At 66.6% G+C, this 56,099-nt stretch carries 54 protein-coding genes and 3 pseudogenes (1 of these 57 cut by a window edge); 28 read left to right on the top strand and 29 right to left on the bottom strand.

Annotation, left to right across the window (positions count from 1 at the left end; all coding sequences use genetic code 11):
* Nucleotides 1–49: the final stretch of an alkaline phosphatase family protein gene (locus WT26_RS34120; protein ID WP_420480948.1), read on the top strand. The gene continues 1,610 nt to the left of window position 1, outside the view; the window shows 49 of its 1,659 coding nt (coding positions 1,611–1,659); its start codon lies off the left edge, out of view; it ends in the stop codon at nt 47–49.
* A gap of 102 nt (nt 50–151) precedes the next feature.
* On the opposite strand, the gene WT26_RS34115 is transcribed toward WT26_RS34120, so the two are convergent.
* On the bottom strand, nt 152–1,270 hold the full coding sequence (locus WT26_RS34115; protein WP_069275009.1) for a hypothetical protein: 1,119 nt from the start codon (nt 1,268–1,270) through the stop codon (nt 152–154).
* A 100-nt stretch (nt 1,271–1,370) separates the two neighbouring features.
* Nucleotides 1,371–2,267: a LysR substrate-binding domain-containing protein gene (locus tag WT26_RS34110; RefSeq protein WP_059823577.1), complete on the bottom strand. Its 897-nt coding sequence runs from the start codon at nt 2,265–2,267 to the stop codon at nt 1,371–1,373.
* Nucleotides 2,268–2,429: 162 nt separating this feature from the next.
* On the opposite strand from WT26_RS34110, the gene WT26_RS34105 reads away from it, so the two are divergent.
* From WT26_RS34105 to WT26_RS34070, 8 genes are all read left to right on the top strand, one after another.
* Nucleotides 2,430–3,281, top strand: coding sequence for an ABC transporter permease (locus WT26_RS34105; RefSeq protein WP_059534058.1), 852 nt, complete (start codon nt 2,430–2,432; stop codon nt 3,279–3,281).
* Between the two features lie 7 nt (nt 3,282–3,288).
* On the top strand, nt 3,289–4,320 hold the full coding sequence (locus WT26_RS34100; RefSeq protein WP_069271736.1) for an ABC transporter ATP-binding protein: 1,032 nt from the start codon (nt 3,289–3,291) through the stop codon (nt 4,318–4,320).
* A gap of 38 nt (nt 4,321–4,358) precedes the next feature.
* Nucleotides 4,359–5,447 (top strand): extracellular solute-binding protein, encoded by a 1,089-nt coding sequence (locus WT26_RS34095; RefSeq protein ID WP_059716348.1) that lies wholly within the window; start codon nt 4,359–4,361, stop codon nt 5,445–5,447.
* A 10-nt stretch (nt 5,448–5,457) separates the two neighbouring features.
* On the top strand, nt 5,458–6,288 hold the full coding sequence (locus tag WT26_RS34090; protein WP_042584838.1) for an ABC transporter permease: 831 nt from the start codon (nt 5,458–5,460) through the stop codon (nt 6,286–6,288).
* Nucleotides 6,266–6,820 carry a TIGR00725 family protein gene (locus tag WT26_RS34085; RefSeq protein WP_069271735.1) on the top strand — a complete coding sequence of 185 codons (555 nt, stop codon included), beginning with the start codon at nt 6,266–6,268 and terminating at the stop codon, nt 6,818–6,820. Before WT26_RS34090 ends, WT26_RS34085 begins: the two co-directional genes overlap by 23 nt.
* A 68-nt stretch (nt 6,821–6,888) precedes the next feature.
* Nucleotides 6,889–8,088, top strand: coding sequence for a porin (locus tag WT26_RS34080; protein WP_060019895.1), 1,200 nt, complete (start codon nt 6,889–6,891; stop codon nt 8,086–8,088).
* A 212-nt stretch (nt 8,089–8,300) separates the two neighbouring features.
* Nucleotides 8,301–9,614, top strand: a complete 1,314-nt coding sequence (locus tag WT26_RS34075; RefSeq protein ID WP_069271734.1) for a type II toxin-antitoxin system HipA family toxin — start codon at nt 8,301–8,303, stop codon at nt 9,612–9,614.
* A 23-nt stretch (nt 9,615–9,637) separates the two neighbouring features.
* A complete protein-coding gene (locus tag WT26_RS34070) occupies nt 9,638–9,922 on the top strand; it encodes a helix-turn-helix domain-containing protein (protein ID WP_042584841.1) in 285 nt (94 codons plus the stop codon).
* Between the two features lie 63 nt (nt 9,923–9,985).
* On the opposite strand, the gene WT26_RS34065 is transcribed toward WT26_RS34070, so the two are convergent.
* From WT26_RS34065 to WT26_RS34055, 3 genes are read right to left on the bottom strand one after another with little or no spacing between them, the layout of a single operon-like run.
* Nucleotides 9,986–10,165, bottom strand: coding sequence for a hypothetical protein (locus WT26_RS34065; protein ID WP_059523232.1), 180 nt, complete (start codon nt 10,163–10,165; stop codon nt 9,986–9,988).
* Nucleotides 10,137–11,144, bottom strand: a complete 1,008-nt coding sequence (gene cydB, locus WT26_RS34060) for a cytochrome d ubiquinol oxidase subunit II (RefSeq protein WP_059523233.1) — start codon at nt 11,142–11,144, stop codon at nt 10,137–10,139. The genes WT26_RS34065 and cydB overlap by 29 nt, the downstream gene beginning before the upstream one ends.
* 41 nt (nt 11,145–11,185) lie before the next feature.
* On the bottom strand, nt 11,186–12,598 hold the full coding sequence (locus WT26_RS34055) for a cytochrome ubiquinol oxidase subunit I (RefSeq protein ID WP_069275008.1): 1,413 nt from the start codon (nt 12,596–12,598) through the stop codon (nt 11,186–11,188).
* A gap of 412 nt (nt 12,599–13,010) precedes the next feature.
* Here WT26_RS34055 and ltaE point away from each other — a divergent pair, with 412 nt between their 5' ends.
* Nucleotides 13,011–14,024: a low-specificity L-threonine aldolase gene (ltaE, locus tag WT26_RS34050; RefSeq protein WP_069275007.1), complete on the top strand. Its 1,014-nt coding sequence runs from the start codon at nt 13,011–13,013 to the stop codon at nt 14,022–14,024.
* A gap of 30 nt (nt 14,025–14,054) precedes the next feature.
* Here ltaE and WT26_RS34045 read toward each other — a convergent pair whose 3' ends face one another.
* The 5 genes from WT26_RS34045 to WT26_RS34030 form a co-directional block, all read right to left on the bottom strand.
* Nucleotides 14,055–14,963 (bottom strand): HTH-type transcriptional regulator ArgP, encoded by a 909-nt coding sequence (locus WT26_RS34045; protein ID WP_069275006.1) that lies wholly within the window; start codon nt 14,961–14,963, stop codon nt 14,055–14,057.
* A complete protein-coding gene (locus tag WT26_RS38225; RefSeq protein ID WP_196222174.1) occupies nt 14,964–15,140 on the bottom strand; it encodes a hypothetical protein in 177 nt (58 codons plus the stop codon).
* Between the two features lie 166 nt (nt 15,141–15,306).
* The gene (locus WT26_RS34040; protein ID WP_230461685.1) at nt 15,307–17,430 is read right to left on the bottom strand and encodes a hypothetical protein; all 2,124 of its coding nucleotides are present in this window, start codon (nt 17,428–17,430) and stop codon (nt 15,307–15,309) included.
* Between the two features lie 84 nt (nt 17,431–17,514).
* Nucleotides 17,515–17,802 (bottom strand): hypothetical protein, encoded by a 288-nt coding sequence (locus WT26_RS34035; RefSeq protein WP_230461684.1) that lies wholly within the window; start codon nt 17,800–17,802, stop codon nt 17,515–17,517.
* Nucleotides 17,803–18,260: 458 nt separating this feature from the next.
* A complete protein-coding gene (locus WT26_RS34030; RefSeq protein ID WP_069275005.1) occupies nt 18,261–18,473 on the bottom strand; it encodes a DUF1059 domain-containing protein in 213 nt (70 codons plus the stop codon).
* Nucleotides 18,474–18,776: 303 nt separating this feature from the next.
* On the opposite strand from WT26_RS34030, the gene WT26_RS34025 reads away from it, so the two are divergent.
* Both WT26_RS34025 and WT26_RS34020 read left to right on the top strand, forming a co-directional pair.
* Entirely contained in the window at nt 18,777–19,430 is a 654-nt protein-coding gene (locus WT26_RS34025) for a peroxiredoxin (protein WP_069275234.1), read from the top strand.
* A 117-nt stretch (nt 19,431–19,547) separates the two neighbouring features.
* A complete protein-coding gene (locus WT26_RS34020; protein WP_069275004.1) occupies nt 19,548–20,618 on the top strand; it encodes a rhodanese-like domain-containing protein in 1,071 nt (356 codons plus the stop codon).
* Between the two features lie 97 nt (nt 20,619–20,715).
* Here WT26_RS34020 and WT26_RS34015 read toward each other — a convergent pair whose 3' ends face one another.
* Both WT26_RS34015 and WT26_RS34010 read right to left on the bottom strand, forming a co-directional pair.
* Entirely contained in the window at nt 20,716–21,408 is a 693-nt protein-coding gene (locus WT26_RS34015) for a phosphatase PAP2 family protein (protein WP_069275233.1), read from the bottom strand.
* A gap of 337 nt (nt 21,409–21,745) precedes the next feature.
* Complete coding sequence (locus tag WT26_RS34010) at nt 21,746–22,978, bottom strand: MFS transporter (protein ID WP_069271733.1); 1,233 nt, start codon at nt 22,976–22,978, stop codon at nt 21,746–21,748.
* Between the two features lie 101 nt (nt 22,979–23,079).
* Here WT26_RS34010 and WT26_RS34005 point away from each other — a divergent pair, with 101 nt between their 5' ends.
* Entirely contained in the window at nt 23,080–24,063 is a 984-nt protein-coding gene (locus WT26_RS34005) for a LysR family transcriptional regulator (protein WP_069271732.1), read from the top strand.
* Nucleotides 24,064–24,078: 15 nt separating this feature from the next.
* On the opposite strand, the gene WT26_RS34000 is transcribed toward WT26_RS34005, so the two are convergent.
* From WT26_RS34000 to WT26_RS37890, 9 genes are all read right to left on the bottom strand, one after another.
* Nucleotides 24,079–24,795: a Crp/Fnr family transcriptional regulator gene (locus WT26_RS34000; protein WP_010095063.1), complete on the bottom strand. Its 717-nt coding sequence runs from the start codon at nt 24,793–24,795 to the stop codon at nt 24,079–24,081.
* Nucleotides 24,788–25,426: a 2-hydroxychromene-2-carboxylate isomerase gene (locus WT26_RS33995; RefSeq protein WP_069275003.1), complete on the bottom strand. Its 639-nt coding sequence runs from the start codon at nt 25,424–25,426 to the stop codon at nt 24,788–24,790. Before WT26_RS33995 ends, WT26_RS34000 begins: the two co-directional genes overlap by 8 nt.
* Nucleotides 25,423–26,130 (bottom strand): 3-oxoacid CoA-transferase subunit B, encoded by a 708-nt coding sequence (locus tag WT26_RS33990; protein ID WP_059716408.1) that lies wholly within the window; start codon nt 26,128–26,130, stop codon nt 25,423–25,425. The genes WT26_RS33995 and WT26_RS33990 overlap by 4 nt, the downstream gene beginning before the upstream one ends.
* A gap of 37 nt (nt 26,131–26,167) precedes the next feature.
* Nucleotides 26,168–26,941 (bottom strand): CoA transferase subunit A, encoded by a 774-nt coding sequence (locus WT26_RS33985; RefSeq protein WP_059737634.1) that lies wholly within the window; start codon nt 26,939–26,941, stop codon nt 26,168–26,170.
* 144 nt (nt 26,942–27,085) lie between these two features.
* The gene (locus WT26_RS33980) at nt 27,086–27,724 is read right to left on the bottom strand and encodes a 2-hydroxychromene-2-carboxylate isomerase (protein ID WP_069275002.1); all 639 of its coding nucleotides are present in this window, start codon (nt 27,722–27,724) and stop codon (nt 27,086–27,088) included.
* Between the two features lie 160 nt (nt 27,725–27,884).
* The gene (locus tag WT26_RS33975; RefSeq protein ID WP_069275001.1) at nt 27,885–28,352 is read right to left on the bottom strand and encodes an SRPBCC family protein; all 468 of its coding nucleotides are present in this window, start codon (nt 28,350–28,352) and stop codon (nt 27,885–27,887) included.
* A 70-nt stretch (nt 28,353–28,422) separates the two neighbouring features.
* The gene (locus WT26_RS33970; protein WP_069275000.1) at nt 28,423–28,908 is read right to left on the bottom strand and encodes an SRPBCC family protein; all 486 of its coding nucleotides are present in this window, start codon (nt 28,906–28,908) and stop codon (nt 28,423–28,425) included.
* Nucleotides 28,889–29,248 carry an ArsR/SmtB family transcription factor gene (locus tag WT26_RS33965; protein WP_069274999.1) on the bottom strand — a complete coding sequence of 120 codons (360 nt, stop codon included), beginning with the start codon at nt 29,246–29,248 and terminating at the stop codon, nt 28,889–28,891. Before WT26_RS33965 ends, WT26_RS33970 begins: the two co-directional genes overlap by 20 nt.
* Before the next feature lie 129 nt (nt 29,249–29,377).
* Nucleotides 29,378–29,665 carry a hypothetical protein gene (locus WT26_RS37890; RefSeq protein ID WP_155123287.1) on the bottom strand — a complete coding sequence of 96 codons (288 nt, stop codon included), beginning with the start codon at nt 29,663–29,665 and terminating at the stop codon, nt 29,378–29,380.
* Nucleotides 29,666–29,758: 93 nt separating this feature from the next.
* On the opposite strand from WT26_RS37890, the gene WT26_RS33960 reads away from it, so the two are divergent.
* From WT26_RS33960 to WT26_RS33940, 5 genes and pseudogenes are all read left to right on the top strand, one after another.
* Nucleotides 29,759–30,760 (top strand): FHA domain-containing protein, encoded by a 1,002-nt coding sequence (locus WT26_RS33960; RefSeq protein WP_069274998.1) that lies wholly within the window; start codon nt 29,759–29,761, stop codon nt 30,758–30,760.
* Nucleotides 30,757–34,815, top strand: a pseudogene (locus WT26_RS33955) (TOMM system kinase/cyclase fusion protein). The gene WT26_RS33960 and the pseudogene WT26_RS33955 overlap by 4 nt, the downstream one beginning before the upstream one ends.
* A 33-nt stretch (nt 34,816–34,848) precedes the next feature.
* Nucleotides 34,849–35,193: a BMA_0021/BMA_0022 family TOMM bacteriocin gene (locus tag WT26_RS33950; RefSeq protein ID WP_059716365.1), complete on the top strand. Its 345-nt coding sequence runs from the start codon at nt 34,849–34,851 to the stop codon at nt 35,191–35,193.
* A gap of 19 nt (nt 35,194–35,212) precedes the next feature.
* Nucleotides 35,213–35,581: a BMA_0021/BMA_0022 family TOMM bacteriocin gene (locus tag WT26_RS33945; protein ID WP_059716366.1), complete on the top strand. Its 369-nt coding sequence runs from the start codon at nt 35,213–35,215 to the stop codon at nt 35,579–35,581.
* 94 nt (nt 35,582–35,675) lie between these two features.
* Complete coding sequence (locus WT26_RS33940) at nt 35,676–37,913, top strand: TOMM precursor leader peptide-binding protein (RefSeq protein ID WP_059716367.1); 2,238 nt, start codon at nt 35,676–35,678, stop codon at nt 37,911–37,913.
* A gap of 95 nt (nt 37,914–38,008) precedes the next feature.
* Here the strand turns inward: WT26_RS33940 and WT26_RS33935 are convergent, their stop codons facing one another.
* The 5 genes from WT26_RS33935 to WT26_RS33915 all read right to left on the bottom strand — a co-directional run bounded on the left by WT26_RS33935 (nt 38,009) and on the right by WT26_RS33915 (nt 44,450).
* Nucleotides 38,009–38,581: an AidA/PixA family protein gene (locus WT26_RS33935; RefSeq protein WP_059716368.1), complete on the bottom strand. Its 573-nt coding sequence runs from the start codon at nt 38,579–38,581 to the stop codon at nt 38,009–38,011.
* 178 nt (nt 38,582–38,759) lie between these two features.
* Nucleotides 38,760–39,323: an AidA/PixA family protein gene (locus WT26_RS33930; RefSeq protein WP_069274997.1), complete on the bottom strand. Its 564-nt coding sequence runs from the start codon at nt 39,321–39,323 to the stop codon at nt 38,760–38,762.
* Nucleotides 39,324–39,761: 438 nt separating this feature from the next.
* Nucleotides 39,762–40,922 (bottom strand): NAD(P)/FAD-dependent oxidoreductase, encoded by a 1,161-nt coding sequence (locus tag WT26_RS33925; RefSeq protein ID WP_063801109.1) that lies wholly within the window; start codon nt 40,920–40,922, stop codon nt 39,762–39,764.
* A gap of 38 nt (nt 40,923–40,960) precedes the next feature.
* On the bottom strand, nt 40,961–43,084 hold the full coding sequence (locus WT26_RS33920) for a LodA/GoxA family CTQ-dependent oxidase (protein WP_059716370.1): 2,124 nt from the start codon (nt 43,082–43,084) through the stop codon (nt 40,961–40,963).
* Nucleotides 43,085–43,166: 82 nt separating this feature from the next.
* Entirely contained in the window at nt 43,167–44,450 is a 1,284-nt protein-coding gene (locus WT26_RS33915; protein WP_155123286.1) for a hypothetical protein, read from the bottom strand.
* Between the two features lie 607 nt (nt 44,451–45,057).
* Here WT26_RS33915 and WT26_RS33910 point away from each other — a divergent pair.
* From WT26_RS33910 to WT26_RS36905, 3 genes and pseudogenes are all read left to right on the top strand, one after another.
* Entirely contained in the window at nt 45,058–45,651 is a 594-nt protein-coding gene (locus WT26_RS33910; protein ID WP_059823609.1) for a class I SAM-dependent methyltransferase, read from the top strand.
* A gap of 69 nt (nt 45,652–45,720) precedes the next feature.
* Entirely contained in the window at nt 45,721–46,299 is a 579-nt protein-coding gene (locus WT26_RS33905) for a hypothetical protein (protein ID WP_069274996.1), read from the top strand.
* Nucleotides 46,300–46,303: 4 nt separating this feature from the next.
* Nucleotides 46,304–46,438 (top strand): annotated as a pseudogene (locus tag WT26_RS36905) (short-chain dehydrogenase); the annotation flags it as partial.
* Between the two features lie 67 nt (nt 46,439–46,505).
* Here WT26_RS36905 and fabV read toward each other — a convergent pair.
* Complete coding sequence (gene fabV, locus WT26_RS33900) at nt 46,506–47,708, bottom strand: enoyl-ACP reductase FabV (protein ID WP_069274995.1); 1,203 nt, start codon at nt 47,706–47,708, stop codon at nt 46,506–46,508.
* Nucleotides 47,709–47,869: 161 nt separating this feature from the next.
* On the opposite strand from fabV, the gene WT26_RS33895 reads away from it, so the two are divergent.
* The 4 genes from WT26_RS33895 to WT26_RS33880 all read left to right on the top strand — a co-directional run bounded on the left by WT26_RS33895 (nt 47,870) and on the right by WT26_RS33880 (nt 51,018).
* Nucleotides 47,870–48,406 carry a GbsR/MarR family transcriptional regulator gene (locus WT26_RS33895; RefSeq protein ID WP_069274994.1) on the top strand — a complete coding sequence of 179 codons (537 nt, stop codon included), beginning with the start codon at nt 47,870–47,872 and terminating at the stop codon, nt 48,404–48,406.
* A 116-nt stretch (nt 48,407–48,522) separates the two neighbouring features.
* Nucleotides 48,523–49,785 (top strand): SDR family oxidoreductase, encoded by a 1,263-nt coding sequence (locus WT26_RS33890; RefSeq protein ID WP_155774712.1) that lies wholly within the window; start codon nt 48,523–48,525, stop codon nt 49,783–49,785.
* On the top strand, nt 49,782–50,252 hold the full coding sequence (locus WT26_RS33885; RefSeq protein WP_069274992.1) for a DUF2269 family protein: 471 nt from the start codon (nt 49,782–49,784) through the stop codon (nt 50,250–50,252). Before WT26_RS33890 ends, WT26_RS33885 begins: the two co-directional genes overlap by 4 nt.
* 142 nt (nt 50,253–50,394) lie before the next feature.
* Nucleotides 50,395–51,018 (top strand): glutathione S-transferase family protein, encoded by a 624-nt coding sequence (locus tag WT26_RS33880; protein ID WP_069274991.1) that lies wholly within the window; start codon nt 50,395–50,397, stop codon nt 51,016–51,018.
* A gap of 56 nt (nt 51,019–51,074) precedes the next feature.
* Here the strand turns inward: WT26_RS33880 and WT26_RS33875 are convergent, their stop codons facing one another.
* Together WT26_RS33875 and WT26_RS33870 are read right to left on the bottom strand one after the other, a co-directional pair.
* Nucleotides 51,075–52,475, bottom strand: a complete 1,401-nt coding sequence (locus WT26_RS33875) for a serine hydrolase domain-containing protein (RefSeq protein ID WP_069274990.1) — start codon at nt 52,473–52,475, stop codon at nt 51,075–51,077.
* Between the two features lie 256 nt (nt 52,476–52,731).
* A complete protein-coding gene (locus tag WT26_RS33870; protein WP_231130500.1) occupies nt 52,732–53,886 on the bottom strand; it encodes a hypothetical protein in 1,155 nt (384 codons plus the stop codon).
* A gap of 278 nt (nt 53,887–54,164) precedes the next feature.
* On the opposite strand from WT26_RS33870, the gene WT26_RS33865 reads away from it, so the two are divergent.
* The 3 genes and pseudogenes from WT26_RS33865 (at nt 54,165) to WT26_RS33860 (ending at nt 55,769) form a co-directional block, all read left to right on the top strand.
* On the top strand, nt 54,165–54,584 hold the full coding sequence (locus WT26_RS33865) for an HIT family protein (protein ID WP_069274989.1): 420 nt from the start codon (nt 54,165–54,167) through the stop codon (nt 54,582–54,584).
* 249 nt (nt 54,585–54,833) lie between these two features.
* Nucleotides 54,834–54,998, top strand: a complete 165-nt coding sequence (locus WT26_RS38220; RefSeq protein WP_196774812.1) for a hypothetical protein — start codon at nt 54,834–54,836, stop codon at nt 54,996–54,998.
* A gap of 109 nt (nt 54,999–55,107) precedes the next feature.
* Nucleotides 55,108–55,769, top strand: a pseudogene (locus tag WT26_RS33860) (methyltransferase family protein).
* The last annotated feature ends 330 nt before the right edge of the window (nt 55,770–56,099 follow it).

Here is a 56,099-nt window from a genome sequence, read left to right as displayed (position 1 = left end):
CGTCGCCGAGCACACGCACGTGCTGCCGGGGCTGGGCATCGAGCACTGACCGGGTGAATCGCCTGCCGCCCGCGCGCGGCAGGCGCACTGCGCGGCGCCGGGCGGTCGACGGCGCCGCGCTTGTGCTGGTGAACGACGCGCGGCGCCGCAGTTACTTCGCGAACAGCACCGGCATCATCTTCACTGCACAGTCGCGCATGCGCTCGCCGCTTGCCCGGGTTTTCGGATCGTCGTCGCCAGCTAGCGCGTCACCGGCTTTTTTCATCGCCGCATAGCTGCCGCGCATCGCCGCGTACAGGTAGATCGGCGAGCTGGGGCCCGGGCTGGGGCCCTCGAAATAGCCGGTTGCGGCGAGTTCGCCCAGGTAGTAGGTGTACAGCGCACCGACGTGGTTCGCCTGCAGCCACGCCATCAATTGCCCCCGCCGGTACTGGCTGACGAGGTCGTCCTTCGGGCGCGAGCCGAGCGCGACGAAGATCTGCAGCCGCGCGAGCCAGTTGCCCTTGCGCGCGGCGTCGACGAGCGCCCGCCATTGCTGGCGCGTCGTCGTGCCGGGCGTGCGCAGGCTGTCCAGATAATCGACGACGGCCTGCTGGTCCGGAGCCGGGCCGATCTGGGCGGGCGACCTGCACACGAAGCGGGACACGTCGATGTCGGCGGCGCTCATGGTGTCGAGGTCGTGCTCGATCTTGTGGAAGACGTCCCCGATCTGATGGCTAGCGTCGTCGACGGACCATTCGGCCGGCAGCGGGCCCAGCCACGCGAGTTCGTCGTCGTTGGCCGCCGCGGCCTTGCGATAGCGAGCCAGCGCCGCATCGCGCCGCGTCTTCGCTTCCTCCTTCTCGGCGCGCTCCTCCTCTTCGCGCCGCTGCGAGACCTTGTCGACCGTGTCGACCATCTTGACGCAGCGCCCGAAGTCGGCGCCCTGGCGCGCCCAGCATGCGTTGTCGACCGTGTAGATCCAGCGGAGATTGATCGTGTCCAGCGCGTAGCGCGTCTCGCCCGCTTGCCGCGCAACGGCCGCGCGTCCGTTTGCGTCGGTCACGCCCTCGCGCAGCACCTTGCCGTCGTGCGTGGTCCAGCTGTAGGGTTCGTCGCTCCACGGCAGCTTGCCGGCGCCGTCGCGGCTCAGGCTCAGGTAGTGGCGGGACGCGGCGTTGTCGGCGGCTTGCGCGGCGCTGGCCGTGGCGGCCATGCATGCCGCGGCAAGCGCGGTTGCCGCGATGCGTTTCCAGACTGGACCGCGTGCGCCCGCGTGATGCTTGTTCATTGCCCTCTCCGAATTCGTTTTTGTTGATTGTTGGAAGGCGGCAAGTATAGCCGGCGCGTTCGGGCCGGCTTCGTGACGGCGTACCGTCGGCAGCCTCGCTTCACCCGCTCGCGCATTCGTCCAGCATCCATTCCCTGAAGCGCCGCAACGCTTCGCTCGTCTCGATGCGCTCCGGCGCGTAGCACAGGTAGTGCCCCTGCGCGTCGACGTCGACCGGCGCGTCGAACGGCTCGACGAGTGTGCCGGCCGCAAGGTTGTCGAGGATCAGGAAGCGCGGCACGAGGGCGATCCCGAGCCCCGCCTGCGCCGCCTGGATCAGCACCGAATACTGTTCGAAGCGCGGCCCCGCGAGCGCGTTCATCTGCGTCACGCGATGACGCTCCGCCCATGCGGACCACGCGATCTCGGCCTGCTCGTGCACGAGACGCGGCGCGGCCGCGGCGTCGGCGGGCGCGCGCAGCGCATGCCGGTCCGCGAATTCGCGCGTGCACACCGGCGCGAAGGTCCGCCCGTCCAGGTAATCGCTTCGCACGCCTTCCCATGCGCCGTCGCCGTAGCGGATCGCCGCGTCGAGCCCGAACGGGAACATGTCGCCGTGCGCGAGATGGCGGCGAAAGCTTAGCGTGACGCTCGGCGCGCTGGCGAGAAAGCGCGCGAGCCGCGGCACGAGCCACTTGGTCGTAAAGGTCGGCACGCTCGCGATCGTCAGCAGGTCGCTGTTCTCGCGTGCGCTCAGCAGTTCGATCGATGCGTTGCCGATCTCGCGCAGCGGCCCGACGACGCGTGCGTGGTACACCTGCCCGGCGCGCGTCAGCGCGAGATTGCGTCCCTCGCGCACGAACAGCTTCACGCCGAACAGCGCTTCGAGATTCGCGATCTGCCGGCTCACCGCGCTGGGCGTCAGGCCCAGCTCCCGCGCCGCGTACGAGAAATTCAGGTACTTCGCAGAACTGGCGAACGCATGCAGTTCCGCCACGTTCGGATACAGGTGCTTCATCGCCGACTATTCCCTACGCGCACAGATCGATGCGGGCTTTGTACGTTTTTTTCATGACGATGCCATGTCGGAACCGCACACTGCGTCCGTCTCGATCAAGCGTGCAGCCTCCTTCCGGCGGGCGCTGCGCGACGTTTTTCCTCATCGGCAGCGAGCGTACCCATGCATCCGTCTACCGCCCCGGCACTGGCCGATGGTGTTCCGATTCGTCGTAACAAAGCCGTGCGCCCGGGCGCGTGGCGCTTCGTGCTGCAGGCGCTCGTCGCGGTGTTCGGGGTCTACCTGCTGCTGCCGATCGCGCTGCTGCTGATCGGCTCCGTCGGCCAGTCGTGGACGAACACGCTGCTGCCCAGCGGCTTCACCGGGCACTGGTTCGCCGATCTGGCCGCGAACGGGAGCTTCACCCGCGCGTTCGGCGTGAGCCTGATGGTCGCGCTGGCATGCTGCGCGCTCAATGCCGTGGTCGGCCTGCCGCTCGCGTACGCGCTGCATCACCGTGCGCAGGCCGGGCGCGGCGTCGCGACACGCATCGTGATGCTGATGCCGGTCGGCGTGCCGGCGCTGACGCTCGGCTTCGGCTATATCGCGATCTTCAGCGGCGACACGCTGCCGTGGATGGGCACGCTGCCGCTGATGATCGCGGCCCACGCGGTGTTGACGCTGCCGTACCTGCTGCAGACCCTGCTCAGCGACCTGCGCCATCTCGGCCTCGAGCGCCTTGAGGCCTGCGCGGCGACGCTCGGCGCGACGCCGCTGCGCCAGTTCTTCACGATCGTGCTGCCGAACCTGCGGCACAGCCTGTTTTCCGGGCTCGTGATGGTGGCCGCGCTGTCGATCGGCGAATTCCAGGTGTCGAACCTGATCGCGGGCTTCCGCTATCGCAACTACCCGATCGTGCTGCTGCAGGCGTTCTACGGCGCGTCGGGGATGGCGTGCGCGGCCACCGTCGTGCTGCTCGTGCTCGCCGTGCTGGCGACGCTCGTGTCCGTCAGCACCGTGCAACGTCTGAAGTGAGTCCGTCATGAGTCTCGATTTCGAACACGTCAGTTTCCAGTATCCCGGCGCGCGTCACGGCGTTGACGACGTCACGCTGTCCGCTACGCAAGGCGAGCTGCTCGCCGTGATGGGGCGCAGCGGCTCCGGCAAATCCACGCTGCTGCGGCTCGCCGCCGGCCTGCTCGACGGCTGGCGCGGCCGCATCGCGATCGGCGGCGACGACGTGGCGGGCGTGCCCGTGTGGCAGCGCGAGGTGGGCATGGTGTTCCAGCATTACGCGCTGTTTCCGAACCTGTCGGTCGTCGACAACGTCGCGTACGGCCTGCGCATGCGCGGCGTCGCGGCCGACGCCCGGCGCCGGCGCGCGCTGGAGATGCTCGAGCGGGTCGGCCTGTCGGCGCATGCGGATCGCGGCATCGCGATGCTGTCCGGCGGGCAGCAGCAGCGCGTCGCGCTGGCCCGGGCGCTCGTGATCGAACCGAAGCTGCTGCTGCTCGACGAGCCGCTCGCGGCGCTCGACGCCGGCATCCGTCATCAGCTGCGCGACGAGATCCGCGCGCTGCAGCGCGCGTGCGGCGCGACGACGCTGCTCGTCACGCACGACCAGGACGAGGCGCTGAGCATGGCCGACCGCGTCGCGATCGTCGACGGCGGCCGCATGCTGCAGGCCGGCACGCCGCGCGACCTGTACGAGCGTCCGGCCAGCGCGCAGGTCGCCCGCTTCGTCGGCCATTCGACGGTGCTGCGCGGCCGCGTGCTCGCGCAGGGCGCGGTCGACGTGCGCTTCACGACGCTGTGCGCCGAGACGGGCGCGCACCGGCCGGGTGACACGGTCGACGTGCTGGTGCGGCCCGAGCACGTGCAGCCCGATCCGCCCGCGTACGCGGTGAACCGCATCGACGGCCGGATCGGCGAGGTGCGCTACTTCGGCGCGACGCAGCGTTTCGACTTCGTGCCGGCGGGCGGAACCGACGCGTTGCTGTGCGAAGGGCGCGAACTGCCCGCGCGCTGCATCTCGATCGAGCCGCGCCATCTGCTCGTGCTGCCCGCCGCGTAAGCACGCGGGCGACCCCATTCATTCAACGGAGATTCACGATGTCTGCACGCCGCCTGTTCCTCAAAACGATGCGCCGCCGCCTGCTGGCGCTCTGCGCGCTCGCGACGCTCGCGCCGCTGGGCGCCCACGCCGCGCCGCTCTATCCAGGCGAAGACGCGCTGTACGAGAAGGCTGCCGACGAAGGGCTCGTCGTGTCGTTCGACACGGGGCCGGAATGGGCGAACTGGAAGGCGCTGTTCGCCGAATTCCGCAAGCGCTATCCGAAGGTCGAGATCACGTACAACGATATCGGCTCGGCGGCCACCGTCGTCGCGCTCGACAAGTCGCGTCGCCGCCCGCAGGCCGACACCGCGTACTACTTTGCCGCGTCGGCGCTCGATGCGGCGGGCAAGGACGTGGTCGCGCCGTTCAAGCCGCTCAACTTCGACAAGCTGCCGGCGGTGTTCCGCGCGGCCGACGCCCGCTGGTTCGCGGTGCACTCGCTGAACATCGCGTTCCTCGTCAACAAGAAGCTCGTCAAGAGCGTGCCGCAGCGCTGGTCCGACCTGCTGAAGCCCGAGTACCGTAACGCAGTCGTCTATCTCGATCCGCGCTCGACCGGGCAGGGGCAGGTGGCGGTGTTCGCGGCCGCGTATGCGAACGGCGGCAGCGTCGAGAACCCGAAGCCGGGCGCGGAATTCTTCGGCAAGCTGAAGAACGCGGGCAACGTGCTGCGCGTCGAGGGCACGACGCCCTATGCGAAGTTCGTGAAAGGCGAGATCCCGATCCTGATCGGCTACGAGAACGACGGGCTCAAGGCGAAATACGCGGACGGGATGGGCGACGCGGCGGAAGTCGTGATTCCGCAGGACGGCAGCGTGTCGGCGCCGTACGCGATGAGCCTCGTGAAGAACGGCCCGAACCCGGCCGCCGCGCAGCTGTGGCTCAACCTCGTGATGAGCGACGTCGGGCAGGCGCTGTTCGCGCAAGGCTACGTGCGTCCGGCGGTGCCCGGCACGCCGGTGGCGCCGGACGTCGCGGCGAAGCTGCCGAATGCGCCGCAGGTGCGCCCGCTCGACGTCGCGAAGGCGGCGGCGCGCAAGGCCGAGGTCGACCAGTTGTGGTCGCAGGCGACGCTCGGCAAGTAAGGAGCGCGAGATGCAGGCCACTCTACCGGAACGCGGCGCGTTGCGCCGCTTCGGCGCGGCGCCGGCCGCGGGATTGCTCGCGGTGTTCTTCGTCCTGCCGCTCGCGGCGCTCGTCGGCGCGGCCTTCACGGACGGCGGCCGCGCGTTCGCCGCGGTGCTGCGCGATCCGCTCGTCGCCGATGCGGTCGCGCGCTCGCTGGCGCTGGCGGTCGGCGCCGGCACGCTGTCGGTCGGGGTCGGCGTGCCGGTCGCTTTCGCGCTGGCGGGGCAGTCGCCCGCCCGCCGCCACTGGTCGCTCGCGCTGCTCGGCGTGCCGCTCGCGTTCTCCGGGCTGGTGATCGCGTACGGCTTCATCCTCGCGTTCGGCCGCGCCGGCTTCGTCACCGCGCTGCTGGCGTCGCTGGGGGCCGACCAGAACGTGATCGGCGGCGCGATCTACACGATGCCGGGGCTCGCCGTTGCCTACGCGTATTACCTGATCCCGCGCGTCGCGCTGATGATCTATCCGGCGCTCGCGAATCTCGACCGGCGGCCGCTCGAAGCGGCGCTGACGCTCGGCGCGCGGCCGTGGCGCGCGTGGCTCGACGTCGCGTGGCGCGAGCTGTGGCCGTCGGTCGCGTCCGCGTGGTGCCTCGTGACGGCGATCGCGCTCGGCACCTACGGCACGGCGCTCGCGCTGGCCGGCACGCAAATCAACATCCTGCCGCTGCTGATGTACCTGAAGCTGTCGGACGGGCAAACCGATTTCTCGCAGGCGGCCGTGCTGTCGATCGTGCTGACGGCGCTCTGCACCTGCGTTCTTGCACTGGGGGAAGGCCTTGTTCGGCAACGGCGTCATTGAATGTGAATGGTCGGAGGACGCGCGCGACGCGCTCGCGCGGCTCGCGCAGCGGCAGCGCGGCGCGCGCCGGCACCGGATGCCGATCGGCGTGATCGGGCCGCGCGATGCGACCGACATGCAAATGCGCATCGCCGAGCAGATCGCATACGGCATCGCGGCGGCGGGCGTCGCGCTCGTCGGCGGCGGCAAGCAGGGCGTGATGGAGGCCGCCGCGCGCGGCGCGCATGCGGCCGGCGGGTGCGCGATCGGGCTGTTGCCCGAGGACGATGCGCAGGAGGCGAACCCGTACCTGAGCGTCGCGCTGCCGACCGGTCTGGGCATCACGCGCAATGCGCTGATCGCGCGCGCATCGCTGTGCCTGGTTGCGGTGGGCGGCGGCCTCGGCACGCTGTCCGAGATCGCGCTCGGCCTGCAATGGGGCAAGCCGGTGTTCACGATTTGCGACGCGCCGCAGGTGGCGGGCGTCGAGTGCTTCGGCGAAGCGGACCTGCTCGTCGCGCGTGTCGCGCGGTGGCTGTCCGATTCGGCGTAGGTCGGCATCTCGCTCGGGGGGATGCATCGTTTCAGGTGGCATCGAATCAATAGACAGGAATCCTCTACATGAAGAAGATCACTTTGGCGCTCTGCGCCGCCGGCTGCCTTGGCACCGCGGCGCATGCGCAAGGCACCGTCACGCTCTACGGGATCGTCGACGCGGGGCTGGGGTACGCGAGCAACCAGCGCGTCGCGACGAGCAAGGGTTCGCTGGGCTCGCCGGTCGCGTATCGCGGCGCATCGAGCTACAGCTTCGCGAGCGGCACGTGGTCCGGCAGCCGCTGGGGGCTGAAAGGCAAGGAAGACCTTGGCGACGGGCTCGCCGCGGTGTTCCAGCTCGAGAGCGGCTTCAACATCGGCAACGGGCAGCTCGGCCAGGGCGGTCGCATGTTCGGCCGGCAGTCGTGGATGGGGTTGTCGAGCACGCGCTACGGCACGTTGACGATGGGCCGCCAGTATGATCCGGTCGTCGATTTCGTCGGCTCGATCGGGCCCGGCTCGTTCCTGACCGGGATGGGCGCGCATCCGGGCGATCTCGACAACATCGACAACCAGTCGCGCGAGAACAACTCGGTCAAGTACGTCAGCCCGAAGTTCGGCGGCTTCACGTTCGGCGCGCTGTACGGCTTCGGCAACCAGGCCGGCAGCGTGAAGAACCAGAACACGTGGAGCGTCGGCGGCCAGTACGTGAACGGGCCGTTCGCGATCGGCGCCGCGTACCTGTACGCGACGAACGCGTTCGGCGCGAACGGCGGCGCATGGACCGGCTCGTATGACGGCACGTTCGCGTCGTCGATCAACGAGGGCTTCGCGTCGTCGAAGAGCATGCAGATCGTTGCGGCCGCATCGACCTACCAGATCGGCGCGGTGACGATGGGCCTGTCGTACAGCAATACGCAGTACCGGGCGGGCGCGTTCTCGACGTTCAAGGGCACCGCGACCTACAACTCGGTCGGCGGCACCGTGTCGTGGCAGGCGTCGCCCGCGCTGCGCGTCGCGGCGGGCTACGATTTCACGCGCGGCAGCTCGGTCGGCGGCGAAGCCGCGCCGAAGTATCACCAGCTGAACCTCGCGTCGTATTACTACCTGTCGAAGCGCACCGCGCTGTACGGCCTCGTCGGCTACCAGAAGGCGAGCGGCAAGACGCTCGACGCATTCGGCAACGTCGTCAACGCGACGGCGTCGGTCGGCGACGTCGGCAACGGCATCTCGTCCGCCGGCGATACGCAGACGCTCGTGCGGGTGGGCGTGCGGCATACGTTCTGAGCGCGGCGCGGTACTTTCTCCAGCGATTTCGATACGGCTCTCGCGCGATGCGAGGGCCGTTTTTTTTTGACGCGTGGGTGGAGCGGAATGCGTCGGAGGCTGGCGGGCGCAGGGTTCATCGGCGAACGCCTGCCCGTCATTCTCATATTTCGGCAGAATTCTATATAATCCATGCAGGAAGGTCGGCATAATTTGTATAGATTTCTACTAAAATGAGTCAAGCGTGCACCATCCAGCTTCACGCCGACGGCATCTGGCATGACGTCGGCGCCGTCAGTCTGCTCGGCCAATCCGAGGAGGGCTGGCGTTGCCGCACGTACACGGGATACGACGTCGAATGGGCGTTCGAACACCAGGCTGCCAGGGACGCGCACGCAATGACCTGTCGCTTTCCGGTCGGCCTCGAGTCGCAGGAGCAACCGCATTGGCCTGTATTCCTGATTGACCTGCTGCCGCAGGGTTTCGGCCGTCTCGAACTGCTCCGTCGCCTCGGGGTGCCGGAAACGGCGGAGGAGGGCGCCGACTGGCCGCTGTTGCTGGCGGGTGCGGGCAATTCGATCGGCAACCTTCGCGTGAAGGAGGCGGCGCAATGGCTGGCCGAGCGGCGAGGGCCATTGCAGGGCTTCACAGATGACGAGGTCGCCGCCCGCGGCGATGCGTTCAGCGAATATCTTGCCACGCATGGGTTCTTTGTCGCCGGCTCGTCCGGTGTACAGGGCGAATGGCCCAAGCTGCTGCTGACTCGAGCCGACGACGGCCTCCTCTACCTCGATCACACCCTGCCCGACGAGCGAGCGACGGAACACTACATCGTGAAGTTCGGACGCGGCGCGAACGAGCGTCTCGCACAAATCCTGCGGCACGAGGCTCCGTACATGGCGCTCGCGAAATTTCTCGGCCTGCGCGTGCATGCGCCGCTCGCACTGCGCGGCCGATCCCTCTTCATTCCTCGCTTCGACCGTGTGCGCGGTGCCGCCGGCGTCGCCCGCCTCGCTCAGGAGAGTATTGCGTCGTTGACTGGCAAGGCCGGTTTCGGCGTCGTGCCGACTCACGATGAAGTGTGCTGGCATCTCGTACGCGAATGCACGGACCCGCAGGCCGAGGTGAGTGAATATCTGTGTCGCGACGTCGCGAACCTGGCACTGGGCAACAAGGACAATCACGCGCGTAACACCGCGTTGCAGCGCGATTTCGACGGACGCATCGCGCTTACGCCGCTATACGATTTCGCGCCGATGTACTTGCATCCGGACGGCATCGCCCGGCGCATTCGCTGGCAAGCCAATGACGGTGGCAGGCCGGATTGGGCGCGAGTACTGGACGCAGTCGTCCGGGCGAGTGAGCCGCAACCTGGAGAAACACATCGCGCGCTCGATCGTGCCGCATTGGCAGCGCGCCTTCGCGACATGGCGCCACGTCTGCGGGACGTCGCCGATCGCGGCACGGATTTCGACCTTGAACCGGACGTGCACGCGCACTTGCGGCTGGGCATCGCACGGCTTGCGGACGAAATGGCCCGACTCTGACACGATAGAAGATAGAAGACGCGATGGACAAGCGCTACACCGCACTCTCGCTTCCGGATCAACTGGCGCTGCGGCGGCGGGCGATCGAGGATGTTCTTTCGCATCCCGAATGGACGCTGCGGGAATCCGTCTGTCATCTCAAGCGCACGATGCGGCTGACCAGCGCCGAAATGGCGAAGCTTGCGGGCGTGTCGACGAAAACGATGCAGGATATCGAGCAGGGGCGCAGCGAGGGCACCGTGCAGACGATGAACCGCATCTTCGGCATGCTCGGGCTGAAGCTCGGGGTAGTGAGGCAGGCACCGTAGTCTGCGCACGCACGAAACGACAAAGCGCCCGGCAGCCATGGGCGCCGGGCGCTTTTCGTCGGATCATTTCACCGCAAACAGCGTCAGGTTCATGAAGATCTTGAACGCGTAGCCGAGCGTGACGGCGCCGATCACGCCGCCGGCCCACAGGACGACGAACCACATCCAGCCGCGCATCCGCGGCCGGGGTGCCGCGGCGGAGCGCTCGGCAGAATCAGTGGTGGTAGTAATGCTGGTCTTCATGGCGCACCTTGCCTCGGAATACCCAGTAACCCATCGTCGTGTAGGCGATGATGATCGGGAGGATAACCGCTGCGCCGACCAGTGTGAAGGTCTGGCTGGAGCGCGGCGCTGCGGCTTCCCAGATCGTCATCGTCTGGGGAATCGCGTACGGGAACAGCGTGACGAGCAGGCCGACGTAGCCGAGCAGCACGAGCGCCAGCGCGAGCACGAACGGCGTCATGTCGTGCCGGTCGCGTACCGCGCGACGCATCCACGCCGCGCACGCGGCAACCAGGAACGGCACCGGCAGCAGGCGCCAGAACAGCCCCGAATCGAACCAGCGCTGCGCGATGGCCGGATCCTGCAGCGGCGTCCACAGGCTGACGACCGCGATGAAGCCGAGCAGCACGAGCGTCAGCGGCCACACGACGCGATGGAGGCGCCGCTGCAGGTCGCCTTCCGTCTTCGCGACGAGCCAGCAGCAGCCGAGCAGCGCGTAGGTCACGATCAGGCCGAGGCCGGTCAGCAGGCTGAACGGCGTGAGCCAGTCGAAGGCATCGCCCGCGAACACGCCGTCCTTCACGTTGATGCCCTGCAGGAACGCGCCGAGCGCGATCCCCTGGAACAGCGTCGCGCCGGCCGAGCCGCCGATGAACGCGAGATCCCACAGCTGCTTCGTGCGCCGCGCCTTCGCGCGGATCTCGAACGACACGCCGCGGAAGATCAGGCACACCAGCATGAAGATCAGCGGCAGGTACAGCGCCGACAGCACGGTCGAATAGACGACCGGGAACACCGCGAACAGCCCCGCGCCGCCGAGCACGAGCCACGTCTCGTTGCCGTCCCACACGGGCGCGACCGTGTTCATCATCAGGTCGCGTTCCTTCTCGTCCGGGAAGAACGGGAAGACGATGCCGATGCCGAGGTCGAAGCCGTCGAGCACGACGTACATGAAGAGCCCCAATGCGATGATCGCGGCCCAGATTACGGTGACGTCCATAGGTTTTCTCGTGTGCGGAATGGGGTGGAACCGGGGTAGGCTCAGACGGTCTCGATCAGCTCGTCGACGGCCGACATCGGGCGGCGCGCGGTGTGATCGGGGCGCGTGTCGGGTGTGCCGTCGTGCTTCACGTCGGGCAGCGCGGGGCCGGCCTTCATCAGCTTCAGCATGTAGTACACGCCGGTGCCGAACACGAGGAAGTACACGATCACGAACGTCATCATCGACAGGCTGACCTGCTGCACCGACAGCGGCGACACGGCATGCGCGGTGCGCATCACGCCATACACGACCCACGGCTGGCGGCCCGCTTCGGTCGTGACCCAGCCCGCGAGCAGCGACACGAAGCCGGTCGGGCCCATCACGAGCGCGAAGCGCTGGAACCACTTCGATTCATACAGGCTGCCGTGGCGGCGCAGCAGCCACGCGAGCGCGGCGAGGCCGATCATCGCGATGCCGAGGCCGACCATGATCCGGAAGCTCCAGAACACGACCGTCGAGTTCGGGCGGTCTTCCGGCGCGAAGTCCTTCAGCCCGCGGATCTCGCCGTCCCAGCTGTGCGTGAGGATCAGGCTGCCGAGGTGCGGCACCTTCACCGCGTAGCGGGTCGTTTCCGCCTGCATGTCCGGGATGCCGAACAGGTTGAGCGCCGTGCCGCCCTTCTCGGTTTCCCACAGCCCTTCGATCGCGGCGATCTTCGCGGGCTGGTGCTTCAGCGTGTTGATGCCGTGCTGGTCGCCGATCACGGCCTGCAGCGGCGCGAGCACGAGCAGCAGCCACAGCGCCATCGAGAACATCTTCTTCACGCCCTTGTCGCGGCGGCCCTTCAGCAGGTGCCATGCGCCCGTTGCGGCCACCACCAGCGCGGCGACGATGAACGCGGCGATCGCCATGTGGAACAGGCGGTACGGGAACGACGGGTTGAAGATGATCGCGAACCAGTCGGTCGGCACGACGCGGCCGTCGACGATCTCGAAGCCCTGCGGCGTCTGCATCCAGCTGTTCGACGCGAGGATCCAGAACGTCGAGATCAGCGTGCCGATCGCGACCATCAGCGTCGCGCCGAAGTGCGCGCGCGGGCTCACGCGGTTCCAGCCGAACAGCATGATGCCGAGGAAGCCGGCCTCGAGGAAGAACGCGGTCATGACCTCGTACATCAGCAGCGGCCCGGTGACGGCGCCGGCGAAGCTCGAGAAGCCCGACCAGTTCGTGCCGAACTGGTAGCTCATCACGACGCCGGAGACGACGCCCATCCCGAACGCGACCGCGAAGATCTTCGACCAGAACAGGCAGAGGGATTTGTAGTACTGCTTGCCGGTTTTCAGCCAGCGATATTCGAGGACGGCGATGAAGCTGGCGAGGCCGATGCTCAGCGCCGGAAAGACGATGTGAAAGGAGACGGTGAACGCGAATTGCAGGCGGGCCAGATCGAGGGCCGAAAGAGCGGTGTCCATACCAGTTGACCGAGGCTGACGATACCCGCCGGCGGGTGCCGGCGGACCCCGGCGGACGGGCGTCGGGGTTGGCTGGAGTATGGGCCGCGATGTTGCACCGCGAAATGCGCCAACTCGTCGCAGATGTCCAGACCCTGTGCGGCGGCAGCGCGTTAAATCGTTGATTCGTATCAAGATCGCGGCGCGGCCCGCGGCGGGCGGGGCGCGGCGGCCTGACGCACGTGCGTCAATATGGCGCGTCGCGTCATCGGGCGCGCGATGGCGGCTCGCCCCGCTCGTCCCCTTCGGCCCGTTATCCCATCACGCACGCGCGGCCGGCAACCGCCCGGCGAATTGCGTACACTCTGAGTCTCGTTTCGGCAGGCCGGCTCGGGCACGCCCGTGCCGGCCCGCGCTCACTCAGGGACCACCGATGATCGATTTACGCAGCGATACCGTGACACGTCCGAGCCAGGCAATGCTGGCCGCGATGACTGCCGCCGAAGTCGGCGACGACGTATGGGGTGACGACCCGACCGTGCTGCGCCTGCAGGCGGTGACGGCCGAGCGGGCCGGCAAGGAAGCCGGCCTGTTCTTCCCGAGCGGCACGCAGAGCAACCTCGCCGCGCTGATGGCCCATTGCGAACGCGGCGACGAGTACATCGTCGGCCAGCTCGCGCACACCTACAAGTACGAAGGCGGCGGCGCGGCCGTGCTGGGCAGCATCCAGCCGCAGCCGATCGAGAACGCGCCGGACGGCACGCTGCCGCTCGCGAAGATCGCCGCGGCGATCAAGCCGATCGACAATCACTTTGCCCGCACGCGCCTGCTCGCGCTCGAAAACACGATCGGCGGCCGCGTGCTGCCGGCCGGCTATGCGGAAGAGGCCGCCGCGGTGGCGCGCAGCCGCGGGCTGTCCACGCACCTCGACGGCGCGCGCGTGTGCAACGCGGCGGTCGCGTCGGGCCGTTCGATCGCCGCGCTGTGCGCGCCGTTCGACACCGTGTCGATCTGCTTTTCGAAGGGGCTGGGCGCACCGGTCGGCTCGGTACTGGTCGGCCATCGTGCGCTGATCGAGCGCGCACAACGCTGGCGCAAGGTGCTCGGCGGCGCGATGCGGCAGTCGGGCATTCTCGCGGCCGCGTGCCTGTATGCGCTCGACCACAACGTCGAGCGGCTCGCGGACGATCACGCGAACGCCGCGCATCTCGCGGCGGGCCTCGCGCGCATCGACGCGGTGAAGGTGCTGTCGCACGCGACGAACATGGTGTTCGCGCAATTCCCCGAAACCGATTGCGCGCCGCTCGAAGCGTGGCTCAAGGAACGCGGGATCCTCACCCAGATGCTGTACGCGTCGCGCTTCGTCACGCATTGCGACGTGTCGCGCGCGGACATCGATACCTTCATCGACGCGGTCGGCGCGTATTTCGCGCAGCGCCGCGCGTAACCGGGCGGCGGCGCTGCGCCGTCGAAGCGATCAGCGCGCGAGCGGCGCGAGCAGCCGGCGGGCAGCCTCGACGACGCGTTCGGACAACGACGCCATCGTCGGCGACTGCACGGTCCACGCGTGCCAGTACAGCGTGACGTCGGTCGGATGCGCGGGCGCGAGATCGACGAGCCCCTGCGCGTCGAGCGGTGCGGTGCCGATCAGCGGCTCTGGCACCATCGCGTAACCGAGCCCGTGCCGCACCGCCGCGAAGTGCGAATGGGTGCCCGGCACGTAGTGGCACGGGTAGGCGCCCTCGGGCAGCCCGAATTTCTCCTTCAGGAACGACGACTGCAGCGTATCGCGCCGCGAGTACGCGACGACGGGCGCCTTGCGCGCGCTCGTGCGGTTCAGCCCGCGCGGGAACCAGCGCACCGCGAACGCGGCGGCCGCGAGCAGCCGGTAGCGCATCGTGCCGAGCGGCGTCGCGAGGCAGCCGCGCATCGGCTTCGGCTCGGTCGTCACGCAGCCCACCGCCATCCCGCTTTCGAGCAGCGCGAACGTGTGGTCCTGGTCTTCGACGATCAGCTCGAACAGGATGCGCTCGCCGGCGAGCACGGAGGTCAGTGCCGGCAGAAACCACGTGCCGAGGCTGTCGGAATTGAGCGCGATCGTGACCGAGATCGGCGATTCGCGTTCGGTCGCGAGCGTGCTTTGCAGGTCGGCCTGCAGCAGCGCGACGCGCCGCAGGTGCTGCAGCACGCGCTGCCCGGCCACCGTCGGGCGGCACGGCCGCGTGCGCAGCACGAGCGGCGTGCCGAGGCTCGCTTCCAGTGCGCGGACCCGCTGCGTGACGGCCGATGCGGTCAAGTGCAGGCGCACGGCCGCCTGCTCGAAGCTGCCCGTGTCGGCGACGGCCAGCAGTGCGGCGGCCTGCTTGGGATCGATCGTCAGCGACATTCAGCGACATTCGCGGAACACGACGTCCGGTATCCAGTTGCGCTTGCGGCGCGCGAGCCGCTCATCCGTGTCCTCCCCGTCGAAGGACGCGACGGCGGTCCGCTCGATGAGCGCGGCGTCGCGCCAGTCGAGCGCGAAGGAGATGTTGCCGCAGTGACAGCTTCCCGAGATGATCATCGATCGGCTCCTTGGCTGAGTCGCCGGATTCTGGTTGAAAGGGGAAGCGGGATTGTTTCACAGATTTGCGAGTGGTCCCATGGCGCAGGTCGGTGCTCAGGCTGTGGATAAAAAACGCCCGCCTTGCGGCGGGCGTCCTCCGTGAAACGGTATGCCTGTCGGCAGGCTATTGCCAGGCGGGCGCCGGCGTGATCTGCGTCGTATAGCTGGTCGCCGGGAGCAGCGTGATCGTGGAATTGCTCTGGCCGCCGTACGTTTCGTGCACGGTGCCGAACGTGACGCCGGTGACCGGCACCACGACCGATTGTCCGTCGCTGCGCGATGCGCTGAGCGTGATCGACACGCCGGGCTTCAGCGTGGCGGCCACGTTCGACGAGTTGAACACGAGCCGCTGCTTCGCGAGCGTGCCGGCGTCGGACAGGTACGGGCTGCGGATCGGCAGGCCCTTGTAGTACTTGTTGTACTTCGTCAGCACCGCGTTCAGCAGGTCGCCGAGCAGGAAGCTCGTGCCGCTGTACATCCGCAGGTTCGACTGGTGGAACATCAGCGGCCGCAGGTCATACGTGAGCAGGTAGCTCACGAGCGTGTCGGACACGTGGTCGAGCACTTGCGGATAGGTCTGGTCGGTGCCCCACCGCGTCGGATCGATCCCGTTCGCGCCGTAGAAGTAGTTGTATTCGGCGACCCATTCCGCCGGCTGCGACACGTTGTAGAACAGCGCGGTCGCATAGCGCGGGATCTCGAAGATGTTCGGGTTCACGCAGTTGAACTTGCCCGCGTTGTACGGCGGCAGCGGCCACGCGACGCCGTTGTTGTTGATCGGGCAGCCGGGCGTGCCGACCGGCGGCGTCGGCTTCGACGAATCGGACACGAGCACCGTGATCCCGAACTGCCGCAGCGCGCCGAGCGTCGTCGCGTTGTAGAGCCCGGAGATTTCCGGCGTGACGATCACGGTCCTGTTGTAGCGCTCGAAGCCGAACGTCTGCGCGACGCTGTCGTTGTTCTGCAATTCGGTCGTGACCTGCGAGGCCGACGTCGTGAACGGCGGATCGAGCAGGATGTGGTCGTACGTATGCGTGATCCACTTGAACTCGTATTCGTTCGCGTTGGTCTCGACCGACAGCGTGTCGGTGCCCGTCGTCGGGTAGAACCCTTGGCCGCCATAAGCGGTGCCGAAGCCCGATCCGTTGAACGCCATCGTGAACTTCAGCGCGCCCGCGTTGGCGGTGTTGGCGTTGGCGTTGTCCTGCCAGCCCATCGTGTTGTCGAAGTCGGCGCCGATCATCCGGTATTCGCACGCGGTCGTGCCCGTGTTCGGGTCCGTCGAGCCGACGGGGTTGCCGAGCGGGCACTGGCCGGGGGGGCTCGTGCTCGTCGTCTGGCCGGTCCTCACGTCGTACCAGTTGCCCGTGGAGTCCGACTGCGCATACGGGTAGATCTCGTCCGGGATGCCGAGATCGTCGACCTGCGGATCCATGTACACGTGCCGCACGCCGACGAACAGCCCGCGCGTGACCCAGTTGACGAGGCCGTACGACAGCGTCATCGAATGCATCAGGTACGGGTTGTTGTCGAACGACACCGCCATGATCTCGCGCGACGTGCTGTCGCCCGCGAGCGGCGTCGTGTTGCCGAACAGGCAGGTCGATGCGACCGAATAGGTGGTGCCGTTCGACGCCGTGGCCTGGATCTGCGTCGTCGTGGTCGTGCCGGCCGGCAGCGGGCTCGCGGGCGACATGAAGTACGTCCACGCGTTCTGCACCGTCAGCGGATTGGTCGTGCTCGTACCGGCGTTCATGTACGGGAACAGCGTCTTGCCGGTGGCCGTCAGCATGGTGTCGAGCGGTGACGACGACGTATCCCGGAAGCCGACGTACTGCATGCAGCCGGTATCGCCCGGCCACGTGTAGACGCTCGCGAGCCGCACGTTGTACTTGAACTGGTAGCGCGCGAGCGTCGTCGCGAGCGCGCCGCCGGCGAACGGGTTCATGTAGCGGGCGTCGCTGACCGGCATGATGATGCCCTGGTACAGCGCATGGTCGCCGGCTTCGAGCGGCGGCAGCGTCGGATTGTTGGTGTCGTAGTTGTAGATCGAGTACGGCACGCCCAGCCGGTCGAGGATCGACTGCGTCGCCTGCAGCTCGGGCGAGTTGCCGGCCTGCTGGCTGGCGAGCACCAGCACCTTCAGGTCGATTTGCGCGTCCGCCGGGACGGCGTGGGCGACCTGCGCCGCGGCGCAGAGCCCGGCCGCGGCCAGCCCGCGCGCGATTGGCCCGGAGGATCGGAACAACGTTCGTATCGCACTCATGGCATACCTCTCGCCTCAGTGATCGAATGGATGAAACCTTTCCCGACAACGACTTCAGCGCGATGCCTACAGTGGTTTCGGGGTGATCTTGCTCTTCGCCTCGCTCGGATGCGGGCCGGTCGGAAGCTTCGGGAACTTGGCGGGGATGCTTCCTTTCACGGGCAGGGAGCCGTGACCGATGTGGCGTGGTCCCTTGCCGGCGGCAAACGCTGCCGGCGAGCTGAGCGCGGCGAACGCGACGGCGCTCGCGCAAAGACCGGTCAGCACCGCGCGCCATACGCGCAGCGATCCGTTTGTACCTCGCACTTTCATGGTGCCCTCCTGAAGCGACTGGCGTCGTTCGAGACGTTGCAAAAATGACTTCCCGTCCGCCGGCTTGCCTGGCGTGTCGGCGCCGATCGGCGCCCACGGGACGTGTCCGGTTCAACGAAACGGAACGCGCGGACAGGGCAGCGGCCTGTTCCGGCGCGGCGTCGGTGACGCCGCCTTGTTCCTGTGGGCGCGACCGCGCCGGCGTGCGCGCGCCGATGTCGCGCACATGCGAACCTGCATCCTGTTGTAAGCGAACGCCGTGCCACGGGTACTAACGTGATGATTCGATGGGCGAATTTGTTTTCCTGACGCGCGCGCCACGCTGCAACGCCGGAAAAACGTTTCACGCGTGATCGGCGCGGGGAACGGAGGTGCGGATGCGCGGGCCGGCGATGACCGCGCCGGCCGGCGGGGACGCCGGCGCGGCGGGGGCGAAGGGAAGGCGATGCGGGGGAGGTAGCGGCCGACGCAGGGGCGGCGGGGTCAAGCGCGTGCGCCGGTCATGGCTGCCGGGGTGTTTCGGCGGGCGGCGTGCCGTCGCGGAACAGTGCTTTCAGCTGCGTGCGCAGTTCGGCGCTGTCGGCGTGCTGGTGCACCGCGACCGCGTGCTGAACCGCGGCCTCCAGCAGTTCGCTGTCGGAATCGGCGGAGATCGCGACCGAGCAGTTCGTCGCGCTGGGAAACTCGCGGCAATCGATATAGCGGCGAGACATGATGTTCTCCTTGCAGGAAGGGGGCCCGGCCGGGCCGTTGCGCGACCGCCGGTGCGCCGCGACGCGGCGCGTGCGTCACGTTCGGGGAATCGATGGAAAAAGTATAGGCGGCGCAACGCGGCGGTTCGGCGCCGCGGCGCTCGCATGCGGGATCGGACACTTTGCGGCCGCGCGCTGCGCGGCGCCGCCCGTGACGCGCGCAATTTGACCTACGCTATAAGCGCGCGCGGGACGCGGCGCGTGCGTGCCTGCGTCCCGCGCGCGTCATGAGGATTTCGAGGGTTCCATTTCATGGAGGACGAAATGTCGATTCGACTAGGCGAGGACGCGCCCGATTTCACCGCGGAGACCACCGAGGGAACGATCCGCTTTCATGAATGGATCGGCGACCACTGGGCGATCCTGTTTTCCCATCCGAAGGATTTCACGCCGGTATGCACGACCGAACTCGGCTACATGGCCGGGCTCAAGCCGGAATTCGACAAGCGCAACACGAAGATCATCGGGCTGTCGATCGATCCGGTCAGCGATCACCAGCGGTGGGTGAAGGACATCGAGGAAACGCAGGGTCACGCGGTCAACTATCCGCTGATCGGCGACGACGAGCTCAAGGTCGCGAAGCTGTACGACATGATTCATCCGAATGCCGGCGGCGGCCCGCGCACGGCGGTCGACAACGCGACCGTGCGTTCGGTGTTCATCATCGGGCCGGACAAGAAGGTCAAGGCGATGCTCGTTTATCCGATGAGCGCGGGACGCAATTTCGACGAGGTGCTGCGCCTGCTCGACGCGTTGCAGCTCAACGCGCGGCATACGGTGGCGACGCCGGTCAACTGGCGGCCCGGCGACGATGTCATCATTCCGACGTCGGTGTCGGACGATGCGGCGAAGCAGAAATATCCGCAGGGCTTCCGGACGCTGAAGCCGTACCTGCGCTACGTGACGCAGCCGCGTTGACGGCATGACGGGATGCGGATCGGCTCGCCCCGCGAGGCGGCCGACCGCGTGGGCGGGGGGCGGCGCGGCGCGCGACGCCGGGAAAGGCGGCAGGGCAGGAGGCGGAGCGACTTCGCGATGATCTTCCGGCAACTCTTCGACCCGCAATCGTCGACGTACACGTACCTGCTCGCCGATCGAGCGTCGCGCGAAGCGCTGCTGATCGATCCGGTGTTCGAGCAGGTGCGCCGCGACGCGGCGCTGCTCGACGAACTCGGGCTGCGGCTCGTCGCGACCGTCGACACGCACGTGCATGCCGATCACGTGACGGGCGCGTGGCTGCTGAAGCAGCGCACGGGCAGCACCATCGCCATTTCCGCGGCGAGCGGCGCGGCGGGCGCGGACCGCTATCTGCGCGACGGCGACCGCTGCGCGTTCGGCGCGCGCTACCTGACCGTGCGCGCGACGCCCGGCCACACGAGCGGCTGCATCAGCCTCGTGCTCGACGACGAATCGATGGCGTTCACCGGCGATTGCCTGCTGATCCGCGGCACCGGCCGCACCGACTTCCAGCAGGGCGACCCGCGCGCACTGTATCGCGCGGTGCACGGCCGGCTCTTCACGCTGCCGGCCGCGTGCCTGCTGTATCCGGCGCACGACTATCGCGGGCTCACGGTGACGAGCGTCGGCGAGGAGCGGCGCTTCAATCCGCGCCTCGGCGGCGACCTGAGCGAAGACGATTTCGCGGGCTACATGCGCAACCTCGGGCTCGCGCACCCGCGCCAGATCGACGTCGCGGTGCCGGCGAACCTGCAATGCGGCGTCGCGGCGAGCGCGCCGGAGCGCCAGGACGAGCCCGGCTGGGCACCGCTCGTCTATACGTTCGCCGGGTTCTGGGAAATCGATCCGCAATGGCTCGAGGATCATCTGCCGGCGGTGCAGGTGGTCGACGTGCGCGAGCCGGACGAATTCACGGGCCCGCTCGGCCACCTGCCCGGCGCGACGCCGATTCCGCTCGGCGAACTGGCCGCGCGTGCCGGCGAGATCGCGCGCGACCGGCCGGTCGTGACCGTGTGCCGGGCCGGCGGGCGATCCGCGCAGGCGACGGTGATCCTGCTGAAGGCCGGTTTCGACACGGTCGCCAATCTCGGCGGCGGGATGCTGCGCTGGCGTGCCGAGGGGCGCGCGGTTGTAAACGGCCGGCTTTAGCGCCGGCGGCCGCATCGCGGGACGCCGGCGCGAGCGACCGGCAGCGCGCGGTGGTTCGACGTGACAGCAGCAGCGGCAGCATCGCGACGCCCTCCGATTACATCGTGTGCGTGGCTGACTGCGCGAGCGTCAGCAGTTCGTCGAACTGCGTGATCAGCTCGAAGCACAGCAGGAACGCGAGCGTATAGGCCGGCGCGGGAAAGCGCCCGATCAGCCGCAGCACCGGCGGCGCGAAGCGCGAGCGGATCGCGTCGCGCGTCAGCAGCCAGGCGATCCCGATGCCGATCGCGGCGCCCGCGATCAGGTCGGTCGGGTAGTGGAAGCCGAGATAGGCGCGCGGCACGCAGATGAACACGACCGCATACAGCAGCGCGAACACGCCGGCGCGACGCGCGATGATGAAGATGCCGGTGGCGATCGCCATCCACAGCATCGCGTGATCGCTCGGAAACGAACTCCATGCCTGCAGCGTGGCCGCGCGCAGTCCATCCGACGGGAAGTGCAGGTGCAGCTCGGGGTTGTAGATCGGCCGCACGCGGAACGGCAGCACCTGGGCGAGCAGCCGGCCGACCGCGAGCGCGACGAGCCCGCTCGCGATCGTCGCGACGACCTGCTCGCGCTGCCGCTCGCGGTTCGGGCCCGGCTGGAACCACAGCCAGCACAGCACGGGAACGAGCACGAAGCCCTTGAACGTGTACAGGCCCGCGATCACGCGGATCGCGTGATTCATCAGCGGGCTGAGCGTGATCCGGGTGAGGTAGAACTGGATGGCGGTATCGAAGCTGTTCATGTTCGGCAGTTCTCGGCGCAAGCGCCACGGGGTGGCAAGTATGTCACCCGTTATTTCGAAGAAAATGCGAAAAAATACCGGGAATCCCCTGATGAAACAGGCCCTTCGACAAAGGGGCCGGATGCCGTCTCCTGAAAAAAATAATTCGGTGAACTGGAAAAATTGAACCGATTGGCCTGCGCATTGCATGGCACGCGCGCATCGGGTTCGCGAGCCGGCCGGGCCTGCCGGACGACGCGCGTTCGCGCGTCAGCCGCACGAAAATAAAAAAGGGCGGGCACGACATGCGTGCCCGCCCTGTGCGCAACGCGCCGGCCGTGCCGGCGCGCATGCCGCGTCAGCGCCGCCAGATCCGCGTGGCGAGTGCCGCGAGCGACGCCGCGACGGCGAGCGCGAGCACCGCGGTCCAGCCGAACTGCGCGAGCAGTTGGCTGCCGATCGCGGCGCCGGCTGCCATGCCGATGAACATGCCGACGAACAGCACCGCGTTGAGGCGGCTGCGCGACGCGGGATCGATGCGGTACACGATCGACTGGTGCGCGATCAGCGTCGCCTGCACGCCGAGGTCGAAGCCGACCGTGCCCGCCGCGAGCAGTGCGAGCTGCGCGTGCGCCGACAGCAGCGGCGCGAGCCCCATGACCGCGAACGACAGCGTGGCGATGCCGATGCCGAGCCGCGTGATCCGCTCCGGCCCATGACGGTCGGCGAGCCGGCCGGCGACCGGCGCGGCCAGTGCGCCGGCCGCGCCTGCGAGGCCGAATGCGCCGGCTGCCGCGCTGCCGAGATGGAACGGCGCGCCGTGCAGCATCACTGCGAGCGTCGACCAGAACGCGCTGAAGCCGACCGACAGCAGGCCTTGCGCCAGCGCCGCGCGCCGCAGCGCGGGATGGCGGCGCCACAGCTCGCCGAGCGAGCCCATCAGCGCGCGATACGACAGGCGCGTCGTCGGTTCGAAGCGCGGCAGGCCGCGCGCGGCCACGACGCCGATCGCCGCGACGCTCGCGGCGGCGATCACGAACATCGTGCGCCAGCCGAGGTTCTCGGCGACGAAGCCGCTGATCACCCGCGACAGCAGGATGCCCATCAGCAGGCCGGTCATCACGGTGCCGACCGTGCGGCCGCGATGCGCGTCGTGCGCGAGCGTGGCCGCGGCCGGCACGACGTCCTGCGCCATCGTCGCGGACAGGCCGATCGCGAAGCTCGCGGCCAGCAGCAGGCCGATCGACGGCGCGGCCGCGGCCAGCAGCAGCGCGCCGACCAGCGCGGCCGCCTTGGTCACGATCACGCGGCGGCGGTCGAACCGGTCGCCGAGCGGCGCGAGCAGCAGGATGCCGAGCGCATAGCCGAGCTGCGTCAGCGTCGGCACGAGGCCGACCGCGCGCCCGGACGCGCCGAGATCGGGCCCGAGCACGCCGAGCATCGGCTGGCTGTAGTAGAGCGGGGCGACCGCGAGGCCGGCCGCGGCGGCGAGCAGCAGCACGAGGCGGCCGTCGAGCGGCGTGGCGGCCGCCGCGTGCGGCGGGGCAAGCGGCGCGCGGGCCGCGGCGTCGAGGTTCGTCGGGGTGGACATGACGGGCATCCTGTGTCGGGTGAAGGAATGGACGCGAGTTTGCCGGCGCGGCGCGGGCGACGGTAGTAGCGTGCGGCGCAGATTTGTTATACGTTCAGCGTATGAAAGAGAAATCCCCTGTCAAGTCCGCAGCTGGCGGGTCTGCACGTCACCGCACGGTTCCGGTGGAGGGCGCCGGCTATCGTTTCGAGCTGATGGAAACCTTCGTGCGCATAGTCGAATCGGGCAGCCTGTCGGCCGCCGCCGCGCAACTGAACACGACCCAGCCGACCATCAGCCGCCGGCTCCAGGCGCTCGAGCGCTCGCTCGGCGTGCGGCTGCTGCAGCGCACGACGCACACGATGCGGCTGACCGTCGACGGCGAGCGCTGCTTCAAGCGCGCGAAGGAGCTGCTGGCGAGCTGGGCGGCGTTCGAAGCCGACCTGCGCGGCGCGCAGGAGGAGCCCGAGGGGCTGCTGCGGGTCGCGGTGCCGCACGCGTTCGGGCAGGAGCGCTTCGTCGGGCCGCTGGCGGGGTTCCTGCGCGACTATCCGCGCGTGTCGGTGGAGTGGCTGTTGCAGGACGAAGTGCGGGATTTCATCGGCAGTGGCATCGACTGCGCGATCCAGGTCGGCGAGCCGACCGATCCGGGCGTCGTCGCGATCCGGCTGTCGAAGGTGCCGCGCTTCGTGGTCGCCGCGCCGTCGGTGCTGAACGGCGCCCCCGTGCCGGCCGAGCCCGACGCGCTCGCCGCGCTGCCGTGGCTGTCGCTGAGCACCTACTATCGCAACGAACTGGCGCTCACGCATGCGATCACGGGCGAGACGCGGCGCATCGCGATCCGGCCGCGCATCAGCACCGCGAACCTGTATGCGCTGCGCAGCGCCGCGCTGCTGGGCATCGGCGCGTGCGTCGGCTCGTCGTGGCTGCTGGCGGACGACCTGGCGCACGGGCGTCTCGTGCACCTCGCGCCGCAATGGGAGGCCGCGCCGCTGCCGGTCTACCTGACCTATCCGTATGCGCAGTTCTATCCGTCGCGGCTCGTGCGGTTCGCCGCGCTGATGCGGGAGGCGGTGCCGGGGCTGGTCGAAGGGCACGACGGGTGACGCGCCCGGCGCGCATCACGCGCCGTAGCAACGCAAGCGCGCGAGATCGACGACGGTGATCCCGCCGTATTCGAGCCGCACGAGCCCTTCCTTCTGCAGCGTCTTCAGCGACTGGTTCGCGACCTGCCGGGTGATGCCGGACAGCAGGCCGAGCTCTTCCTGCGTGATGTCGAGATGATCGCCGCCGCCCGGATACAGCACCGGATTGAACAGCGACGCGAGGCAGCGCGCGAGCCGCGGCGTCGCATCGAGCAGCCGGTCGTATTCGAGCAGCGCCATGAAATGCGACAGCCGTTCGTTGAGCTGACGGACCAGGAAGCGGTTGAACGCGACGCTGTGCTCGACGAGCCACATGAAGGTCGGCCGTTCCATGAAGGCCATGCGCGTGTCGCGCAGCGCGACGATGTCGTAGCGGCGAGGCTCGTTCTTCAGCACGGTGCCCTCGCCGAACCAGCCGCCGGCCGGCACGCCGGTGAACGTGACGCTGCGACCTTCCGGCGACACCGTGCCGATCTTGATCAGGCCGGTCACGACGCCGGTCCAGCTTTCGAGCACGGTGTTTTTCGGGCAGATGCACGCGCCGCGCGCGAACGTCTTCTCGACGATGCCCGCGCAGGCGCGCTCCGCCTCGTCGTCGGGCAGCTCGATCGACCACGCGGCGATATGCGCGAGCCGTGCGCGGCTGATGCCGGGGCGCGCGGGGCCGGCGCCGGGGACGGGCGGCTCAGTCACGCCGAATGCCTTCGGGCAGTGCACTGATGCGGCGCACTTCGGGCGAATCGAGCCACGCGCGCGACGTCGCGCAGTCGGCGAACATGTCGGTCGCATCCTCGCCCCAGAACAGGTCGCCGTCGAGTTCGAAGGTCGGCACACCGAATACGCCATGCGCGATCGCATCGTCGGTGTTCGCGCGCAGCGCGTCCTTCACGTCCTGCGCATCGACGGCGCTCACGCCTTCCGGGAAGCCGACGGCTTCGCACAGCGCGGCAAAGCCTTCCGGCGTCGACACGTCCTGGCCGTCGCGCCAGATATGCCGGAAGATCCGGCGGATCGGATCGAGCGAGCCGCCCATCGCGATGGCGAGCCGCAGCGGCTTGATCGGATTGAACGGATGTGCGGGCGGCATCCGGTATGCGATGCCGAGCTGCCCGGCGCGGTAATGCGCGTAGCGGTAGATGAACCCGCGCTTGGCGGCGATCTCGGTGGGGCCTTTTTGCCCGCAGTGCTTCAGCAGCGCGGCGAGCACGATCGGGCGCGGCTCGATGGTCAGGGTCCGCGGCAGCCGCTCGAACTGCTCGAGCTGCAGGTACGCGAACGGCGAGACGAAATCGAAATACCAGGTGGCGGTTTGCTTGGGGCTCATCGCGCGAGTCCTTCCGGGGTTGCCTGCGCTGCATGTGCGTGCAGCGTCGGCGCCAGCGTGAACGGCGCGCCGGTCATGGCGCGGATGTCCTCCAGTGTTGCATGCGACAGGATTTCGCGCAGCACCAGGCCGTCGTCCGTCACGTCGAACACCGCATGCTCGGTGACGATCACCTTCACGCAGCCGCTGCCGGTGAGCGGCAGCGTGCAGCGCGGCAGGATCTTCGGGCGGCCGTGCTTGTCGGTGTGCTGGAGCGCGGCGATCACCTTGCGCGTGCCGTGGCACAGGTCCATCGCGCCGCCGATCCCGGGCCACCATTTGCCGTCGCGCCGGCACGCCCAGTTCGCGAGGTTGCCCTGCGCGTCGACCTGCAGCGCGCCGAGGATCGTGACGTCGATGTAGCCGTTGCGCATCGCGCCGAGCGACGTCGCGAGATCCATCAGCGCCGCGCCGGGCGGCAACGTGATCGGCTCGCAGCCGGCGTTGGTGACGTCGCTGTCGAGCGCGTCGAGCGACGGCCGGCCGCCGAAGCCGAACGCGCCGTTCTCGGTATGGAAGATCACGCCGGCGTCGGCGTCGAGATAGTTCGCAGTCAGCGTGGGGATGCCGAGCCCCAGGTTGACGACTTCGCCCGCGCGCAATTCCTGCGCGCAGCGGGCGGCGATGCGTTGTTTCGGATGCGTGGGCAGCGCGGGGGCGGGCATGGCGGTCTCCTTCATGGCGTGTGCGGGGGCGCGTCGATCAGGCGTGCGTTGCGTCGTCGGCGGACGGCAGCCGGCCGAGCTTCGTCCATTGCCGGCGGTACAGCGCGTGCTGTTCGTCGAGCGTCAGCCCCTGCACGACCGCATCGACGAATACGCCGGGACAACCGACCCGCTCGGGCGGAATCGCGCCGACCTCGACGATCTCGTTGACTTCGACGATCGTGTAGCGGCCCGCCATCGCGATGTCGCGCTGGTTCTGCAGCGACGTGCCGCGAAACTCGACGTTGCCGAACGTGTCGGCGCGCCAGCCCTTGATGATCGACACGTCCGCAGTGAGCGGCGGCTCGACGAAGCACGTGCGGCCGTCGATCTCGATCTTCCGCTTCGGCGCATCGAGGGCGGGGAACATGCCCGGCTGGTCGAGGATGCCGACGCCGACCGGCACGAGCACGCCGCCCAGGCCCATCGCGCCGGCGCGCACCTTCTCGGCCCAGGTGCCCATCGGGAAGAACTCCGTCACGCGCACCGCGTCGGTCAGGTACGCGTGCGTCGACTCGTCGGTCGTGCCGACGTGCGTGCCGATGAATTCGGCAAGCTGGCCGGACGCGAACAGCCGCGCCTTGAGGAAGCCGCCGCGCAGGCCGGGCGTGTTGGCGATCAGCGTCAGTCCGTTCACGTCGCGGCGCAGCAACGCGTCGATGCAGACGGCGGCTTCGCCCGCGCCGACAAATTCGCCGAGCATCAGGCGGCTGCCGGAGCGCACGTGCGACAGCGCGTCGTCGACCGGTCTCACCTTGTTCTCGTAGCGCATCGGCGTCTCCTCCCGGGTTGTGATGCCGCGAGTGTAGGCGGCGCGGCGGGCGGAAGTTGTCTTGTGGATGACAATTGCGGCGCGGGATTGGCCGGCGCGCGGCGGAATCGGGCGGACGTCGCGAAGCGCATCCGGCCCGCAGGCTCAACCGCGCCGGATGCCGTCCGGCAGCGCGCTGATGCGTTGCACTTCGGGCGAATCGAGCCACGCGCGCGACGTCGCGCAGTCGGCGAACATGTCGGTCGCATCCTCGCCCCAGAACAGGTCGCCGTCGAGTTCGAAGGTCGGCACACCGAATACGCCATGCGCGATCGCATCGTCGGTGTTCGCGCGCAGCGCGTCCTTCACTTCCTGCGCATCGACGGCGCTCACGCCTTCCGGGAAGCCGACGGCTTCGCACAGCGCGGCAAAGCCTTCCGGCGTCGACACGTCCTGGCCGTCGCGCCAGATATGCCGGAAGATCCGGCGGATCGCGTCGAGCGAGCCGCCCATTGCGATCGCAAGGCGCAGCGGCCTGATCGGATTGAACGGGTGCGCGGGCGGCATCCGGAACGCAATGCCGAGCTTGTCCGCGCGATATTGCGCGTGGCGATAGGTGAAGACGCGTTTCGCCGCGATCTCGGCCGGCGCTTTCTGGCCCCAGTGCGCGAGCAGTGCGCCGAGCACGATGGGCCGCGGCTCGATGGCCAGCGTCGGCGGCAGCCGGTCGAACTGTTCCAGTTGCAGATAGGCGAACGGCGAAACGAAATCGAAATACCAAGCTGCGGTGGTCGCGGTGTTCATCGCGGTGCTCTCCGAGGCGTGTGCGTGGGGCGGCCGCCGGTGACGGCGGCGCGAAGGCACGAAGGCACGGCGTGTCGAGGCGGTCGCGGATGCTGGCCAGTGTCGCATGCGGGCGGGTTTCGCGCATCCTCGGCGGCGCGCGGCGTTCGACCGTCAACCTTCAACTGGTCTCGACCAGCGCCGCCAGCCGCGCGAGCGCCATGTGCCAGCCGGTTTCGTTGTCGGCGGCCGGCACGCCGGGCGGCACCCCGTCGTGCACGGCGTCCACGCGCGTGCCGCCCGCTTCGTCGGACAGCGTGATCGTCATCGTCATGGCGCCGCGCAGCAGCGGATCGTCGGTTTCGAACACGTCGATCTCGACGACGAGTTCATTCGGCACAAGGGTCACGAAGCGGCCGTGATAGGTATCGGTGCGCGCGGTGGTCTTGCCGGCGTCGGTCGGTGCGTCATAGGTCAGCGTGATGCGGAACGCGCCGCCTTCGCGCGCGTCGTACGCATGCACGCGGCACGTCATGCCGTCGGGCACCTTCCATTGCTCGACCGCGTGCGGATCGAGCAGCGCGCGATACACTTTCGCGCGGGGCGCGTTCAGATGCCGGCTGACGCTGGTCGAGTTCAGGCGAGCCATGCCGCTCCCTCCGGAAAATCGTTCGATCGAACACGGGGCGTGCCGTCGCGCATCGGCGGTCGGCACATGGTCAACGCAACGTGCCCGCCAGTTCGTCGAGCTGCGTGATGCAGGTGTTCCAGCCCTCGAAGAATCCGAGCGCTTCATGGCGCTCGCGCGTGGCGGCGTCCGGATGCATCACGCGCGCCTCGTAGCGGCATCCGGCGTCGTCGTCGCTCAGCGTGACGATCGCGGTGAACCCGAGCCACGGCGTATGCGGCCGCCAGCCGCCCGCGAGCATCGACGTGAACGCGATGCGCGATTCGGGCACGATTTCGAGGAAGCAGCCGGGGTTGTCGCTCGTGCCGCCGTCGGGGCCGCGCATGAACGTGTGGAAAGCGCCGCCCGGACGCAGGTCGAATGCGCGCACTTCGGTGGTCCACGGTTTCGGGCACCACCATTCCTTCAGCAGGTCGGGGTCGGTCCACGCGCGCCACAGCGCGTGGCGCGGCGCGTGCAGGACGCGGGTGATGACCAGGTCGCGGGTGTCATCGGGTTCAGCGGGTTCGGGTGACATCGGCTTGCTCCTCTGCGTGATGGCGTTCGAAGAATTCGGCCATGCGGTCGGACCGCGCTTCCGACTTCGCGCGTTGCGCGGCGATCCACTGCTCCGCTTCCGACAGCCGGCTGCCGACCAGCGTGCAGGTGCGCGAGCGGCCGGATTTCCGGGTCTGCACGAGGCCGCTGCGCTCGAGCACCGCCACGTGCTTCATGAACGACGGCAGCGCCATGTCGAACGGTTCGGCCAGTGCGGAGACGGTCCGCTCGCCCTGGCCGAGCGCGCCGACGATCGCGCAGCGCGTCGGATCGGACAGCGCACGGAACACGTCGCTGAGGCCGGCATCAAGGTTAGCCATGCGGCTAAATATAGGACAGGGCCGGGCAAATCGCCAGGCATCGATCCCGAAAATGCCGGTCATGATTATATGAATAATCGAAACGATTTGATTTTATTTGCGGTGCGGGAATTTGATCGGAAATTGGATTCATGCGCGAGTGCCTGTTTGTAAAATGATCCGATCCGAAATTGCGTCAGGATATCCCGCCCTTTTATTGGCTGGCTGCGGTTCGGCTGGAAATGTAAAGCATTGCAATATCTGATTCCGGATGGCGCTTTGCGGTTGCGGCGGGATTAATTGTTTGGCAGGATTTTCAATAAGTTGCGCGGATTTAAAATAACAAACGTGTCGATTATTTTGCTGGCCGAAAAATATGCCGGGCGAGCAACGATTCAACAGATAGCTGACGGAAACAGGTAACGAGGCGGCGAACATTCCGAACGTGTTCGCGATCAGTGAGTCAATCGCTTGCCCGGCTGCGTCGATGCGTCACTCGAGCGACCCGGGCGGATTCGATACGGGGCAGCCATGGCGATACTCATGAACGATTCTTCCGGGGAAGCGTGCCTGCTCCGCGCGTATCACGTGTTCGGCCGGGATGCCGCGCGTTGCGATACGGTCATCCCGGACCCGTCGGTTTCCCGCGTCCATGCGCATATCCGCTGGATCGGCGGGTGCTGGGTGCTCCACGATCACAGCAGCAACGGCACGTCGATATCGGGCGCACCGTTGCGCGACGGCGAGCATGCGGTGCTGAAGCAAGGCGACGTGATCCGCTTCGGGAAGATGGGCGTCGCGCCGTGGCGCGTTGAAGCGCTCGACGATCCGGCCGATACGCTGTGGCCGATACGAGGCGCTGCGCATCCGATCGTGCTCGCGCCGCGCCAGATCCTGGCCGCACGCGCCGCGCAGCCGGTCACGATCGTCCGGTCGCCGGCCGGCGAATGGCTGTGTGACGACACGTTGCCGCCGCGAACCTTGCGTCACGGCGACGAAGTCGCGGCCGGAGACGCAGCGTGGCGCCTCGCGCTCGCGCGCAGCAGCACGACGATGCTGCTCGCCGCGCCCGCCGATCCGGCCGTGCCGGCACAACTGCTCGAATTCCTCGTCAGCCGGGACGAAGAGCATGTGCGCATGCTGCTGCATGTTCGCGGCGGCGTGGTCGATCTCGGCGAGCGCGCGCATCACTACAGTCTCGTCACGCTTGCCCGCGCGCGCTCGGCCGACATGCAGGCCGGCTACGACGCCGCCACGCAAGGCTGGATCGAACTCGATCGGCTGGCGCGCATGCTCGGCATCGATACGTCCCATGTCAACGTGCAGATTCACCGCGCCCGGAGCCAGTTCGCAGCCCTGCCGGGGCTGGGTGCGAGCCAGCTCGTCGAGCGCCGGCGCGGCAGCGTCAGGTTCGGCGATTTCCCGTTCCGCGTCATGCGCGGCGCGCATCTCGAATGCGAGTCGGTGCCGGGCATCGATCCGCGCATCGGCGTGCGCCGCCTGTCGCCGGGGCCGGTCGTCCAAACGCCATGAACGCGTTGAAAACGGCCGTGCTGCTTCCCGCGTACCGCGAGCCCGTCGCGCCGGGGACGCCGGAGCCGCGCCCGCCCGCGCCACCGCCCGCCGCCGCCGCGCCGTTCGCCGAACTCGCCGGCACGTGGCGCTACCGTCTCGGCCCGCTGCTGGGCGAGGGCGGCAGCGGCGTGGTGTTTCGCGCGACCTGCTGCGAAACGGGACAAGCCGTCGCGATCAAGCTGATGCGGGACGATGCGACGAAGACCGCGACGGAGCGCGCGCGCCAGCGTGCGCGTTTCCAGCGCGAGACGGGCCTGTGCGAGGCGCTGCGGCACCCGAACATCGTGGCATTGCTGGACAAGGGGGAAGCGCCCGACGGCCGGCTGTTCGCCGTATTCGAGCTGGTGCAGGGCCGGACCTTGCGCGACCGGCTCGCGGCACAGGGGCCGCTGTCGGCCGTCGACACGGGCCGGCTGATGGCGGAGGTGCTCGACGCGCTCGCGGCCGCGCATCGCCGGGGCATCGTGCATCGGGACCTGAAGCCGCAGAACATCGTGATCGCGATGGCCGATGACGGGCCGCACGCGAAGCTCCTCGATTTCGGCATCGGTGCGTTGCTGCCCGGCATGAAGGGCGTCGAGAGCCAGACGGCGACGCAGGCGACCGAAGTGCTCGGCTCGCCCCAATATTGCGCGCCCGAGCAATTGCGCAACGAGCCGCCGACGCCAAGAAGCGACCTGTATGCGTGGGGCCTGGTCGTGATCGAATGCCTGACGGGCGAGGTCGTCATGCGCGGTGCGAGCGTGGCCGACATTCTCTATCAGCAGCTCAGCCCGGTGAATGTCGTGTTCCCTCCGCCGATCGCATCGCATCCGCTCGGCGCGGTATTGCGGCGCGCGCTGAGCAAGAAGCCGGAGCAACGCGCCGCGTCGGCCGACGAACTCGCGGAACCGTTTCGCGCGCTCAACTTCGCGGCGCTCGTCGGCCAGTTCGATGCCTTCCGTGCAAGCCGGCGGGCGCGCCCGCGCGGCGAGACGACCGGCACGGTCGGGGAGTACCGGCAGATCACCACGCTGTGCTGCTGCATCACGATCGACGGAGAGGGCCGGCAGCGGCATGCCGGCGCCGATCATGGGGACGTGCTCGACGGCTACGAGGAGCAATGGCAGACGAAGTGCGTGGATATCGCCGTCGGTTACGGCGCGCAGGTCGACGCACGGCTCGGCGACACGCTGCTGTTCCATTTCGGCCTGCAAGGCGACATCGATCGGCCGGCGCGCCGCGCGGCGCGCGCGGCACTCGACATGGTGCGGGTGGCCGGGCGCGCCCGGCTGCCGGCGCCGTCGGCCGCCGGCAGCCGCGCCGCCGGCGAAAGCTGGCGCGTCGAAGTGGCCGCCGCGATTCACGTCGGGCAGGTTCTCGCCCATGCGTCGCAGATGTCGGGCGTATCGACGCCTGCCGCGGCCGCGCGGCTGCTGCGGCTTGCCGGGCCCGGACAGATTCTGGTCAGTGACGATGCCCGGTTGTCCCTTGAGCGGCACGCAGACTATCGGTCGACCTCGATGTGGCTGACGCGGGCGGGCCTCGTGCCGCAGCCGGTTCACGAATTGCTCGGCGAGCGGCGCGCCGATACGCCGTTCGATTCGCTCGACGCCGGCATGCGGGCACCGATGATCGGCCGCGCGCGCGAACTCGACGCGCTGCTGCGCGCGTGGCAGGAGGCGCTCGCACGCGAGCGTCGCGACACGCATGGCGAGCCTGTGCCGCACGGTGTGCCGCGGCTGGTCGTCGGCGACGCGGGGCTCGGCAAATCGCGCCTCGTGCACGAGTTGTGCGAGGCCGTCCGGGGCGAGGGTTCTGCGTGCGCGTATTGCGGGTGCCTGCCCGAGCGGGAGAATCACGCACTGTTTCCGGTCCTGCGCTTCATCGCCGCGCATTGGCATATCGACGCCGACGACCCGGCGGGTCTCGCACTCGCGGCGATCGATACCATGATCGCGCCGCTCGAATGCGATCACGCGGCGGCTCGTGTCGCACTCGCGACCTGGCTGGGGGTGCCCTGCGACGACAAGGGATTCCTGTGGTCGAGTGCGCGCGAACAACACGCATTGTTCGACGTCCTCGAGCAACTGATCGTGTCGCTCGGCAATGGCGCGCCGGTGTTGTTCGTCGTCGAGGATGTCCAGTGGATCGACCGCACGACCGAGGATTTTCTTGCGTACCTGCGGCGCTCGCCGCGGGCGCGGGCCATCTGCGTCGTGCTCACGTCGCGCCCCGACAAGCTCGCGCGCTGGCGCGGCGCGACGAAGCGCCTGGTGTTGCGCCGCCTGCCGCGCGACGATGCGCGGCGCCTGGTTTCGGCGCTGGTCGGCCAGCGCGCGCTCGATCCGGCCTTGCTCGATTTGCTAGCTCACCGCACGGCGGGCATTCCGCTGTTCATCGAGGCTGTCGCGCACGAGCTCATGACGAGCGGCGCGATGACCCACGCGGACGGCGCGTTGCCGGGCCTGCGGGCAACGGACCCCTATCCGCTTCCGCTCAGTCTCGGCGGGATGCTCGGTCGAGCGTTCGACCGGATCGACGACGCACGCGACACCGCGCAGCTCGCCGCGACGATCGGGCTCGAGGTGGATGCGCAACTGCTCGTCGCGGCTTCGCCGCATGATCGCGCGACGCTCGACGCGCACCTGCAGTTGCTGCTCGAGGAACGGATCCTGTACGCGCAACATCGGCGCGATCGCGTGGTCTATTCGTTCCGCCATGCGTTGATTCGCGATGCGGCGTATGCGTCGATGCCGCCCGAGCTGCGGCGCGGCAACCATGCGCGCGTCGGCCGCGCGCTGGTTGCGTAAGCCGGTCGCGGCGCCGGTGCACATGCGTTTGGCGTCGCCGGGCACTTCGCGCGCGCAGGCGCCTTCGCCGACGCGATCGGCCACGGCATCGAGGCGGCGCGTCGCGCACTCGAACGCTCCCGGTACGACGATGCGATCCGCTATGGGCAGTCAGTATCCGACTGGCTCGTCGACGCCGACTACGCGCAGCGCGAGCACGACAGCGCGCGCATTCGCGCCACGTTGACGCACGCGACGATGGCGCGGTTCGGCTGGGCCGATCCGCAGGTGCGCGAGCATGCGGAGCAGCTCCTGCGGCAAGTGCGGACGCTCGACGACCAGGAGCTCGCGATCAGCGCGCTATGGACGCTGTCGACCTACTACCACGTCGCCGGCGATCGCCCCACCGTGCGCGGGATCACCATGCAGCTCGACGCGCTCGCCGCCGATCGCGGCGAGGCCGGCGTTCAGGTCGCGGCTGACGCGATGCGCGGCATGAGCCTGTGGGTCGACGGCCACTATGCGCGCGCCCGGGTGGCTTTCGAAGCGGCGCTTGCCGGCTACGACGTGCGGCGCGACGCGGACCATCGGCGCATCCTCGGGCTCGATACGCGCGCGTGGACGATGGCGTCGCTCGCGAGCGTGCTCTGGTGCGTCGACGACGATCCGCAGGCGTCGCTCGCGATGGCGCGCGAGGCCGTGCACTGTGCGACCTGCCTTGACCATTTGCCGACGCTTGGCGTCACGATGATGTACCTCGCGCGCATGTACCAACTGACCGGTGACCGCGACGCGGCCCGCGCCGCGTCGGAGGCGATTCTCCGCCTGTCGGACGCGCATCGGCTGCGCGCGGTCGAGCACTACGTCGCGATCATTCATGCATGGGCGCGAGCGGATCGCGCGGGGGCCGCCGCGCACCTCGAGGCGCAGCGGCAATCCGGCGGGCTGCTCGGCCTGACCTACTACGCGTCGCTGCTCGCCGAGCTGGATGCCGAGCGCGGCGACTACGACGCAGCGCTCGCGCAGATCGAGCAATGCCTCGCATGGTGCGAGTCGACCGGCGAACGGTATTACGAAGCACAACTGCTGCTGAAAAAGTGCGAGTACCTGCGCCAGGCCGACCGGCCCGGCAGCGGCGAAGCCGCGTTGGCCGCGTGCCGGCGCGCATTCGGGATTGCAACAACGGCGGGCATGGTCCGCATCGTCAGGCGCGCCGAGGAGATGTTGCATGCGTTGCAGTAAGTGGTTCCATTCTTCTTTCAGGAGAACACACCGATGAACGACAAACACCGTTTGCCGACGTATGAGCAGTTTCTCGAATATCGAACCGCGATCATCCAGGCGATCGCCCTTGCATGGCAGTCCAAGGAATTTCTCAAGGAGCTCGAGAAAGATCCGGTCAAGGCGTTGCGCGACCATTTCGGCTACGACTATCCGTTTCAGCTCGACCTGCAGGTGCAGCCCAAATCGTCGACCTGGACCCCGGCCGTCAACGGTGACTGGACCGCTGGCCGGAAAAACAAGCTCACCTTGATCCTGCCTCCCGCCCCCGCGGACGAGAAGCAGTTCGCGCAGGCGCTCGCCGCCTATAACGCGAACCACATCACCATCATCGATTGATGACATCAGGGAATTTGACATGGCACAGAACAACGCTAATCCGACGCTCGAATCGATGCTGGAGTTCCAGAAGGTGTATTTGCGCGCGATCGCGCTTTCCTGGCAAGACAAGACGTTCAAGGACGAGTTGCTGAAGAACCCGTTCGAGGCGCTCGCGAAATACTTCGGTTACCAATGTCCGTGGATTATCGAGCTCGAGATCGTCAAGCCGAAAGGCGACTATGGCTGGAAGAGCGGCAGTGACGGGAGTGGTGAAGGGAGTTGGCACCTGCCGCGGAACACCATGTGGGTCGGCATACCGGAGCGGCCGGAGAGCCGGGGCGAAGAGGCTGTTGCGCTTGCGGCCTACTGCGACGCCGGGCCAACCTACCTGTTCACCTGCTGCTGACCTTGCGCGCCTGAGTCACGTACCGCGGCGCGGCCCGTTCCAGACGGACGGGCCGCGCCGTCTTCGCCAGCCATTCCTTGCACGGAACCCGACGATGCTCGACGATTTTTCGCGCGTGTTGCGCTTCAAGCCGCATTTGCTCGTGCTCGATGCGGGGCCCGAGACGTTGTTCATCGTCGACGAATTCAGGCGCGCGATGCTGTCAGGCGCGATCTTCGTGCGGATCGCCGCCTGCTTGCGCGCGCGGATGACGATCGCCGAGATCGTGACATCGCTCGCCGGCACGTTCGGAGAATGGGACGTGCTCGCCGGACTCGATCATCTGGTGCGTCGCGGGTACGTGCGCGCCGACTCGCCGCACGACGACGATTCGGCGCGCGGCTTTTTCGAACGTGCCGGACTCGACGGCGACGCCGCTTGCGCGCGCATCGCGCAGCTTCGCGTCGCGGTCGAAGCGTTCGGCGCCGACGACGCGCCGCTCAAGCTGGCGCTTGCAACGGCAGGCATCGACGTCGTGCCGGACGCCGAATTGACCATCGCGATCGCCGATTCCCATGATCGCGACGATCTGGCCGATTTCGCCGCGCGAATTGCGTCGCGTGGCGGGGCGTTGCTCGTCGTGGCGGCGAACGGTGTCCAGACGCTGGTCGGGCCGCTGCTGGCTGGCGACGGCGCGCTCGCCGACGCGCCGTGCATCGAATGCGTGCGCTACTGGATTCGCATCAATCGGCCCGTCGAGGCGCTGCTTGCTCGCCATCACGGCAGCGACGCGATTCGTTTGCCGCGGGCTGTTTCACGCGCCGGGGCCGCCGCGGCAGCCGCGCTCGTTGCGGCGGCAGTCGAGCAGATAGCGGTCAACCGCGCGGCAGCGGAGCGTGCGCGAACCCGTATCGTGTCGCATCGCATCGACACGCTCGCCACCGAGCAGCACCGCGTGCTCAGGCGGCCCCAATGTCCGCGCTGCGGCAATCCCACGTGGATGCGCGAGCAGGCGGCGCGCGCGCCGCAGCTTGCCGGGCACACGCTGTTGAAACATGCCGACGGCGGCTACCGTACCGCCGATCCGCAACAGGTGTTCGAGCGCTATGCGCATCTGATCTCGCCGCTCAGCGGCGCGATCGCCTATCTGCACCCGATGCCGAAGCGCCACGCCGGGCTGCGCAAAGTCTATGCGTCGGGTTTTCTCGTGTGTCCGGCCGCCGTGCCGAGCGGCAACCGGTTCGACAGGATCTGCTCCGGCAAGGGGCGCACCGACGATCAAGCCCGCGTGAGCGCGCTGTGCGAGGCACTCGAGCGATTCAGCAGCGTTTATCAGGGTGACGAAGCGACGGTGACCGGCAGCATCGAAGCGCTGCTCGCCGATCCGGCATGGGATGCCGAACCGATACACGTCAACGATCTTCAGCAGTTCAGCGAACGGCAATTCGACGAGCGCGAGGCCATCAACGCACTGACCAGCGACGTTCGAAAGCAAGTGCCGCCGCGCTTTATGGCGCACGACGTCATCGACTGGACGCCTGCCTGGTCGCTCGTGACGGGGAAACGCCGTCTCGTGCCGCTGAGCTACTGCTATGCGGAAACGCCCGGCAGCGCGCAAGCCAACGTGACATGCGTGCACAACCCCAACGGCTGCGCGGCGGGATCGTACCTCGACGAGGCGATTCTGCAAGGCATGCTCGAATTGATCGAGCGCGATGCGGTCGCGATCTGGTGGTACAACCGGATTCCGCGCCCGGGCATCGATCTCGCGAGTTTCGCGGATCCGTATTTCGATGCACTCGTGAAGGAATACGAAACGCTCGGGTGGCGGATGTGGGCGCTCGACATCACGCACGATCTGGGCGTGCCGGCAGTGGCCGCGCTTGCGGAGAATCCGGTCGACGGACGCTTCTCGATCGGCTTCGGCTGTCATCCGGACGCCCGCATCGCCGTGCAGCGTGCGCTGACCGAAGTCAACCAGTTGCTCGATGTCGCGGCGGATGCACCGCACCCGTGGGATCGCGCGAAGCTTTCCGCGACTGAATTTCTGTATCCGGCGAACGGCGTGCGCTGCACGACGAGCTCGACGTGGCAGCCCGTCGACGCGGCCACGTTGTCGGAGGCCATCGCACATTGCGTCGGGCGAATCGCCGCAGCCGGAATGGACGTGCTCGTCGTCGACAAGACGCGGCCCGATATCGGGTTGTCTGTTGTGCAAGTGATCGCGCCGGGGCTTTGCCATTTCTGGCCGCGTTTCGGTGCGCGACGGCTCTATGCGGTTCCGGTGGAGTTGGGTTGGTGCGACGAGCCGCGACGCGAATCGGCGTTGAATCCGGCGCTGCTGTTTCTCTGACTTGACGGCTTGCCTGTCCGAGGAAATTGGGTAACCCCGGCAGATGGAAGTGGCGGGCGGGCTGACTCCACCCGCCTTGTGCCGCTGGTTTGCGCTTACCGGTTGCTGATGTTGATATAGGGATCCCAGTAGAAGTAGCCTTTCGGTTGCGCGTGACGGTCATAAATGGCCACGTAAAATGCATAGGTTTCAGTGCCAGGAGCGAGTACGGTGGCCTGCGCGTAGTAATCCGCACGCTTTTCTTCGCCCACAAGGTTGTTGTCGGGCCAGCCCTGCAGGGGGTAAGGCTGATTGATGTTGGTAGTGAGGTAATGTACGTCGCTCAACAGATTGGCGCCGTAAGATTTGAAGCGGTATAAAAAACACTTGTAGTCCGCCTGGTCGGTAAGCGAAACGGTGCGCCAGCGGATGACATCTTCAACTTCAGCCTTGATTCTCAAATTGCTTCCGGCCTCACCCTCGTCCAGACCCTGATACGGACCTTGGCCAAAGCCATATACGGCATCCGCAATAGTCGTAATCATGTAGACACTATTTACGTTGCTCCCAAGGCTGGGTGGATTATTTTTGCTTCGGCTTTGCGGGCTGCCGTCGAGTTTTTTAAGAATATTTTCGACATCGAAGGCGATCAGGACATCAATGATCTTGTAGGTGCTTTTTTGAGACATGGCAGTTCCTTTCAGATTTGAGTTTTGAAAAAATGACGTGCCAGGCAGCAACGCCTATGGTTTTGGCGCTCATCTTCCAGTTCACGTTCGCGACGCCAATGTGGCTTCGTTGGTTCGACTGCTCGACTATCTGTGGCCCCACTCTGGGTTTAGCGGCATTCAAGGTGCTGGTCCGGGCTCAGTTTCGGATGGTGATTTTCGGATCCCAGGAGAAGTAGCCCAGTGGCTCGACTGAGTTGTGCTTGTAAATGGCCACGACAAATGTATAGATGGCGGTGCCTTCACTTTGCGCGGTGGAGTGCCAGAAGTAATCTGAACTTGTTCTTTTTTCCACACCATTGTTTGGCCAGCCCGGTTTGGGGTCGGGCTCGCTCGGGTAGGTGTGTGCAAAATGCGGGTCGCTCAACAGAGGGTAGTCCGGGTGGGCGCCTTCGATGTTTTTTTTGAGTTTGACTTGATAAATGATGCACCTGTAGTCTGCTACTACAGTAAGCGAAGTGGTGCGCCAGCGAATAATATCGTTAACGTCAACACTGACATTCAAAGCATCTCCGGCCTGGCCGGAAATGACGTTTTTGTCAGTGGTTATCATGTAGATCTCGTCGTGACCGTTGCTTTTCAGCGTGGTCGGGTATTGGGGATTCTTGCTGAGCTGACTGGCTGGCAGATCGCTCAGGATTTTTTCCACATCGATCGCGGTAAGGACATCTACGATATTGTAGGTACTCAAAATCTCAGGCATGACAGCTCCTTTCACGCTTTAACGTTGAAGAAAGAATGTGCTAAGTGTTGATGCTCGTGGTGTTCGCACCTCTTCCAGCCAGCAATGCTGCACCTTCGGAGAAATCAAGGCTTGCGGAAGAGTATTGACAGCGTAAGGTGGATTGACGCGCGAATCGATTACACGTGATTACAGCCCGCTTTGGGCCGGAAATGGGCCATTCGTTCGCAGCATGGCCTGGTCATCTCGCTATGGCGGAAATGATGGTGTCGATGACGCATTCGCCCGCAATCACCTTTCTTCAGGACGCTCGTGCGATACAAAACCCAAGGGGATCATTCCGGGCGGCGTTGATCTTCTCGTCGTGCGCAAGCCCATGACACTGGCGAAAGAATCCGAACGGCGAACATCCCGGTGCCTGACGGAGTTGAAGCAGAAGAGCAACGTCGCGGCCAGGCTTCATGCGAGGTTCGATTGCTGCGCACAATGTCGCCAGAAGTCCGATTCCGGCCAACGCTGCTCGAGGCAATAGAAGTGATGGCGCATATGCAGATATTGATGATACTGCGCATGCACTATTTGCGAGAACGCCTCCAGCGCATGAGGGTCTCCATTCAACCGATTCCGAATGGCATCCGCCGCAGAAACACCGTTCGATAGCGATTTGATGATTCCTTGAGCGGTGATGGGATCGTAGGCTGATGCGGCATCGCCGATTGCAAGCCATTGATTGCCGTACAGCCGGTCCAGACGGTAGGACGGCGCCGGATACGACTTCAAGCGCAAATCGTGCAGATCCAGGCCCAGGTCGCATACGAGTCGCCATGTGCGCTGTGCGGCGCGCAGCATGTGATGCCAGTTTTCCGTTTGATGCAGTCGCATCGTTCGGACCGTGTGTGCATGCGTTGCGAGCATGACGACGACGATATTGCCGGGCACGGACGCGAGGTACCACCAGCCATGCTCTACCGCTTCAAGGTGAGTCAGCCTTGAAGAGGGCGCGCTGGCGTCCGGCCGCGGGATCCTTGCTGCGATACAGATCAGCGGATTTGAATCAATTTGCTTTGCGCCGCGTTGCCTGGCAAATACAGAGCGTGCGCCGCTCGCATCAACGACGAAATCCGCTCGCACACGTGACGCAGCGCACGCAGCGCGTCCGATGCTCAACGTGTATCCGGCTTTGTCGTCCGGCTCTGACGCCAGGAGCGAATTCCCCGTAAGCAATTCGGCTCCTGCGGCGCGCGCTTGTGATGCCAGGTGCTCGTCGAACCTGCGTCGGTCGAGATGCCAGCCGTGCCCGTGAGGACTCAGCACGGAATCGTTGTATCCGCGCTTGTCGCTGCCCCAGTACGAGCAACTGCCGTAGCAGGGCTCATGCTCCCGGGCGAGGAATGCGCCGTCGATACCCAGGTGTCGGAACAGTATTCGGCTCTCCGGCGGAATACTCTCCCCGATCCGCGCTTCGGCATAGGAACCGGCTTCAACGACCAGAATGTCGGTGACGCCGGCCTTTGCCAGCGCCAGCGCGCAGCTGCTGCCCGCGGGGCCGCCTCCGATGACGGCGATCTGGTAGCGTGCTTTGCGTGGCGTCGGCAAGGCCGATCTTTCAATGGTTGGCATGTGTGTGACCCATCAGGAAAGCATGTCTCGCGACCTCGTCAGTCATTTGGCGGGCTGAGTGAGTCGGTAACGTAATTGGGCCAAGGTTGAACGAGGTTGCTGTAATCCTTCTTGAAGAGGCTTTGCACTTCCAGGTAGTAATCCTGAGGATAACCCTTAGGGTAGCCGTCGATTGCAACCCCCTGTATGACGAAGCCGATCTTGTCCCAATCGAGCAGGATGCCGCGACGGTCTTGATAGCGCCCGACATTCATCGCTGGCGAGTTGTATTCCTTGGGCGGGGGCAACTGAACCGGGGGTTCGTGCAACTGACGTGCGTCGGTGCCTTCACCACGTACGGAGTAACGCTGAACGGGCAACGTTCCGTCGTTCGCGACCAGGTCTTCATAGGTGTAGACAGCCACTGGCCGTTGCGCGGGCCACGACCAGTACAAGGTCGTGTTCACCCCGCTATACAGGTTACTGCCATCAGGATTCAGCTCGCCGCCCGGATTGGGATCGGGCAAATGCGTCGCGCATGAGTTGTAGTCGGTGTGCCAGGGAATCGCCATGAACTTGCAGAGATCACCTGGCTCGACCGGATCGCTCCCGCTCGGTATGTAGCCGACACCGAGAAATGGTTCGTTTGCGGTGGCAGTCCTGTAATCGAGATTGCGCATATTGATGCGGAAAGGGCCGACTCCGGGATCTTGCCAGTTCGGCTTGTAAAAATGCGGATCGCGGACGATGAAGGTCAGTTCGATTCCAGGACCGAAGCGTCCTCCCAGGCAGTTCGAGAGGACGCTCTTGTCGAGCGCCTCGCCAGGGCCGAGCGGCGCCGAATTCGACGGGATGCATTCGCCGTTGGACCATTGCTTCACGAAAAAGTACTGTGCGGTAGTCAGCGTCAGAAAGCTCTTCTGGTTGTCGCCAAGCGCGAGTGGCATTAACGGTGAACCTGTCGATAGCTCAGGAGAATGCGAATCCGGATTCCGAATGTAGGGCATGATATCGATGTATTGCCGCGGGTCGACCGGAAGCTTTTCGATATTGTCGTGACTGCGGATCGCGTCGTCGGGCAGATTGGTATTCCACCTCTGCATGGAAGCCGCTCGAAGTATCGGGAAGATATCTTCATTGAATGATGGCCGGAAATTGCTCTGGTAAAGGCCATTGCTGTAGATATCGGGTCTCAATCCGAATTTTTCGATCCAGGTGGTCGAGACTTCATCCCACACCGAGACGACGTTTCTCGTCTGCGGGGCGTATGACGGATCTGTCGAAACCACCCACGCACTGCTGTCCACCGGGCGCGGGCTGTTGTCATCGAAAATAAGCACGGCCCTAACTGGACCATCAGCGGTATCGTCGAGCCAATTGTCGTTATCGACATCGTGTATCACGGGTGCGTCGGGATTCGCCTTGCCTTGGGAATCGAAACCGCACGCCAGACCGTATGCGCCCAGAACGATCAGACGTCCGTTGGTTTCCGTGGTCATCTCGCCTAGCGTGGTAATGGGGTGGCTGATGGATCCCTCGGACGGACCGGCCCCGTCTGATGCCGGAAACGATTGTGGATAGCGAGACACCTTGACGATTTCACCTGTAGAGCCATCGTATGCCGGCGTGGTGTTATCGAATGCAATGCTTCTACCGTCGGATGCCTTGATCGCACGCGGCCCTGCGTCGATTACGAGTTGGCGCAGCCGCGTCTTGTTTGAAGGATCGGACGTGCCGGCAAAATCCTTATTGCGTAGCGGCGGGCGATTGCCATCTTTGTAAGCGTCAAGCCCGGCGGGATCCGACTCCAGCTTCCAGCAGTTGGCCTTCTTGTTGGCAAGGTGCACTGTCCACACAATATCCTTCACGCGCTTGCCGTCCACCAGCGAGCCGATGACGACTTCGGTGCCGGAACCGGTGGGGTAGCCTGAGCCGACATTGTCGCTGTACTGATAGATTCTGAAGCGAGCAGCTTGCCGCTTGAGACGCCCTTGGCCATCGCGCAGGTCGTTGCTGGTGATCGTTGTATCTTCGGTGCCCGGCTTGATGGGGAGCCCTCCCGTAACGGATTGTCCGGCAATCGGCAGCCCGGCCGAGGTTTCCGGCGCAATATAGTATTCGGGGCTGCTACCGACACGCGCGATTCCGATAGCGGGATGAATGCGTAACTTCGTGTTTGACATGGCAGGCCTCTTGAATCTTCATGGCGAACGCGCAAGATGTTGCCGTCTTGCGCTGACGAACTGCAGCGACACGCTGTTTAAGCTATCTTTTGACCTGCTTGGCATTCAGGTACTTGAGCAAAAGAATATGGCTGGTGCTGATATCCTTGCCCGGCAACATCAACGAAAAATCGGTGGTGTTCGTGAGTCCCATCGTGTTGTGACAACTGAAGCACTGATTCTTGCTGATGTCTTTTTGCGTGAATGTTTCGATGACCGAATTGGAGAGTTTCGAGGATCCGCGAACAATTGACGGATCGATGTTCGGACTCCAGTTGGGGCGGAGTGTCGGGGCTGGTTTGCCGGAAAGCCAGACCGCTCCCACCTCCTTGTAGTACTGCCAGACGGAATTTTTTTCCTTCAGGCGTTTCTGGACTTCTGCATTCAATAATTCGATGTCGCCGATATTCGAGATGTCGCCACCCCCGGTTTTGTATTGCCGACAAACCTGAGTGACGGGAGTCAGTATTTGGGTGTTCTCGTCGATCTGGATCTGCGATGCATTGTTTTGGTTGCAATCGGCAGGAAGGGTGCCGGCCTTGTAGAACGTGAAGGACTTGGTTGAGACTGGCTGATCTTTATTCTGATTCGCGCTGAGGTCGGGCGCATTGTCGACATGCTCGAACGTAGCCCAGATAGCCTCCGGGTGACCCTCGGCGACCCACGCGATATGAAATCCGACCAGGGCGACCGTGACGTCGACAGATTGGGCATTCGGCTGAATGTTGACGCTCTTTCCTACCTTGGATAGCAGTTTGATCTTCGCCGTGGTCGTATAGAAACGGCTCACGTCGTCGTTCTTGCCGACGATTTTCCATGCAGCCTTCAGCGATATGGCGCCGATCTCGAATTTCTGGTCGGCGGAGGCCTTTTTCATGCCTTCACGCGTGTACAGTTGATTGTTGATGGCAAAATTGCGGTAAACATCGTTGATGTACATGTTCGTATAGACAGCGCGGCCGCCCTGATCAACCACGATGCCGAGCGATTCCGCTTGTTGCACCCCGTCAAGCACGTGTTCGGTGGGATTCTTCGCCGTCGGATCGATCGCTGCGTCGGAGTAAAAGCTCTCGAATCGAGGTAAGCCGTTTTTCAGCGGCTCGGTAAGCCACAGGAACGCGTTCCAGGAAAATTGGTGAAACGGGCAATTCAGGTTGTTTTTATCGGGTGGAGGCGGAATTTTACTGTCGGGATCGGGAACGTTAGCGGATGCAAACCACGCGTCGGGTGCAGGGCAAACCACCGCCGGCGCCGCGGACACGAACTGACTGAAACAAGCGCAACACCCGGCCAGGGCGATTGCTGTCCAATTGGCAATGCTCTTCATTTGTTCCTCCGGTCGATTCAATTCTCTGTCGGACAATGCATGGGCACCGCGCGAGGAGTCGCGTTCGTCTTCGCGCTTTAATCAGCCTGACGCTATTGCGGTGCGATTCAGTGTTGCGGTTTGATTGATGGTTGTCGAAATTAATTACGGCGCTGGATATGGTCTCGGACCTTGTTTTCTTGCCATTGGGGTAGAGATGTACGGAAGGACCCGATCGAGCCGAAGAATAGGTCGATGGCATCGCTGAAACAATTACATGTGATTACACGACAAGAAATGAGTGGTTGATTCGACCCCGGGTGCGTAGTACCCCCGATACCGGAACAGTCACTCATCTTTTCCCGCTCGCGCGCGGCGCGTAATCTGTATGCGCCCCTGAACCGGAGACCGGCATGGCGACTGCCACGAGACACGGCGAACGCTACGGCGTCGCATTGACGTCCGGCCGCCACCGGATCGTCGCGGACACCTGCAAGAACGGCATTGGCGGCGACGCCGGCATGCGCCCTCACGAACTGCTCGAATGCGCGCTCGCGGCATGCATCTGCACAAGCCGGTTCAGGTCGTGCTGTCTTCAATCGAATCGACGTCAGGAACGGAGGATTGAATGGACCGGATCACGATCGACACCTACGACACGGCGGCGCAGGCGTTTGCCGACGAATGGCAGGACCAGCCCGCGCCCACCGACATGTATGCGCTGCTGATGCGGCACTTCGCGCCGGGCGGGCGCACGGCGGATATCGGCTGCGGCGCCGGGCGGGACGTCGCGTGGCTGAACGCGAACGGCTTTCCCGCCGCAGGCTATGACGCATCGCCGGGGCTGCTCGAACAGGCGCGCACGCGCTATCCGCATCTGCGCTTCCTCAACGCGGCGCTCCCCGCGCTCGACGGGATCGACGACGCGTCGTTCGACAACATCCTGTGCGAGACGGTCATCATGCATCTGCCGCCCGAGGAGATTGGCGACGCGTGCGGCCGCCTGCTCGCGATCCTGAAGCCGGGCGGCGTGCTCTACCTGAGCTGGCGCGTGTCGGAAGGCGAGAGCCGGCGGGATGCGTCCGGACGGCTGTATGCGTCGTTCGACGCGGCGCTGGTCACCGCGGCGATGCGCAATGCGACCGTCGTTTCAGATACGGAAACGGTTAACCAGTCGTCCGGCAAGCGCGTGCATCGCCTGATCGTGCAGCGCGCATCGTGATGGTGTACCGTCGTGCTTCTCCAGCCAACTGAAACCTGTCGTCAGGCTGACGACCCTTCACCCATCGCCATGAAACGCAGACACCTCGCCGTCGCCGTCACCGGTCTCCTGATCGCGCTCCCGATCGCGGCATTCGCGTTCGTGAAGCCGCTGCGCGTCGTCGCGCCCGCGCTGGTTCCCGGCGTCACATGCCCGGACGCGGACATCTGCATCGACGACGCCGCGAAGCTCGGCGAAGCCCGGCAACTGTACGGCGCAGGCTATGCGCGAGCGGCGGCCGTCACCGGCCAATTTCACGCCGCGCCGCGCGTGGTGTTCTGCGCGACGCAAGCGTGCGCCGACGCGTTCGGCCTCGGGCGGCGCGCGGCGGAAGCGGTCGGGAATGCCGGCGTGGTCGTCGCGCCGCGCGGCTGGCAGACCTATTTTCTCGCGCACGAGCTGATCCATCACCGCCAGGCGGAAGTGCTCGGCAACCTGGCCGTCGCGACCAAGCCGCGCTGGCTGATCGAAGGGATGGCGTATTCGCTCAGCGACGATCCGCGCCATCCGCTGGCGGAGCCGTTCGAATCCTGGCGCGCGCAGTTCGACGCGTGGCACGCGGCGCTGGGCGCACGCGATCTCTGGGATGCGGCGCGCGACGTGCGGTGACGCTCGCCGCACGCCTGCGCGCCAGGCGTACGACGCGATCGAGGCGAGGGCGGAAGAGGTCGCCACCGACGAACGCACCCGGCAGGTGAAGCAGGCGCTGTCGTCGGGCGTCTATCTGGAGGACGGCGCGGCGCTCTGAGCGCGCCGCGCGTCAAGCGGCCCGTCGTGCGCCACGCGGCGCGCGACGGGCGCGATGCAGCCCGGGCTCAGGCCGACACTTCGATGATGCCGGGGATCTTCACGTCCGGGTTCACGTCCGCGTCGTAGTCGACGCCGGCGATCTCGAAGCCGAACAGGCGCAGGAACTCGGTCTTGTAGCCGGCGAAGTCGGTCAGCTCGTACAGGTTGTCGTTCGTCACGTGGTTCCACTGCGCGACGACCTTCGCCTGCACCTGCGGATCGAGCTCCTTGTAGTCCGCGCGCAGGCGGCCTTCTTCGTCGACATGCGGCGTCGCGCCGTACAGGCTGTCCTTGAAGAGCCCGTACACCTGCTCGATGCAGCCTTCGTGCGTGCCGGTTTCCTTCATCGTCCTGAACAGCAGCGACAGGTACAGCGGCATCATCGGGATCGCCGAGCTCGCCTGCGTGACGACGGCCTTCAGCACCGACACGCGCGCATCGCCGCCGTGCGCGGCCAGCTTGTCGCGAATCGACAGCACCTTCTTGTCGAGATCCTTCTTCGCTTCGCCGATCGAGCCGTTCCAGTAGATGTCGTGCGTGATCTGCTCGCCGAGATACGTGAACGCGGTCGTCTTCGCGCCGTCGGCCAGCACGCCGGCTTCATCGAGCGCGTCGATCCACATCTGCCAGTCCTCGCCGCCCATCACGGCGACGGTGCCGTCGATCTCTTCCTGCGTCGCCGGTTCCAGCGTGACGTCGCGGATCACTTCCTTGTCGGTGTCGAGGCCGCGGAACGTGACCGTCTTGCCGATCGGCTTGAGCGTCGAGCTGATGGTTTCGCCCGTCTTCGGATGCGTGCGGCGCGGCGCCGCGAGGCTGTAGACGACGAGATCGACCTTGCCGAGATCCTGCTTGATGGTGTCGATCGTGACCTGCTTGACCTTGTCGGAGAATGCGTCGCCGTTGATGCTGCGCGCATAGACCCCTTTTTCGGCGGCGAATTTCTCGAACGCGGCGCTGTTGTACCAGCCGGCCGTGCCCGGCTTCGTTTCGCTGCCGGCGCGCTCGAAGAACACGCCGAGCGTGTCCGCGCCCGCGCCGAAGGCGGCCGAGATCCGGGCGGCGAGGCCGTAGCCGGTCGACGCGCCGATCACGAGCACCTTTTTCGGGCCGTTGGCGATCGGGCCGTGCGAAGTCACGTAGTCGATCTGTTCCTTGACGTTGGCTTCACAGCCGACCGGATGTGTCGTCACGCAGATGAAGCCACGCACGCGCGGTTTGATGATCATGGAACCCTCTTGTGTAAAAGCGGAAAGCCTGGAAACGGCGAAGTTCGCGCATTGTAAAGGAAGCGGCGGCCGACGCGGCAAGCGCTCCCCCAAAACCCGCCGGCCCGCCGCCGGACATTTCTCTCTTGACAGAAATAACTGAAATGCCTAAATTTCACGCCATGGAACTCACACCGATTGCCGAACGATTCATTCTCCACTGGGGCGAAATGGGCTCGCGGTGGGGCGTCAACCGCACCGTCTCGCAGATCCACGCGCTGCTGTATCTGGCCGGCCGGCCGGTCGCGGCCGACGAGATCGCCGAGACGCTCAACGTCGCGCGCTCCAACGTCAGCACGAGCCTGAAGGAACTGCAGGCGTGGCGGCTCGCGAAGGTCGTGCACGTGCTGGGCGACCGCCGCGACCACTTCGAGACGTCGACCGACATCTGGGAACTGTTCAAGCTGATCGTGGAAGGGCGGCGGCAGCGCGAGATCGAGCCGACGCTCACGGTGCTGCGCGATTGCCTGACGAATCCGGAGATCGCGAACGAGAGCCGCGAGACCGAACAGCGCATCCGCGACACGCTGCAGTTCGTCGAGACGCTCACGACCTGGTCGGACGAAATGCTGCGGCTCAAGCCCGATACGCTGATGAAGGCGCTCGGCATCGGCGCGAAGATCAGCCAGACGGTCAGGCGCAAGCCGTCGTCGAAGTAAGCCGGAGCGGGCGCGCAGCCCGCTTTTTTTGAAGTGTGAGTTTCTGTTTATACAGAAATAACTGTAAATAGAGGATGAAAAGCGATGTGGTCAGCGCACGCGACGGAGGCATCGGCATGAATATCCTGGTTTGCGGCGCGAACGGCTTCATCGGGCGGGCACTGTGCGCGCAGCTCGACGCCGACGGCCATCGCGTGCTGCGCGGCGTGCATGCCGGGCGTCGGGCGGCGGGCCCCGGGGAGATCGCGATCGACTATGCGCGCGACGTGCGGCCCGAACACTGGCGCGCGCGGCTCGACGGGATCGATGCGGTGGTCAATGCGGTCGGCATCCTCGCCGATCGGCGCGGCGCGACGCTCGACGCCGTGCACCGTGCCGCGCCGTGCGCGCTGTTCGATGCGTGCTGCGGCGCCGGCGTCCGGCGGATCGTCCAGATTTCCGCGCTGGGCGTCGAACGCGGCGATACCGCGTATTTCGCGAGCAAGCTCGCCGCCGACGCGTACCTGCAGACGCTGCCGATCGATTTCCGGATCGTGCGGCCCGCGCTCGTCTACGGCACGGACGGCGCGTCCGCGCGGTTTTTCCGGATGCTCGCGAGCCTGCCCGTGCAGGTGCTGCCGGCGGGCGGCCGTCAGCGGCTGCGCCCCGTGCACGTGGACGATCTCGCCGAAGTCGTCGCGCGGCTGATCGAGCGGCCCGCCGCAGGCGACCGCATCGTCGACGTGGTCGGCAACGACGAAGTCGAATACCGCGAGATGCTCGCGATCTACCGGCGCGCGATGGGGTTTCCGCCTGCGATGCGCGTCAGTGTGCCGGGGGCGCTCTGCGGCGCGGCGGCGGCGCTGTCCGGGCGGATGCCAGGCGCGATGTTCACGCGCGACACGTGGACGATGCTGCGCGCCGGCAATACCGGCGAGCTCGCCGCGTCGAGCGCGGCGCTCGGCCGGCCGCCGCGCGGCCTGCGCGCGTTCATCGGCGCGCAGGCCGTGGCGCTGCGCCACGAAGCGCTCGCGGCGTGGCGGCGTCCGCTGCTGACGGGCTCGCTCGCGATCGTGTGGATCTGGACGGCCATCGCCAGCGCGTTCGTCCATCCGCTGCCCGCGAGCCTCGCGCTGCTCGCGCACGTGCACCTGACCGGAATCTCCGCGCTGGCCGCGCTCTATGCGGCATGCGCGCTCGATTTCGTATTCGGCATCGCGACCGTCGCCGCGCCTTCACGGCGCCTGTGGGCTGCGCAAGCGGCGCTGATCGTCGCGTACTCGGCCGTCATCGCGGTCACGATGCCGGCGCTGCTCGCGGAACCGTTCGGCCCCGTGCTCAAGAACGTGCCGATTCTCGCGATCCTGTTGATCCTGTTTGCTGAGGAGGAGCGTTCGTGAATACCTATCTCGTCGTCAAGGCGCTTCACATCCTGTCCTCGGTGCTGCTGGTCGGCACCGGGTTCGGCACCGCGTTCTACCTGTTCTTCGCGAACCGCACGCAGTCGGTGCCCGCGATCGCGGCCGTGTCGCGCCTCGTGGTGCGCGCGGACTGGTGGTTCACGACGCCGGCCGTGATCTTCCAGCCGGCATCGGGGCTCTGGCTCGCGCACACCGCCGGCTGGCCGTGGCATACGCCGTGGCTCGTCGCGTCGCTCGGCCTGTACCTGCTCGCGGGCGCGTGCTGGCTGCCGGTCGTGTGGCTGCAGCTCGAACTCGCATCGATGGCGAAGCGCGCGCATGCGAACGGCGACGCCGCATTGCCGGAGCGCTACTGGCGCTATGCGAAGCGCTGGGAACTGCTCGGCTATCCGGCGTTCTTCGCGATGCTGTCCGTCTACTTCCTGATGGTGCTCAAGCCGATGTGAGCGAGGCGTGCAAACGATGAATCCTGCTTCCCGATTTTTCGCTTGCAACGCGATCATCGATGGATTCGATGGAAAAGAATCCGCGATAATCAGACGATTCCGGAATCGCCGTACCCGACCTCAAAAGGAACAAGGAGACTGCATGCTGCACATCCTCGGCAAGATTCCGTCCATCAACGTCCGCAAGGTGCTGTGGCTGTGCACCGAGCTGAACCTGCCGTTCGAACAGGAAGACTGGGGCGCGGGTTTTCGCACGACCAACGATCCGGCCTATCTCGCGCTGAACCCGAACGCGCTCGTGCCCGTCATCAAGGACGACGATTTCGTGCTCTGGGAATCGAACACGATCATCCGCTACCTCGCGAACCGTTACGGCGGCGACGCGCTGTATCCGGCCGAGCCGCAGGCGCGTGCGCGGGTCGATCAATGGATCGACTGGCAGGCCTCGGACATGAACCGTTCGTGGGTATTCGCGTTTCAGGGCCTCGTGAGAAAGTCGCCCGATCACCAGGATCCGGCCGGCATCGCGCAGTCGATCGCGGGCTGGACGAAGCACATGCAGGTGCTGAACGCGCAACTCGACAAGACGGGCGCGTACGTGGCCGGCAATACGTTCACGCTCGCGGACATTCCGATCGGCCTGTCGGTGAACCGCTGGTTCGGCACGCCGTTCGAGCATCCGGAATTGCCGGCGGTTACGCGCTATGTCGAGCGCCTCGCCGCGCGTCCGGGCTTCGAAGCCTATGGCGGCAGCAAGAATCCCTGAGCGGCAGGCTGCGCGACCCGCGGCCTGCGCACCCCGGCGCGCGGGCCCGGCCGCGTTCACTCGCTGCGCGCCGGTACCGCGTCGAGCACGCGCGCGAGAAACGCCTCGTGGTTCCACGCGGCCTCCGGCCGCGACAGCCCGAGCCGCACGACCACCAGTTGACGGCTCGGCACCACGCTCACGAACTGGCCTTCATGGCCGACCGCATGAAACGCGTCGGCCGGCATCGCGACCGCATGCGGGCCGCGATCGTTGAACGGCTCCGGCACCTTGACCCACAGCTGCGCGCCGTACTCCTGGCGCGACGACTGCGGCGTCGCGCGCGTCAGGTAGCGTACCCAGCCCGCCGGCAGCAGCCGCTGCCCGTCCCACACGCCGTCCTGCAGCAGAAGCTGCCCGAAGCGCGCCCAGTCGCGTGCGCTCGCATACATGTACGACGCGCTGACGAGCGTGCCGGACGCGTCGGGCTCGAACACCGCGCTGCCCATGCCGAGCGGCGCGAACAGCGTGTGCTGGGGGAACGCGAGATAGTCGGTTTCCGTGCCGCCCAGCGCTTCGCGCATCACGCGCGCGACGATCGCGCTCGTGCCGCTCGAGTAGGACCACTGCGTGCCGGGTGCCGCCGCGAGCGGCTTCGCCGATGCGAACCGAGCGGTATCGGGCTGCGTGAACAGCATCAACGCGACATCGGACAGCGGGTCGTCGTAGTCCTCGTTGAATTGCAGGCCGCTCGTCATCCGCAGCAGCTCGTCGAGCGTGATGGCCGCGCGCGGATCGCCGCTGCCGCGCCATTCGGGCAGCAGCGCCGACGTATCGGGCGACAGCTTGTGCTGCGCGACGAGCGTGCCGACCAGCGCGGCCGTCACGGTCTTCGTCATCGACCAGCCGGGCAGCGGCGTGTCGGCCGTGAAGCCGGGCGCATAGCGTTCGGCGATCACCTGGCCGCGCCACATCACGACGACCGCGCGCGTGCGCCGCGGTCGTGCCGGATCGGGCTCGTCGAACGCGCGGTCGAGCGCGGCCTGCAGCTTGTGCGCGTCCACGCCGTCATCCGGCGCGGGCGCTGCCGCAGGCGCGGCGGGCGGCGGGGCCGGGTCGGGCAGCGCGGCCGGCAACGCGCCGGGCGACGGCCCGATCGCGAGCGTGCAGCCGAGTCCGGGCCGGAAGTCGGCTTCGCGTCCGGCGAAGCCGGCGAAGGTGGCGCGCGCCAGATGACGGGCGGGGTCGACCGACGGATGGACCAGCTTGAGCAGCGGATGCACGCCGGCCATGATGTCGACGTCGATCACGGACGCGGCAGGGCGGCCCGATACATACACGCCGGAACACAGCGCCTTCGCCGCATAGCCGGTCGCGACCGGCGCGAGCCGGGACAGCATGTAGCCCGCGTAGCCGATCGCGGCGATCAGCGCGAGCGCGGCGGCGCGTCGAAGCAGCGGCTTGAAGGGTGTCGTCATGCTGGGGTTGTCTGCCGTCGGGTCACGATCGGCAGTGTCGCAGGTTCGGGCCGGCGGTGGCAATCGCGCGCGAGTGTCGCGGCGCATGATGCCGCCGTCCCCCAGGCAAGGCCCGGGATCGAGCGGACTCCCCCGGCGGAACGGAAAGACAGGTCGACGCGCGACGCGTCCCTCGGCCGCGCCCCCGGTTGCGCGTCGCCTGAGATCGAATGGGCCGCCGCCGATTCTGGCGTGGGCGGCTTGCCTGGTTACCGCGTTATTGCTGATTGTTGCCGTTCGGACGCAGGGTCCAGACCGTCGCGGTATTCGTGTTGTCGTCGACGGCCGCGAATTGCGGCTGGCGCTGGCTGCCCAGTCCGAACGCGAGGCCGAATGCGGCTCCGGGGACGGTGTCGACCTGCATTTGCGCGACGAAGCGCCCGTCCACCGTGAATTCGACGATCTCGCTCGGCTGCAGCGGGTCGGCGTTGACCGCGTCGCCGTTCGCGGTCACGAGATGGCCGTTCGGTGCGAGCGCCAGCGCGAGCGGGCCGTGCAGGTGCGCCGCGTCGAAGTAGATCATGCGTCCGACGCCGCCGTTGCGATTCGTCGACGCCGCGTTCTGGATCGCGAACACCGCGTTGTCGCCGGTGGAGGCGACATACAGCACGTCGATGTTCGGGTCGTACGCGAGGCCGGTCGGGCCGACGACGAGCGCATTGGGATCGGTTCGATTCACGTAGCCCGACGCGATGATGCGCGAGCCCGGCAGCATCGTGACGCCGTCGCTGTTGTCGAACATGAGATCGATCCGCGCCACCGTCCCGTTCAGGACATTCGAGACGAACGCGGTCACGCGCCGGCCGCGATCGATCACGGTCATGTCCCACGGCCCGTCGAGCAGCGCCGCGCTGGCCAGTTGCGTGACGAGATTGCCTTGCGGGCCGATGACGAGCAGCGAGCCCGGGGGGACCACGGTCTTGCCGTCCGGCGCCGGGACGTTGCCGACCAGCACGAAGCCGCTGCGCAGCACCGCGAGCGCGGTCGTCAGGCCGAGATTGCTGCCCTGGAAGAACGTCGCCGGCGTCTTGCCGGGCGACAGCTTCACGATCGTCGTGCCGGTGCCTTGCGCGTTCGACGCCGCGTTGAAGTTGGACACGACGACGTCGCCGGGTTTCAGCGTGCTCCAGTTCGGCACGCCGCGCGGCACGAACGCGATGCCGTATGGGTTGAGGTCGCCGTTCGTCGGCACCGTCGACGCGATGACGGACGACGGCGGCAGGATCGTTCCGCCGTCGGCCCACGCGAAAGCCGACGACAACGCGACCAGCCCGGCGCCGCAGACCGCGCGGCGTAGCGTGCGCGCCATCGCGCGCGACGTGCGGGCGATGGCCGGCGGGTCGGGGGAACGACAGGAGGGGAGAGGGTCCATGGCATGACTCCGGTAGACGATCGTGAAAGACCATCCGGGCTGCCGGCCTGCGCAGCCGACGGGTGTCCGGCGCAGGCTCGCGCGCGGCGTTGCGGCGCGAAGCGGCGCTGTGCGTAAACGCACTGCCGCACACGGTTATTCCTTTCGTCTGCCGCATAGGTTGCGCGTGCATCGATGCATGCCGCGCGCAACCTGACAGGTTGAAATCCGTCCGGCGGTCGGCCGATAATCGTCCGGACTCGATCGACATCCCGGACTCACGCTTATCGGAACCTGCCATGGCCTATGACACCCACAACCCGTTCGCAAAAATCCTTCGTGGCGAACTGCCGTGCGTGAAGGTCGCGGAAGACGACACGACGCTCGCGATCATGGATCTGATGCCGCAGGCCGACGGCCACGTGCTCGTGATCCCGAAGGAGCCGGCCGCGCAGATCTTCGACTTGTCCGGCGATGCCGCCGCGGCCGGCATCCGCATGACGCAGCGCGTCGCGGCGGCGGTGCGCGCGGCGCTCGAGCCGGACGGCGTGTTCATCGGCCAGTTCAACGGCGCGGCAGCCGGCCAGACGGTTCCGCACGTGCACTTCCACGTGATCCCGCGCTGGGAAGGCGTTGCGCTGAAGCTGCACGCGCGCGACGTCGCTGATGCGGCGACGCTCGAAGCGCTCGCGCAGCGCATTCGCGCGCGCTTCGTCTGAAGCGGGCGCGCATCGCGACAGGCGATGCGGCGAGCAGGGCGCGGCGCCCGGCTCGCCGGGTGTTTCGGCGGTTATCCCGGGTAACACGTGTAACGGTGCGCGAAACGTCTCCCAAGCGCGCGGGCGCTACACTCGGTTCATCGCTTCATCGGACGATATGGGCTGCTGTTCGGGCCTTTCGCAGCGGACGCATCGCGTCCCGCGGCGCAGCCTTCGCACGGCGTTGTTCGTCCTGTACCGGGAACCCTCATGTCCAGACTTCTCATTACGCTTGCCCTGATCGGCGGCCTGTCCGGCTGCTACGTCGCGCCGCCGTACGGCTACGCGCCCGCGCCGGCCTACTACGGCTATGCGCCGGCGTATTACGCGCCGCCCGTCAGCGTCGGGATCGGCGGCTCGTTCCGGATTCGCTGACGCGGCGCCGGCCGTAATCGGGCACAAACGGCCGCAAAACAGGCACGGGCTCGCCGGGATGCCGCCGTCCTATACTTCTGCGGAAAACACTCGTCCCAGCGAGGCAGCCATGACGCTCACGCCCAAGGTCGCCGCCCTGTCGGGCATCGCCACGCTCGTCTATCTCGGGCTCGCGGTGCTCGGCAGCGGCGGGTTCGCGGCCTTCTTCTCGCATCCGCCGCTGACCGTCGTCGCGATCGCGACCATCGTCATGACTGTCGTCGCGGCCTTCAGCAGCGGCAACCTGAGCAGCGGCGAGCGCGAGAACCGCGACAACCGCTGGGTGCTCGCGGCGTTCGGCGCGATCGGCTTCGCCGCCGCATACCTGCCCGCGCTGACCGACCGGCTGAATGTCTGGACGCTGGATGGGGAAACGCTGCGCTGGGCCGGCGTTGCGCTCTACGTCGCGGGCGGCGTGCTGCGCATCTGGCCCGTGTTCGTGCTCGGCAAGCGCTTCAGCGGGCTCGTCGCGATCCAGCCGGGCCATACGCTCGTGACCGACGGCATCTACCGCCGCATCCGCAATCCGAGCTATCTCGGCCTGCTCGTCAATTCGGTCGGCTGGGCGCTCGCGTTCCGCTCGGGCGTCGGCGTGCTGCTGGTCGTGTTGACGATGATCCGCCGCTCGTCGCGCGTATCCGCTCCGAAGAGGCGCTGCTGCGCGCGCAATTCGGCGCCGAGTACGACGCGTATTGCGCGCGGACCTGGCGGCTGCTGCCCGGCGTGTACTGACCCGCTTTGCCCGTCGCACGCGACCGCGAGTTGCGTTTGCGCGACGCGGCCGGCACCTGATTCCGGAGGGCCGGAACCTCTGCGCAAGCCAGTGCCGGCGCGGGTTTCCGGGCTTGCCGCGACAGGTGCGCCGAGTGTTTCCTAAGCGCAAACATCTTGTTACCACAATGTAGAGGGCAAGCGTCGGGGACCGATGCTATTCTTCGCCGCAAGCTCATTGAAATGAATTGGTCCGACGCTGCGCACCCTGCATCGAACGGGCCGGTCGACGCGAATCGTCATACCAGAGCGAACCCTCGATAACCAGATTGCGAACAAGGAAGAACACGG

It is taken from the genome of Burkholderia cepacia (assembly GCF_001718835.1).
In the GTDB taxonomy this organism is placed as follows: Bacteria; Pseudomonadota; Gammaproteobacteria; order Burkholderiales; family Burkholderiaceae; genus Burkholderia; species Burkholderia cepacia_F.
This window is presented reverse-complemented; position numbering and strand designations above follow the sequence as displayed.

Coding starts and splice junctions, on each gene's coding strand:
- WT26_RS34115 (WP_069275009.1), bottom strand. CDS start 1,270: ATGAACAAGCATCACGCGGGCGCACGCGGTCCAGTCTGGAAACGCATC.
- WT26_RS33985 (WP_059737634.1), bottom strand. CDS start 26,941: ATGCGCTACGAGAACAAGGTGAGACCGGTCGACGACGCGCTGTCGCAC.
- WT26_RS34065 (WP_059523232.1), bottom strand. CDS start 10,165: ATGAAGACCAGCATTACTACCACCACTGATTCTGCCGAGCGCTCCGCC.
- WT26_RS33935 (WP_059716368.1), bottom strand. CDS start 38,581: ATGTCTCAAAAAAGCACCTACAAGATCATTGATGTCCTGATCGCCTTC.
- WT26_RS34070 (WP_042584841.1), top strand. CDS start 9,638: ATGGACAAGCGCTACACCGCACTCTCGCTTCCGGATCAACTGGCGCTG.
- WT26_RS34080 (WP_060019895.1), top strand. CDS start 6,889: ATGAAGAAGATCACTTTGGCGCTCTGCGCCGCCGGCTGCCTTGGCACC.
- cydB (WP_059523233.1), bottom strand. CDS start 11,144: ATGGACGTCACCGTAATCTGGGCCGCGATCATCGCATTGGGGCTCTTC.
- WT26_RS37890 (WP_155123287.1), bottom strand. CDS start 29,665: ATGTTCGCCGCCTCGTTACCTGTTTCCGTCAGCTATCTGTTGAATCGT.
- WT26_RS33940 (WP_059716367.1), top strand. CDS start 35,676: ATGCTCGACGATTTTTCGCGCGTGTTGCGCTTCAAGCCGCATTTGCTC.
- fabV (WP_069274995.1), bottom strand. CDS start 47,708: ATGATCATCAAACCGCGCGTGCGTGGCTTCATCTGCGTGACGACACAT.
- WT26_RS33870 (WP_231130500.1), bottom strand. CDS start 53,886: ATGGACCCTCTCCCCTCCTGTCGTTCCCCCGACCCGCCGGCCATCGCC.
- WT26_RS33915 (WP_155123286.1), bottom strand. CDS start 44,450: ATGAAGAGCATTGCCAATTGGACAGCAATCGCCCTGGCCGGGTGTTGC.
- WT26_RS34075 (WP_069271734.1), top strand. CDS start 8,301: ATGAGTCAAGCGTGCACCATCCAGCTTCACGCCGACGGCATCTGGCAT.
- WT26_RS33950 (WP_059716365.1), top strand. CDS start 34,849: ATGAACGACAAACACCGTTTGCCGACGTATGAGCAGTTTCTCGAATAT.
- WT26_RS34005 (WP_069271732.1), top strand. CDS start 23,080: ATGAAAGAGAAATCCCCTGTCAAGTCCGCAGCTGGCGGGTCTGCACGT.
- WT26_RS34100 (WP_069271736.1), top strand. CDS start 3,289: ATGAGTCTCGATTTCGAACACGTCAGTTTCCAGTATCCCGGCGCGCGT.
- WT26_RS33965 (WP_069274999.1), bottom strand. CDS start 29,248: ATGGCTAACCTTGATGCCGGCCTCAGCGACGTGTTCCGTGCGCTGTCC.
- WT26_RS33875 (WP_069274990.1), bottom strand. CDS start 52,475: ATGACGACACCCTTCAAGCCGCTGCTTCGACGCGCCGCCGCGCTCGCG.
- WT26_RS33865 (WP_069274989.1), top strand. CDS start 54,165: ATGGCCTATGACACCCACAACCCGTTCGCAAAAATCCTTCGTGGCGAA.
- WT26_RS34025 (WP_069275234.1), top strand. CDS start 18,777: ATGTCGATTCGACTAGGCGAGGACGCGCCCGATTTCACCGCGGAGACC.
- WT26_RS33995 (WP_069275003.1), bottom strand. CDS start 25,426: ATGAGCCCCAAGCAAACCGCCACCTGGTATTTCGATTTCGTCTCGCCG.
- WT26_RS34045 (WP_069275006.1), bottom strand. CDS start 14,963: ATGTCGCTGACGATCGATCCCAAGCAGGCCGCCGCACTGCTGGCCGTC.
- WT26_RS33910 (WP_059823609.1), top strand. CDS start 45,058: ATGGACCGGATCACGATCGACACCTACGACACGGCGGCGCAGGCGTTT.
- WT26_RS38225 (WP_196222174.1), bottom strand. CDS start 15,140: ATGATCATCTCGGGAAGCTGTCACTGCGGCAACATCTCCTTCGCGCTC.
- WT26_RS33890 (WP_155774712.1), top strand. CDS start 48,523: ATGAATATCCTGGTTTGCGGCGCGAACGGCTTCATCGGGCGGGCACTG.
- WT26_RS34015 (WP_069275233.1), bottom strand. CDS start 21,408: ATGAACAGCTTCGATACCGCCATCCAGTTCTACCTCACCCGGATCACG.
- WT26_RS33920 (WP_059716370.1), bottom strand. CDS start 43,084: ATGTCAAACACGAAGTTACGCATTCATCCCGCTATCGGAATCGCGCGT.
- WT26_RS33895 (WP_069274994.1), top strand. CDS start 47,870: ATGGAACTCACACCGATTGCCGAACGATTCATTCTCCACTGGGGCGAA.
- WT26_RS34095 (WP_059716348.1), top strand. CDS start 4,359: ATGTCTGCACGCCGCCTGTTCCTCAAAACGATGCGCCGCCGCCTGCTG.
- WT26_RS33975 (WP_069275001.1), bottom strand. CDS start 28,352: ATGGCTCGCCTGAACTCGACCAGCGTCAGCCGGCATCTGAACGCGCCC.
- WT26_RS34105 (WP_059534058.1), top strand. CDS start 2,430: ATGCATCCGTCTACCGCCCCGGCACTGGCCGATGGTGTTCCGATTCGT.
- WT26_RS33925 (WP_063801109.1), bottom strand. CDS start 40,922: ATGCCAACCATTGAAAGATCGGCCTTGCCGACGCCACGCAAAGCACGC.
- WT26_RS34020 (WP_069275004.1), top strand. CDS start 19,548: ATGATCTTCCGGCAACTCTTCGACCCGCAATCGTCGACGTACACGTAC.
- WT26_RS34055 (WP_069275008.1), bottom strand. CDS start 12,598: ATGGACACCGCTCTTTCGGCCCTCGATCTGGCCCGCCTGCAATTCGCG.
- WT26_RS33970 (WP_069275000.1), bottom strand. CDS start 28,908: ATGTCACCCGAACCCGCTGAACCCGATGACACCCGCGACCTGGTCATC.
- WT26_RS33945 (WP_059716366.1), top strand. CDS start 35,213: ATGGCACAGAACAACGCTAATCCGACGCTCGAATCGATGCTGGAGTTC.
- WT26_RS33960 (WP_069274998.1), top strand. CDS start 29,759: ATGGCGATACTCATGAACGATTCTTCCGGGGAAGCGTGCCTGCTCCGC.
- WT26_RS34090 (WP_042584838.1), top strand. CDS start 5,458: ATGCAGGCCACTCTACCGGAACGCGGCGCGTTGCGCCGCTTCGGCGCG.
- WT26_RS33880 (WP_069274991.1), top strand. CDS start 50,395: ATGCTGCACATCCTCGGCAAGATTCCGTCCATCAACGTCCGCAAGGTG.
- WT26_RS33980 (WP_069275002.1), bottom strand. CDS start 27,724: ATGAACACCGCGACCACCGCAGCTTGGTATTTCGATTTCGTTTCGCCG.
- WT26_RS38220 (WP_196774812.1), top strand. CDS start 54,834: ATGTCCAGACTTCTCATTACGCTTGCCCTGATCGGCGGCCTGTCCGGC.
- WT26_RS33930 (WP_069274997.1), bottom strand. CDS start 39,323: ATGCCTGAGATTTTGAGTACCTACAATATCGTAGATGTCCTTACCGCG.
- WT26_RS34110 (WP_059823577.1), bottom strand. CDS start 2,267: ATGAAGCACCTGTATCCGAACGTGGCGGAACTGCATGCGTTCGCCAGT.
- ltaE (WP_069275007.1), top strand. CDS start 13,011: ATGATCGATTTACGCAGCGATACCGTGACACGTCCGAGCCAGGCAATG.
- WT26_RS33905 (WP_069274996.1), top strand. CDS start 45,721: ATGAAACGCAGACACCTCGCCGTCGCCGTCACCGGTCTCCTGATCGCG.
- WT26_RS34030 (WP_069275005.1), bottom strand. CDS start 18,473: ATGTCTCGCCGCTATATCGATTGCCGCGAGTTTCCCAGCGCGACGAAC.
- WT26_RS34010 (WP_069271733.1), bottom strand. CDS start 22,978: ATGTCCACCCCGACGAACCTCGACGCCGCGGCCCGCGCGCCGCTTGCC.
- WT26_RS33990 (WP_059716408.1), bottom strand. CDS start 26,130: ATGCCCGCCCCCGCGCTGCCCACGCATCCGAAACAACGCATCGCCGCC.